This is a genomic window from Bradyrhizobium sp. RDM12 (assembly GCF_051917485.1).
Taxonomy (GTDB): domain Bacteria; phylum Pseudomonadota; class Alphaproteobacteria; order Rhizobiales; family Xanthobacteraceae; genus Bradyrhizobium.
In genome coordinates, this window is sequence record NZ_CM133064.1 from 6,930,783 (window position 1) to 6,986,652 (window position 55,870).

At 63.1% G+C, this 55,870-nt stretch carries 53 protein-coding genes and 7 pseudogenes (2 of these 60 only partly in view); 31 read left to right on the forward strand and 29 right to left on the reverse strand.

Annotated features, from left to right (window positions below; translation table 11 throughout):
* Together ACTGJ9_RS33830 and ACTGJ9_RS33835 are read left to right on the forward strand one after the other, a co-directional pair.
* Positions 1-364, forward strand: partial view of an aminotransferase-like domain-containing protein gene (locus ACTGJ9_RS33830; RefSeq protein WP_456674574.1) — the 3' end only. 869 nt of this gene lie to the left of the window's left edge; the window shows 364 of its 1,233 coding nt (coding positions 870-1,233); its start codon lies beyond the left edge, outside the window; it ends in the stop codon at positions 362-364.
* Between the two features lie 171 nt (positions 365-535).
* Complete coding sequence (locus ACTGJ9_RS33835) at positions 536-754, forward strand: hypothetical protein (RefSeq protein ID WP_456674575.1); 219 nt, start codon at positions 536-538, stop codon at positions 752-754.
* Between the two features lie 237 nt (positions 755-991).
* Here the strand turns inward: ACTGJ9_RS33835 and ACTGJ9_RS33840 are convergent, their stop codons facing one another.
* From ACTGJ9_RS33840 to ACTGJ9_RS33865, 6 genes and pseudogenes are all read right to left on the reverse strand, one after another.
* The gene (locus ACTGJ9_RS33840; RefSeq protein ID WP_456674576.1) at positions 992-1,810 is read right to left on the reverse strand and encodes an aldo/keto reductase; all 819 of its coding nucleotides are present in this window, start codon (positions 1,808-1,810) and stop codon (positions 992-994) included.
* Between the two features lie 145 nt (positions 1,811-1,955).
* A complete protein-coding gene (locus tag ACTGJ9_RS33845; protein ID WP_456674577.1) occupies positions 1,956-2,369 on the reverse strand; it encodes a hypothetical protein in 414 nt (137 codons plus the stop codon).
* A gap of 338 nt (positions 2,370-2,707) precedes the next feature.
* Positions 2,708-4,326: pseudogene (locus ACTGJ9_RS33850) on the reverse strand (DHA2 family efflux MFS transporter permease subunit).
* Positions 4,323-5,480, reverse strand: coding sequence for an HlyD family secretion protein (locus ACTGJ9_RS33855; RefSeq protein WP_456678715.1), 1,158 nt, complete (start codon positions 5,478-5,480; stop codon positions 4,323-4,325). Before ACTGJ9_RS33855 ends, ACTGJ9_RS33850 begins: the two are co-directional and overlap by 4 nt.
* Before the next feature lie 187 nt (positions 5,481-5,667).
* Positions 5,668-5,826 carry a hypothetical protein gene (locus ACTGJ9_RS33860; RefSeq protein ID WP_456674578.1) on the reverse strand — a complete coding sequence of 53 codons (159 nt, stop codon included), beginning with the start codon at positions 5,824-5,826 and terminating at the stop codon, positions 5,668-5,670.
* Between the two features lie 23 nt (positions 5,827-5,849).
* The gene (locus ACTGJ9_RS33865) at positions 5,850-6,224 is read right to left on the reverse strand and encodes a PRC-barrel domain-containing protein (protein ID WP_456674579.1); all 375 of its coding nucleotides are present in this window, start codon (positions 6,222-6,224) and stop codon (positions 5,850-5,852) included.
* Between the two features lie 161 nt (positions 6,225-6,385).
* On the opposite strand from ACTGJ9_RS33865, the gene ACTGJ9_RS33870 reads away from it, so the two are divergent.
* From ACTGJ9_RS33870 to ACTGJ9_RS33895, 6 genes are all read left to right on the forward strand, one after another.
* Complete coding sequence (locus ACTGJ9_RS33870; protein WP_456674580.1) at positions 6,386-6,613, forward strand: hypothetical protein; 228 nt, start codon at positions 6,386-6,388, stop codon at positions 6,611-6,613.
* Positions 6,614-6,694: 81 nt separating this feature from the next.
* Positions 6,695-7,246: a DUF4142 domain-containing protein gene (locus ACTGJ9_RS33875; RefSeq protein ID WP_456674581.1), complete on the forward strand. Its 552-nt coding sequence runs from the start codon at positions 6,695-6,697 to the stop codon at positions 7,244-7,246.
* 105 nt (positions 7,247-7,351) lie between these two features.
* Positions 7,352-8,353 (forward strand): SDR family oxidoreductase, encoded by a 1,002-nt coding sequence (locus tag ACTGJ9_RS33880; RefSeq protein ID WP_456674582.1) that lies wholly within the window; start codon positions 7,352-7,354, stop codon positions 8,351-8,353.
* Between the two features lie 79 nt (positions 8,354-8,432).
* Positions 8,433-9,017, forward strand: coding sequence for a phosphatase PAP2 family protein (locus tag ACTGJ9_RS33885; protein ID WP_456674583.1), 585 nt, complete (start codon positions 8,433-8,435; stop codon positions 9,015-9,017).
* Positions 9,014-9,361: a DUF3147 family protein gene (locus ACTGJ9_RS33890; protein WP_456674584.1), complete on the forward strand. Its 348-nt coding sequence runs from the start codon at positions 9,014-9,016 to the stop codon at positions 9,359-9,361. Before ACTGJ9_RS33885 ends, ACTGJ9_RS33890 begins: the two co-directional genes overlap by 4 nt.
* Positions 9,361-9,831, forward strand: coding sequence for a hypothetical protein (locus tag ACTGJ9_RS33895; RefSeq protein ID WP_456674585.1), 471 nt, complete (start codon positions 9,361-9,363; stop codon positions 9,829-9,831). The genes ACTGJ9_RS33890 and ACTGJ9_RS33895 overlap by 1 nt, the downstream gene beginning before the upstream one ends.
* A gap of 470 nt (positions 9,832-10,301) precedes the next feature.
* Here ACTGJ9_RS33895 and ACTGJ9_RS33900 read toward each other — a convergent pair whose 3' ends face one another.
* Positions 10,302-10,508, reverse strand: coding sequence for a hypothetical protein (locus ACTGJ9_RS33900; protein WP_456674586.1), 207 nt, complete (start codon positions 10,506-10,508; stop codon positions 10,302-10,304).
* A gap of 326 nt (positions 10,509-10,834) precedes the next feature.
* Entirely contained in the window at positions 10,835-11,029 is a 195-nt protein-coding gene (locus tag ACTGJ9_RS33905; RefSeq protein ID WP_456674587.1) for a hypothetical protein, read from the reverse strand.
* Between the two features lie 96 nt (positions 11,030-11,125).
* On the opposite strand from ACTGJ9_RS33905, the gene ACTGJ9_RS33910 reads away from it, so the two are divergent.
* Positions 11,126-11,638 carry a DUF4142 domain-containing protein gene (locus ACTGJ9_RS33910; RefSeq protein WP_456674588.1) on the forward strand — a complete coding sequence of 171 codons (513 nt, stop codon included), beginning with the start codon at positions 11,126-11,128 and terminating at the stop codon, positions 11,636-11,638.
* A gap of 5 nt (positions 11,639-11,643) precedes the next feature.
* On the opposite strand, the gene ACTGJ9_RS33915 is transcribed toward ACTGJ9_RS33910, so the two are convergent.
* Positions 11,644-11,940 (reverse strand): hypothetical protein, encoded by a 297-nt coding sequence (locus tag ACTGJ9_RS33915; RefSeq protein ID WP_456674589.1) that lies wholly within the window; start codon positions 11,938-11,940, stop codon positions 11,644-11,646.
* Between the two features lie 279 nt (positions 11,941-12,219).
* Between ACTGJ9_RS33915 and ACTGJ9_RS33920 the strand changes: the two genes are divergently transcribed.
* Together ACTGJ9_RS33920 and ACTGJ9_RS33925 are read left to right on the forward strand one after the other, a co-directional pair.
* Complete coding sequence (locus ACTGJ9_RS33920; protein WP_456674590.1) at positions 12,220-18,516, forward strand: HAMP domain-containing protein; 6,297 nt, start codon at positions 12,220-12,222, stop codon at positions 18,514-18,516.
* 13 nt (positions 18,517-18,529) lie between these two features.
* Positions 18,530-20,021: pseudogene (locus ACTGJ9_RS33925) on the forward strand (sensor histidine kinase).
* Here the strand turns inward: ACTGJ9_RS33925 and ACTGJ9_RS33930 are convergent.
* Positions 20,018-20,269 carry a hypothetical protein gene (locus tag ACTGJ9_RS33930; protein ID WP_456674591.1) on the reverse strand — a complete coding sequence of 84 codons (252 nt, stop codon included), beginning with the start codon at positions 20,267-20,269 and terminating at the stop codon, positions 20,018-20,020. The pseudogene ACTGJ9_RS33925 and the gene ACTGJ9_RS33930 overlap by 4 nt on opposite strands.
* 189 nt (positions 20,270-20,458) lie before the next feature.
* On the opposite strand from ACTGJ9_RS33930, the gene ACTGJ9_RS33935 reads away from it, so the two are divergent.
* The 4 genes from ACTGJ9_RS33935 (at position 20,459) to ACTGJ9_RS33950 (ending at position 21,780) form a co-directional block, all read left to right on the forward strand.
* Entirely contained in the window at positions 20,459-20,662 is a 204-nt protein-coding gene (locus ACTGJ9_RS33935) for a hypothetical protein (protein ID WP_456674592.1), read from the forward strand.
* Between the two features lie 94 nt (positions 20,663-20,756).
* A complete protein-coding gene (locus ACTGJ9_RS33940; protein WP_456674593.1) occupies positions 20,757-21,005 on the forward strand; it encodes a hypothetical protein in 249 nt (82 codons plus the stop codon).
* Between the two features lie 223 nt (positions 21,006-21,228).
* Complete coding sequence (locus ACTGJ9_RS33945) at positions 21,229-21,423, forward strand: DUF3072 domain-containing protein (RefSeq protein WP_456674594.1); 195 nt, start codon at positions 21,229-21,231, stop codon at positions 21,421-21,423.
* 72 nt (positions 21,424-21,495) lie between these two features.
* Positions 21,496-21,780, forward strand: a complete 285-nt coding sequence (locus ACTGJ9_RS33950) for a DUF6496 domain-containing protein (RefSeq protein WP_456674595.1) — start codon at positions 21,496-21,498, stop codon at positions 21,778-21,780.
* Between the two features lie 12 nt (positions 21,781-21,792).
* On the opposite strand, the gene ACTGJ9_RS33955 is transcribed toward ACTGJ9_RS33950, so the two are convergent.
* The 11 genes and pseudogenes from ACTGJ9_RS33955 to ACTGJ9_RS34005 all read right to left on the reverse strand — a co-directional run bounded on the left by ACTGJ9_RS33955 (position 21,793) and on the right by ACTGJ9_RS34005 (position 33,222).
* Entirely contained in the window at positions 21,793-22,155 is a 363-nt protein-coding gene (locus ACTGJ9_RS33955; RefSeq protein WP_456674596.1) for a hypothetical protein, read from the reverse strand.
* Between the two features lie 281 nt (positions 22,156-22,436).
* Positions 22,437-23,972, reverse strand: a pseudogene (locus ACTGJ9_RS33960) (Do family serine endopeptidase).
* 192 nt (positions 23,973-24,164) lie between these two features.
* Complete coding sequence (locus ACTGJ9_RS33965; protein WP_456674597.1) at positions 24,165-24,371, reverse strand: hypothetical protein; 207 nt, start codon at positions 24,369-24,371, stop codon at positions 24,165-24,167.
* Positions 24,372-24,542: 171 nt separating this feature from the next.
* The gene (gene rpe, locus ACTGJ9_RS33970) at positions 24,543-25,223 is read right to left on the reverse strand and encodes a ribulose-phosphate 3-epimerase (protein ID WP_456674598.1); all 681 of its coding nucleotides are present in this window, start codon (positions 25,221-25,223) and stop codon (positions 24,543-24,545) included.
* Positions 25,220-26,152 carry a CbbX protein gene (gene cbbX, locus ACTGJ9_RS33975; protein WP_456674599.1) on the reverse strand — a complete coding sequence of 311 codons (933 nt, stop codon included), beginning with the start codon at positions 26,150-26,152 and terminating at the stop codon, positions 25,220-25,222. Before cbbX ends, rpe begins: the two co-directional genes overlap by 4 nt.
* Positions 26,153-26,256: 104 nt before the next feature.
* Positions 26,257-26,658, reverse strand: coding sequence for a ribulose bisphosphate carboxylase small subunit (locus ACTGJ9_RS33980; protein WP_456674600.1), 402 nt, complete (start codon positions 26,656-26,658; stop codon positions 26,257-26,259).
* An 11-nt stretch (positions 26,659-26,669) separates the two neighbouring features.
* A pseudogene (locus ACTGJ9_RS33985) lies at positions 26,670-28,131 on the reverse strand (form I ribulose bisphosphate carboxylase large subunit).
* Positions 28,132-28,160: 29 nt separating this feature from the next.
* Positions 28,161-29,245 (reverse strand): annotated as a pseudogene (gene fba, locus ACTGJ9_RS33990) (class II fructose-bisphosphate aldolase).
* A 17-nt stretch (positions 29,246-29,262) separates the two neighbouring features.
* Complete coding sequence (gene tkt, locus ACTGJ9_RS33995; RefSeq protein ID WP_456674601.1) at positions 29,263-31,281, reverse strand: transketolase; 2,019 nt, start codon at positions 31,279-31,281, stop codon at positions 29,263-29,265.
* 16 nt (positions 31,282-31,297) lie between these two features.
* The gene (locus tag ACTGJ9_RS34000; RefSeq protein ID WP_456674602.1) at positions 31,298-32,173 is read right to left on the reverse strand and encodes a phosphoribulokinase; all 876 of its coding nucleotides are present in this window, start codon (positions 32,171-32,173) and stop codon (positions 31,298-31,300) included.
* A gap of 12 nt (positions 32,174-32,185) precedes the next feature.
* A pseudogene (locus tag ACTGJ9_RS34005) lies at positions 32,186-33,222 on the reverse strand (class 1 fructose-bisphosphatase).
* A gap of 117 nt (positions 33,223-33,339) precedes the next feature.
* On the opposite strand from ACTGJ9_RS34005, the gene ACTGJ9_RS34010 reads away from it, so the two are divergent.
* Positions 33,340-34,317, forward strand: a complete 978-nt coding sequence (locus ACTGJ9_RS34010; RefSeq protein ID WP_456674603.1) for a LysR family transcriptional regulator — start codon at positions 33,340-33,342, stop codon at positions 34,315-34,317.
* 215 nt (positions 34,318-34,532) lie between these two features.
* On the opposite strand, the pseudogene ACTGJ9_RS34015 reads toward ACTGJ9_RS34010, so the two are convergent.
* The 4 genes and pseudogenes from ACTGJ9_RS34015 to ACTGJ9_RS34030 form a co-directional block, all read right to left on the reverse strand.
* Positions 34,533-34,739, reverse strand: a pseudogene (locus ACTGJ9_RS34015) (hypothetical protein); the annotation flags it as partial.
* Between the two features lie 134 nt (positions 34,740-34,873).
* Positions 34,874-35,293 carry a DUF4118 domain-containing protein gene (locus ACTGJ9_RS34020; protein ID WP_456674604.1) on the reverse strand — a complete coding sequence of 140 codons (420 nt, stop codon included), beginning with the start codon at positions 35,291-35,293 and terminating at the stop codon, positions 34,874-34,876.
* A 138-nt stretch (positions 35,294-35,431) separates the two neighbouring features.
* Positions 35,432-36,625 carry an MFS transporter gene (locus tag ACTGJ9_RS34025; RefSeq protein ID WP_456674605.1) on the reverse strand — a complete coding sequence of 398 codons (1,194 nt, stop codon included), beginning with the start codon at positions 36,623-36,625 and terminating at the stop codon, positions 35,432-35,434.
* 72 nt (positions 36,626-36,697) lie between these two features.
* On the reverse strand, positions 36,698-37,318 hold the full coding sequence (locus ACTGJ9_RS34030) for a TetR/AcrR family transcriptional regulator (RefSeq protein WP_456674606.1): 621 nt from the start codon (positions 37,316-37,318) through the stop codon (positions 36,698-36,700).
* A 397-nt stretch (positions 37,319-37,715) separates the two neighbouring features.
* On the opposite strand from ACTGJ9_RS34030, the gene ACTGJ9_RS34035 reads away from it, so the two are divergent.
* From ACTGJ9_RS34035 to ACTGJ9_RS34060, 6 genes are all read left to right on the forward strand, one after another.
* The gene (locus tag ACTGJ9_RS34035; protein WP_456674607.1) at positions 37,716-37,940 is read left to right on the forward strand and encodes a hypothetical protein; all 225 of its coding nucleotides are present in this window, start codon (positions 37,716-37,718) and stop codon (positions 37,938-37,940) included.
* Between the two features lie 202 nt (positions 37,941-38,142).
* Positions 38,143-38,469: a hypothetical protein gene (locus tag ACTGJ9_RS34040; RefSeq protein WP_456674608.1), complete on the forward strand. Its 327-nt coding sequence runs from the start codon at positions 38,143-38,145 to the stop codon at positions 38,467-38,469.
* Positions 38,470-38,626: 157 nt separating this feature from the next.
* Entirely contained in the window at positions 38,627-38,920 is a 294-nt protein-coding gene (locus tag ACTGJ9_RS34045) for a hypothetical protein (protein WP_456674609.1), read from the forward strand.
* Positions 38,921-39,194: 274 nt separating this feature from the next.
* Positions 39,195-39,539 (forward strand): hypothetical protein, encoded by a 345-nt coding sequence (locus tag ACTGJ9_RS34050; protein ID WP_456678716.1) that lies wholly within the window; start codon positions 39,195-39,197, stop codon positions 39,537-39,539.
* A gap of 188 nt (positions 39,540-39,727) precedes the next feature.
* Complete coding sequence (locus ACTGJ9_RS34055; RefSeq protein WP_456674610.1) at positions 39,728-41,440, forward strand: outer membrane protein assembly factor BamB family protein; 1,713 nt, start codon at positions 39,728-39,730, stop codon at positions 41,438-41,440.
* A gap of 86 nt (positions 41,441-41,526) precedes the next feature.
* On the forward strand, positions 41,527-42,153 hold the full coding sequence (locus ACTGJ9_RS34060) for a c-type cytochrome (RefSeq protein ID WP_456674611.1): 627 nt from the start codon (positions 41,527-41,529) through the stop codon (positions 42,151-42,153).
* Between the two features lie 14 nt (positions 42,154-42,167).
* On the opposite strand, the gene ACTGJ9_RS34065 is transcribed toward ACTGJ9_RS34060, so the two are convergent.
* On the reverse strand, positions 42,168-42,938 hold the full coding sequence (locus ACTGJ9_RS34065) for an ankyrin repeat domain-containing protein (RefSeq protein ID WP_456674612.1): 771 nt from the start codon (positions 42,936-42,938) through the stop codon (positions 42,168-42,170).
* A 616-nt stretch (positions 42,939-43,554) separates the two neighbouring features.
* On the opposite strand from ACTGJ9_RS34065, the gene ACTGJ9_RS34070 reads away from it, so the two are divergent.
* The 5 genes from ACTGJ9_RS34070 to ACTGJ9_RS34090 all read left to right on the forward strand — a co-directional run bounded on the left by ACTGJ9_RS34070 (position 43,555) and on the right by ACTGJ9_RS34090 (position 50,122).
* On the forward strand, positions 43,555-44,994 hold the full coding sequence (locus ACTGJ9_RS34070; RefSeq protein ID WP_456674613.1) for a sugar ABC transporter ATP-binding protein: 1,440 nt from the start codon (positions 43,555-43,557) through the stop codon (positions 44,992-44,994).
* Between the two features lie 12 nt (positions 44,995-45,006).
* A complete protein-coding gene (locus ACTGJ9_RS34075; protein WP_456674614.1) occupies positions 45,007-46,092 on the forward strand; it encodes an ABC transporter permease in 1,086 nt (361 codons plus the stop codon).
* Positions 46,093-46,167: 75 nt separating this feature from the next.
* Positions 46,168-47,298, forward strand: a complete 1,131-nt coding sequence (locus tag ACTGJ9_RS34080) for a substrate-binding domain-containing protein (RefSeq protein WP_456674615.1) — start codon at positions 46,168-46,170, stop codon at positions 47,296-47,298.
* 328 nt (positions 47,299-47,626) lie between these two features.
* Positions 47,627-48,652, forward strand: coding sequence for an LVIVD repeat-containing protein (locus tag ACTGJ9_RS34085; RefSeq protein WP_456674616.1), 1,026 nt, complete (start codon positions 47,627-47,629; stop codon positions 48,650-48,652).
* Positions 48,653-49,009: 357 nt separating this feature from the next.
* A complete protein-coding gene (locus ACTGJ9_RS34090) occupies positions 49,010-50,122 on the forward strand; it encodes an SMP-30/gluconolactonase/LRE family protein (protein ID WP_456674617.1) in 1,113 nt (370 codons plus the stop codon).
* Positions 50,123-50,280: 158 nt separating this feature from the next.
* On the opposite strand, the gene ACTGJ9_RS34095 is transcribed toward ACTGJ9_RS34090, so the two are convergent.
* Both ACTGJ9_RS34095 and ACTGJ9_RS34100 read right to left on the reverse strand, forming a co-directional pair.
* Positions 50,281-50,841: a hypothetical protein gene (locus ACTGJ9_RS34095; protein ID WP_456674618.1), complete on the reverse strand. Its 561-nt coding sequence runs from the start codon at positions 50,839-50,841 to the stop codon at positions 50,281-50,283.
* Positions 50,798-51,250 carry a hypothetical protein gene (locus tag ACTGJ9_RS34100; protein WP_456674619.1) on the reverse strand — a complete coding sequence of 151 codons (453 nt, stop codon included), beginning with the start codon at positions 51,248-51,250 and terminating at the stop codon, positions 50,798-50,800. The genes ACTGJ9_RS34095 and ACTGJ9_RS34100 overlap by 44 nt, the downstream gene beginning before the upstream one ends.
* Positions 51,251-51,645: 395 nt before the next feature.
* Between ACTGJ9_RS34100 and ACTGJ9_RS34105 the strand changes: the two genes are divergently transcribed.
* The 4 genes from ACTGJ9_RS34105 (at position 51,646) to ACTGJ9_RS34120 (ending at position 55,769) form a co-directional block, all read left to right on the forward strand.
* Entirely contained in the window at positions 51,646-53,433 is a 1,788-nt protein-coding gene (locus tag ACTGJ9_RS34105) for a caspase family protein (RefSeq protein ID WP_456674620.1), read from the forward strand.
* Positions 53,434-53,552: 119 nt separating this feature from the next.
* Positions 53,553-54,068, forward strand: coding sequence for a hypothetical protein (locus ACTGJ9_RS34110; RefSeq protein ID WP_456674621.1), 516 nt, complete (start codon positions 53,553-53,555; stop codon positions 54,066-54,068).
* Positions 53,971-54,498, forward strand: coding sequence for a hypothetical protein (locus ACTGJ9_RS34115; RefSeq protein WP_456674622.1), 528 nt, complete (start codon positions 53,971-53,973; stop codon positions 54,496-54,498). The genes ACTGJ9_RS34110 and ACTGJ9_RS34115 overlap by 98 nt, the downstream gene beginning before the upstream one ends.
* Positions 54,499-54,590: 92 nt before the next feature.
* Positions 54,591-55,769 (forward strand): hypothetical protein, encoded by a 1,179-nt coding sequence (locus ACTGJ9_RS34120; protein WP_456674623.1) that lies wholly within the window; start codon positions 54,591-54,593, stop codon positions 55,767-55,769.
* Between the two features lie 19 nt (positions 55,770-55,788).
* Here the strand turns inward: ACTGJ9_RS34120 and ACTGJ9_RS34125 are convergent, their stop codons facing one another.
* Positions 55,789-55,870, reverse strand: the 3' end of a protein-coding gene (locus ACTGJ9_RS34125; RefSeq protein ID WP_456674624.1) for a DUF4384 domain-containing protein. The gene runs 578 nt beyond the window's last position; the window shows 82 of its 660 coding nt (coding positions 579-660); the start codon falls outside the window, past its right edge; the stop codon is at positions 55,789-55,791.

Consider the following 55,870-nt stretch of genomic DNA (forward strand, 5'->3'; position numbering starts at 1 on the left):
CCATGTGCCGGCGCTGACGAAAGCGCTGCGCACCAAGCTCGACACGCTGATGGAAGCGCTGAACGAACAGTTCGGGACAGCCGCCGAATTCGAAGAGCCCAAGGGCGGCATCTTCCTCTGGGTGAAGCTGCCCGACCAGGTCGATACGCTCAAACTCTATCAGGCTGCGCTTGCCGCCGGAGTCTCGATCAATCCGGGGCCGGAATGGTCGACCAACAAGAGCCACTCAGGCTCACGCCTGCGGCTGTGCTTCGCGAGCCCTTCGCATCAGCAGATCCGCGACGGCGTCGCCGTGCTTGCCGAAGTCTGCCGCGAGGAGTTCGGCGTACCGGCCCGCAGCGCCAATGTGGAGAAGCGAGCCTGAAAGATTCGCTCAGGCCACCGGGCAAGACCGGCGCGACGACGCCTCCACAACCGCGCTGCGCGCCAACGATCGTTCTGATCTGAATATCCATTCAGAAATCTCTTCACGTTGCTCCGGAACGTTTCGCACGTATGCGCCGTTCTCAATTGCATTACATTGGAGGAGGACATCATGAAGAAGATTGGTTATGTCGTTGCCGCTCTGGGTGCGCTCGTAGTTGCGGCGCCGACGCTGGCAAGTGCGGAGACCGTGATCGTCAAGCACGGTCATCACGGCCCTTACGGCTCCCGCGCCGAATTCCGCGAGCATCGCGACTATGGCTGGCATCGTGGCTGGCACCATCACGACCGTGTCGTCGTGGTCAAGCGCGGTCACCGCCACTGGGACTAATGCGCAACGCAATATGGAAATGGCCCCTCGCGGGGCCATTTCTTTGCGTTCCTTTTTCCTTCTCCCCTTGTGGGAGAAGGTGGCGCGAAGCGCCGGATGAGGGGTATCTCTCGGCGAATTGAAACTGATGTGCACGCGGATAGAGACCCCTCACCCGTCTCGCCGCTCCGCGGCGAGCCACCCTCTCACACAGGGGGCCCACAAGGGGAGAGGGTAACGTTGCACGTGTGTCGACATTTAATCCCACGCCGGTGCAAAGCCTGGATTCACGCAGCGTCTGTCCTTCGGGAGCGCTGCGATCTTCTTGCGGTCGGCATCATCCAACTTGATCTTCAGCGCGTCGAGATTGGCCTGCTGGCTCTCGCGGCGTGACGCCTTCGGGATCGCGGCGACGCCGTCCTGATCGAGCAGCCATTTCAGCGCCACTTGCGCCGCGCTCGCGTTGTGTTTCGCACCGATTTCGGCGAGCACCGGATCGGATGCAACGCGTCCCTGCGCGAGCGGGCAATAAGCGACAAGCGGGATCGACCTGGCGTTGAGATAGGCCAGCACCTTGGATTGGTCCAGCATCGCGTGATATTCAATCTGGTTGCAGGCGATCGGCGCCCTGACGTCCTCGACCGCGAGTTTGAGCAGCGCCGTGTTGAAGTTGGCAACACCAATCGCCCGCGTGCGCCCCTCCTCCTTGAGCTTCATCAGGGTCTCGAACACAGCGCCCCAGTTCGCCGATTTCGACGGCCAGTGCACGAGATAGAGATCGACGTGGTCGAGGCCCAGTTTCTTCAGGCTGGCATCGAAGGCGCGGCGGATCGCGTCCGGTGCCAGGTTCTCATGCCAGACCTTTGTCGTGACGTGCAGCTCGCCACGCGGCACTGAGGTCGCTGCCAGCGCGGCGCCGATGGCCTCCTCGTTGGCATACATTTCGGCAGTGTCGATGTGGCGATAGCCGATCGACAGCGCGCTCTCGACCGCGGCCCGGCAGGCATCGCCCTGCATGCGGAAGGTGCCGAGGCCGAGCTTGGGCATGCTGATGCCCTGTGTTTTCAGATTGTCCATTGAACAGGCTCCTGAGTATTTCAGCCCGCCGGATCCGCGCGGCGATGCCACGCGAGCAGGCTCTTCGGTGAAAGAGGTGGCGGGAGCGCATACTATAGCGCAGCAGGCGCGCGGCGGCCAATCAGTAGTGAGCGGCCAGACCAGACTATCGCTTCCAGTTGCAGATGCCGCCGGAACGACATGGCCACGTCTGGATACGCGTGTCCATCGCCTGCGCGTTCAGCGGATTACCGTGCCGATGCGCGAGCTTCGTGCGGGCTGCGCCGCGCGGCTGCGCGCTCTTCGCGCGCGCCACCTTCGGCTCGGAGATGTGCACGCGTTCGGCCGCAACCTTCTTAGGCACGTCGACCGGCTCGGCACGGGCCTGCGCCTCGCCCTTCGCCTCGAGCGCGACCGGAGCGAATCGCGTCTCGGGCCCGAGCCGCTTCGGCGACAGCACGGCCTTGGAGAGATCGAGACCGAGATATTCGTCAGGCTTGTAGTCTTCAGCGCGTGCAATGCCGCCCCATACGAGCACGAGGGCAACCACAGCAGCAAAAGGAACGCTTTTCAGGACCACGGACGCCTCCTGAAATTGATAATCAAAGGGGTAATCTACCTCCATTTAGGAGGCGTCGCGTGCAATTCCAGCGGTCAATTGCCGCCGTGGTTAAGAACTTGGCGGTGTCACGCGACCTTTCGCGTCGCACCCGTACCATCCAGGAACCCCATAACCGGCTGCGGGTGATTTGTTCCGCCTCCGTCACGATGCGACGACGAGTTCCTTGTAGGTGGGAATGCCGTGGATGAGGCCTGCAGCCATGCCGCAACCCCAGGCGCCGGCATCCATCCGTGTGCCCGGAACGCGGCGAGGTGCTGCGTACCATACGGGGCCGGGCGGCAAGGAGTTGACGTTGCCTAGTGCCCTCGCGCCGGCGCGCTGAGATCGATCGGACGCAGCACGGCCGCGGTCGGGATCATCAGCACCGCGATGATCGCGAGCGTCCAGAACACGTCGATATAAGCGAGGAAGTCGACCTGCTGCTGCAAGGTACGGCCGACCCAGGCGACCGCCTGTGACGCCGCATCGCTCGCATTCGAGCCTTGCGCCTGGAAAAAGCGTGTCATCGCGTCGATCGTCTGCTGGTATCCAAGATCGGATGGTGCGGCGTGCTCGATCAGTCGGCTTTGATGGAATTGCTGGCGCTGCGCCAGGATCGTCTGCGCCAGTGCGACCCCCATGGAGCCGCCGATATTGCGGGCGACATTAATCAGCGCCGACGCCTGATTGGTCTTGTCCGGCGGCACGCCGTCATAGGACGCGGTTGTCACCGGAAGGAACAGGAAAGGAAGGCCCATCGCGAGGAAGATGCGCGACAGCGCCGCGTAGCCATAGGTGATGTCGCCATTGATTCCGGTAAGGTGCCACATCGATAACGCGACAATGGCTGCGCCCATCATGATGAGATATTTCGGCTGCACTGCGCTGACGAGGCGGCCGACCACTGGCATCAGTATCAAGGTCGCGATGCCTCCGGGCGACAGCGCGAGACCGGCCAGCATCGCGGTGTAGTTCAAGTCGGTCTGCAGCAGTTGCGGCAGTATCTGCGTCGTCGAAATCAGCACGGCACCGGTGCCGAGCATGACCAGGAAGCAGGCCGCGAATTGACGCCGACCGAGCAAGCGGAGATCGATGATGGGCTCTTCGCGCGTCAACTCCCACGGGATCAGTGCCAGCAGCGAGGCGGCCGATAGCACTGCGAAAGTCGTGATCAAGTTCGAGCCGAACCAGTCGTTGCGCTGGCCTTCATCGAGCACGTACTCAAGCGAGCCGAGCCCGATCGCGACCAGCGCGAAGCCGATATAGTCGACCCGCAGGCCGTTTCTCAGCAGCTTTTCCTCTCCTCCTCCGCCCCCGACGGCTCCTTGACCAGCGTGCCGACCAGGAACAGCGAGAGCAGTCCCATCGGCACGTTGATCAGGAAGACCCAATGCCAGGAATAAGTGTCGGTGATCCAGCCGCCGAGCGTCGGGCCGATCACCGGCGCGACGACCACCGCGACGCCATAGATGGCGAAAGCCTGGCCGCGCTTTTCCGGTGGAAAGGAATCAGCAAGAATCGCTTGCTCACTGGTTGCCATGCCGCCGCCGCCGAGACCTTGCAGAATACGGAAGAGCACCAGCGAGTGCAGATTCCAGGCAGACCCGCACAGCAGCGAGGCGACCGTGAAGGTCGCCACGCAGATCATGTAGAAGCGCTTGCGGCCGATCACGGTCGACAGCCAGCCAGAGATCGACAGCACGATGGCGTTGGCGACCAGATAGCTGGTGATGACATAGGTGCTCTCGTCGATGCCGACCGCGAGCCCGCCTGCGATGTGGCGCAGGGCAACATTGGCGATGGTGGTGTCGAGCACCTCCATGAAGGTCGCGATCGAGACCACGAAGGCGATCAGGTAAGGATTATGGCCGCCGGCCGCCGAGCGTTCCGGCGACCAGCCGCCGGCAGATGCGCCGTCTTGCGTGACGTCCGTCATCGCACCCTGATCCAGGGCACGACCGACATGCCGGGACCAACAGGCAGATCGGCCGGCCAATTGTCGACCACGATTTTCACCGGCACGCGCTGCACCACCTTGACGTAGTTGCCTGTCGCATTCTCCGCCGGCAGCAGGCTGAAGGCGGTGCCGGAGCCCGGCTGCACGGAGGCGACATGGCCGGTCAGCTTCCGCCCGGGATAGGCATCGATGCGGATCTCCACCGGCTGGCCCGGTCGCATGTCGGCGAGCTGGGTCTCCTTGTAGTTGGCGACGATCCAGACATCATCGGGCACGAACATCATCAGGCTCTGCCCCGCGGTCACGAACGTACCCTTGGCGCCGGAGAGCTTGACGACGCGGCCGGACTGCGCGGCGACGACACTGGTGTATTGCAGGTTCAACTTGGCTTGATCGAGCTGAGCCTGGGACTGCTGGAGCTGGGCTTTGGCGCCTTCGAGCTGGGCCTGGAGCGTCTTGATGCCGAGTTGCGCGGCTGTCACCGCAGTCTTGGCGCGCTCGGTGTTGGCTTGCTGGGCCTGAAGATCGGAGCGGGTCTGCTGCTGGCGCTGCACGGTGCCGGCGCCCTTCTCGACCAGATCCTGGGCGCGCGCAAATTCCTCCTGCGAGAATTGAAGCTGGGCCTGCGCCTGATCGAGCTGGGCCTGGGCTTGCTTGATCTGCTCCTGCTGGGAATCGATCTGCGCCTCGACATTGGCGATGTTGGCCTTGGAGACTTCGACCTGCGCCGCAGCCTGATCGACCGCGATACGATAGTCCCGCTCGTCGATCTTGGCGAGCAGATCGCCGGCGTTGACATGCTGGTTGTCCGTAACCGGGATATCAGTCACGTAGCCGCCGACCTTCGAGGCCACCGAAAAGCTGCGCGCGGCGACAAAGGCGTCGTCGGTCGATTCGTAGTGCCTGACCTCCAACCAATAAAGCAGACCGCCGATGAGCGCTGCGATCAGCACGACGGCGCCAACGGTCGCGAGCAGCCAGTGCTCGCGGAGCCGCTCGCGCACCGACGGCGTCGTGTCCGGCTTTCCGGACTGATCCCTGGTCTGATGCTTGGGATCCGGCGAATTCTTTGGAGCTTCCAGCTTCTGCGGTTGCTCCGCGGACGGCCCACGCGCCCGGGTTTGAGCATCCACTGCGACACCTCGATCCGAAACGATGGTTGCAGCGAACGGCTTTGCCATGCGCGCACACCGGGGCCTAACCGCAGCCTTAAGGCATGGTTCCGGGTTGCGGGAGCACCGCTGTCATTCGTGAACGCATTGCACAAAAAGAAGCGCGGCACCATCTGTACCGCGCTTATAAAATTGCCTGCGCATGTGTTCAGTGGGTCTTGGTCTCCTGCCATTTCTCCAGGTCCGGCTTTTTCTTGCCGGGCCACTGCTCCTTCTCCGGATTACCCTTCCAAGGCTTGTCTGTCTGGGCGTGCGATCCCCAGTCATTCTGCTGCCGGGGATCGTCGCTGGGCTTTTCCTTGCTCATCGGATCTCCCTCCGGTGACGTGGCTACGCGAACGGAACGCCATAATAGGCATTGATGTCGCGCACGGCAGCATCATCGCCCCAGTTCCAATCGCTGCGCTCGCCATATTTCGGCGCGCCTTCGAGCGACTTCGCGGTAATTCCGGTGACATAGCCGCCGAGTTCGGTGTCGTATTTCAGCGACTGCCAGGGCAAGGGATAGTGATCGTTGCCGAGGCCCAGAAATCCACCAAAGCCGAGCACAGCGTACGACACCTTGCCGCTGACCTTGTCTATCATGACGCGTTCGATTGAACCGATCCGGTTGCGATCCGCTCCGTAAACCGACGTTCCCTCGACCTTGTCGCTGCCGATCAGCCGGCCCATCTCGCTGCGATCCAGTTCGCCTTGATTCAACATTTGGATTCTCCACTCAGCCAATACGTGGACCAACCTGCGTGAAGGGGTGATCGTTCCAGAGGGTGCCCGGGTCCACACAGGAACTTCGCCGGGAACGCGCTGTTCAAGGGAGCGCCCGGCAAGCGCTGGAAAGATCCTGCCCGGAACGAATAAGGTGAACCATGAGCGACTTCCGTGACATTCAACATGGCGTCAATGACCCCGTCGACGGCCTCGACGTGAAGCGCCAGATCAACACCAACCAGACGCCGCATGAGCGGGCCCAGCGCCATGCCGACGTGCGCGCCGAGCCGTCAGCCTCGCCATCCGAGCCGTTCCTGCCGGAACGGCTGCGGCGCAAGCCGACCGACCCGATCAATCCCCGCACCGGCCGCAATCCGACGGATTAGGAACATCGGCGCAGGGGCCGTGTTGGTCGTCGCAAAGATCCGCGCGGCAAAGGCCACGCGGCCAATCAGAGGGACTGGACCATGAAACGTACCGTCATCGCCATTGCCTGCGTACTGCTCGCAGGCCCTGCTCTCGCGCAGTCGGTGGGTGAGAAGACCGGCGTCAACTCTGCGTTGGGCGTCGCACCGACCACGGCCGATTTCGTCAAGGAAGTCGCCATCAGCGACATGTTCGAGATCGAGTCGAGCAAGCTCGCCGAGCAGAAGGGCAATGCGCAGGAGAAGAGCTTCGCGCAGCAGATGGTCACCGACCACACCAAAACCAGCAGCGAGCTGAAGGCTCTGGTCGGCGACGGCAAGGTGCAGGCGACCGTGCCGACTACACTCGACAGCTCGCACCAGAGCAAGCTGGACAAGCTCAAGAGTGCCTCCGGCAAGGACTTCAGCTCGGATTTCGACTCCGACCAGGTCAGCGCGCATAAGGATGCGGTCTCGTTGTTCGAGCGCTACGCCAAGAGCGGTGACAATTCTTCACTGAAGGACTGGGCCGGCAAGACGTTGCCGACGTTGCGCCATCACCTCGATATGGCACAGGAGCTCGGCAAGGCGCCGAGCGTCGGGCAGTCGAAGTAAGACTTTCCCGAGTAAGACTTCGGAGGACGTCGGCTCGGCCGGCATCCTCCGATAGCAACGATGCTGCGCTCCGCTGGTTGTGACTGCAAACTCGCGGAGGCCCTCATGGCACATCAAGACAAGGCTTCGATAACCCGCCGGCACGTCGTCCACGCGGCGAGTGCGACGCTCGCTGCGGCTTCGCTGGCATCCTCGACAGCGAAAGGAAGCACAGACATGGCCGAGCACGACCTGATCGATCCCGTCACCCGCTATCCGAAACCGCCGTTCAAGAAGCAGTCGCAGCCATGGCCCGGCCTCGCCGGCAAGATGGAGCCGCGCCCCGACCATGGCGAGGCCAGCTACAAGGGGTCCGGGCGACTCGCCGGCCGCAAGGCGTTGATCACCGGCGGCGACTCCGGCATGGGCCGCGCGGCTGCGATTGCGTATGCGCGCGAGGGCGCCGACGTCGCCATCAACTATCTTCCGGCGGAGGAGCCCGACGCACAGGAGGTGATCGCGCTGATCAAGCAGGAAGGACGCACCGCCCTAGCGATCCCCGGCGACCTCAAGGACGAAGCCTTCTGCAAGAAGCTGGTCGAACAGGCCGTGCAGGGCCTCGGCGGGCTCGACATCATCGTCAACAACGCGGCACGACAGCAGACGCGGGCCTCCATCCTCGACGTCTCGTCAGACGATTTTGACGCCACGATGAAGACCAACATCTACGCGCCGTTCTGGATCATCAAGGCGGCGCTGCCGCATCTCAAGCCCGGATCCTGCATCGTCGGCACCACATCCGAGCAGGCTTACGATCCCTCGCCCGATCTCTACGATTATGCGCAGACCAAGGCAGCGACCATGAATTACGTGAAGTCTCTGGCAAAGCAGCTCGCCTCCAAGGGCATTCGCGTTAACGGCGTTGCGCCGGGGCCGATCTGGACACCGCTCCAGGTTTCGGGCGGCGCCACCATGGAGAAGCTCGAAAAGTTTGGCGGCATGACGCCACTCGGCCGCCCCGGTCAGCCCGCCGAACTCGCCTCGATCTACGTGCAGCTCGCAGCCGCCGATGCGAGTTATGCGACCGGCCAGGTCTATGGCTCCGCCGGCGGATCCGGACAGCCGTAGCGCCTCGGCTCGGGAACCATCGTCCGCGTGCGGCTTTACAAAACTGTCATGGAGAACTTTTCGCCAACCTCTGGGATCAATGGCGCTCGCAACAGTCAAACCCTCACGGATCGATACCGCGATCGCAAATGAGATCGCAGGTCACACCAACCCGGAGATCGAGGAGACTGCCGAAGCGCTGACCTGGGGCGCGGATGAACGTGTGCTGGTCGCCCTCGCTGCTGCGGGTTGGCTCTGGACCAGGCATCGCCCTGCCGAAGAGCGCAGTGCGGCCAACCACTTTCTCGCGGTGTCGTTGGTGACGGCGATACTGCCCCACATCCTCAAATCCGCGTTCGATCAGGTCAGGCCGGACCGGCTCACGCTACGAGGCCATGGCCGCGGCATCCCATTCTCGGGCCAGGCGCGCGATGCCTTTCCGTCCGGACATGCCGTGCATATGGGCGCGCTGGCATCCGCGGCCGGCCTGCTGCCGCCCGCCTGGCGACGTCTCGTGCGCTCCATCGCCGTGGGGCTTTCGATTACACGCGTCGCTCTGCTTGCGCATTGGGCCAGCGATGTGGTCGCAGGCTTCACCCTGGGCGTCGTGATCGAGCGGATGATGAGGCCTTGGACGCTCACGAATCGCAGCAGGACGCCCCCGCATCGGCGGACACGATCATGACCGAGTACGTGCTCCGCTTCATCGCCGGCGGCGTGATCGTCTCCGCCTTCGCGATCATCGGCGATATGTTGCGGCCCAAAAGCTTTGGCGGCCTCCTCGGTGCTGCGCCATCGGTGGCACTGGCGACGCTGGGCATCGCAGTCGTCCAACATGGCCCGCAATATGCTGCAGCGGAAAGCTGGACCATGATTTATGGCGCGGCAGCCCTCGCCTGCTACAGCCTCGCCGTCTGCCATCTCCTGATGAGGTTTCGACTCGCGGCGCTACCTGCCACCATCATCGCTTCCGTCGTATGGCTTGCGGTTGCCTTTGCCCTGCTCGCGGGTGTCGGAGGGGCTGCCTGATGCTGGTCAAACTATCAGCGTCGGCTCTGAAGCAAACGCGCTGGTACGAGTACGGCATTCGCTTCCTGCTCGGCGGGCTGGCGACGGTTTTCGCGGGCGTCGTGAGCGCACGCTGTGGCATCGCCGTCGGCGGCCTCTTCCTCGCGCTTCCTGCCATCTTCTGCGCCAGCGCGACGCTGATCGAAAGCCATGAGCGCCGGGCCAAAGAGAAGGCGGGCCTCTCGGGGCGGAGACGCGGGCAGCAGGCCGCAGCTCTCGATGCTGCGGGTGCCGGCCTTGGGAGCATCGGTCTCGCGGCGTTCGCCGCGACCTTCTACCTCTTGGCTACGGTCAACGTGATCTGGGCGTTCGCGGCCGCCATCCCGGTCTGGGCTACCGTCTCAGTGTCGGCGTGGTGGTTGAGGCGGAAGCTTCGCATCACCGCTCACACCACGCGAGCTGACCCCGAGGCGATCAGCGAGAAGCCGTAGCCTCTTCCGTAGCATCAGGAAGCCGTACATCTCGGCCGCCGGTTCAGACCGTCTTCGCATCGTCGGTCCTTGGGGTTGCAGGCCCGGGCTGTTGGCCCAGCGCTCGACTTGCTCAATGACCTTCTGATGGCTCGGCCGCACCGGCTTTGGTGCTTCAGGCTCCTCGGAAAGCTTGCGGGGCAACCTGACCTTGTCCGTCATGGCGCACCTCCTTCGCCTTTAGAATGCGCCTGCAGGGAAAACGTTTCAATGATCTAAGTTATTGATTTGCCTGATTATCTGTCCCGATGGACACACCCCGATGAGGCCCGAAGGGGGCGCCGAGGTTGATTTCGAGCCTCTTACAAGCAAAACGACCCCGGCACGGGGGATGCCAGGGCCGTCCTTGGAGATAACTTCCGGCTCACCGGGGGCATGATAACCGGAAGCAATCAGTCGACTCATCGCGCGGGGATTCGTTCCTCGCCAAATTAGCCGCTCGGCGCAGCGCCAGAATCGTCCGGCGTCATGCCGGAGCCCGGCGTCTTGCTGTTGTCGTTGAGCTTGGGATCGCGCGTCGCCTCGCGCGACGGCGAGTCCTTCTGGTCCGTCTTTTGCGCAGTTTGCGCCCGCTGCTTGTCGCGCGGCTGGTCCTCCGCGCGCTTGTCCTTGACAATGCCCTGGTCGGAATGTGCCATGATGTCCTCTCTTCCGATGCTTGGAAACGCCTACGCACCGGTGCGTCGAATGTTCCGAACGTGCGAAGGCGTGCGACGCTAGCTGTGCGCCGCATGCACCGCTACGGATGCGTTCGCCTGATGCACCTGCCGGACCGTCGTCACTGTCGCGAAAGCGACCGAAACGCCAAAGGCGAGAATGAGGAGAAAAGTGCCAGACGCGGAGCCATCGCAAAACCTCCTTCTGGAATTGGAAATCAACGCGATCGATTATTCCGAGATGATGGCGAACTGGTGCCGGCCATTCCGTCAGCGGTCTCACGGGGACTCACGAAAAACGCGAGCGGTCAGGCACTCTGGCTTTGCAGGATGCTGACCTTAACGGGCGGGACTTCGCCATCGAGCCAGTCCTGTTCTTCCGCCAAGGCGGTCCAGGCATCCGCCATGCGCGAATAGCGATTATAGGCGGGTTGCCCTTCCGAGCGCTCGGCCAATTGCAGGCAGTTCTCGGCGTTGTCCCTGAAGATGTCAGACTGTTTCATGGGTAAGACGTGGGCATGGAACCCCCGCCCTGCAACCGCCCTTACTTGATCGTAACCTCCGCCGGAACTTCGCACGTTCCAAGTCATTGGATCTTCATGCGGATATTTGTCGCGATCGTCCTGGCCTTCATCGGCGGCGCAGCTCTTGCGGACAGCACCGGCGAGCAGGTGCGCGGCGCTCGCGCGCCTGACGCGACGGACGTCATCAGCGGCCTTTACGCCTTCAGCCGCTTCCAGCAGGGCCTGCTGGAGAGCACCGATCTGAACGGCAATGCGGAGGTCAAGAACCTTGCCGCCTTGCGCGCCGAAGAGGCAGCCAAGCGCGACAAGGCGCTGAAGGAGATTCAGGACGCAATCGGCGCCGCGCCGCGCGTGAGCAAGACGAATTCAGCCGGCATCAGCCTCGCTAAGCCCGATGATACGGATGGGCCGGCCTATGTCCGAAGCTTCTATGCGGCGCAGATTGCCGAATACGAATCCGCGATCACCTTGCTCGAGCGCTATCTGAGGACGCCTGACAACGCCGCGCTCGCCGCCTTCGCCCATGAGCACCTGCCGGTGCTGCGCACGCAGTTGAAGGACGCCGAGCGCACCATGGCCGACAAGTAGCAGCCCTACTTGTCCTGCGGATGATGCTGCTGGTCCATCGGCCTGACGGTACGGTCGCTGTCGGGCATCTTGTCCCGGCCGGCATCTCCATTAGCATCTTTCCCGCCCGAGGTCGAAGTGCCGCTGCCGCTGGGGTTTGACTTGGCGGCGGTCCCCGTGGTCTGCGAGCCCGCATGCGGGGTGGCGGAGCTTGCGGCGGGATCGCCGGTCGCGGCTCCGCGCCCGCTCGGCGCCCCAGCCTGCGCCAGCGCCGAGCCGGTGGCGAATAATGCGGCGATGAACACGGTTAATCCGGCCTTCATATGCGCTCTCCCTGTGTTTACGGGCTAACTTCGGGGTGTGCCGCGTGTTCCCTAAGCTATGGCCGGGAGTTCCTGAATTTGGAACGCCACTTTGGAGCAGAATTTTGGGTAGCCGGATGGAACTCTCGTCAGCCTTCGCCGTTAGCTCGGTCGGGCTGAGCACGGCATGTTCCAATCCTCGCGTCGCAACCTTGGCGCTTGATTTCGAATTAGGCTGACGCTCTATTTTGAAAGTCGCGTCACGCCTCAGATCTGGCCGACGCCTGCGGGGGAATCAGTATGAGCGACCTCGATCCCGGAACAGCATCACGCTCCGGTCGTCGCGTCCCAAAACCAAAACCCAACGGTATGTCGGATCCGGATTCCCGGCCGGAATTGCTGCTCGCGCTCCACGCCATGCGCAGCGGCGATTTTTCGGTGCGGATGAGCGGCGACTATCTCGGCATCGACGGCAAGATCGCGGACACCTTTAACGAAATCATCGCCGCCAACCAGCGGATGGCACAGCAGCTCGAGCTGGTCGGCCAGGTGGTGGGACGCGAAGGCAAGACCCGCCAGCGCGTGAAGTTCGGCCTCGCCTCGGGCTCCTGGGCCGACATGGAAGGCTCCGTCAACACGCTGATCGACGACCTGCTGTGGCCGACGCGCGAGGTGACCCGCGCGGTCGCAGCCGTGGCGCAGGGCGACCTGCTGCAGACGGTCAAGCTCGACGTCGAGGGCCGCCCGCTGCGCGGCGAATTCCTGCAATCGGCGACCATCGTCAACACGATGATCAAGCAGCTCGGCGTATTCACCTCCGAGGTGACGCGCGTCGCGCGCGAGGTCGGTACCGAAGGCAAGCTCGGCGGCCAGGCCCAGGTGCCTGAGGTGACCGGCGTCTGGAAGGACCTGACCGAGAGCGTCAACTCGATGGCGAATAACCTGACCAACCAGGTTCGCAACATCGCCGAGGTGACGATCGCGGTGGCCAACGGCGACTTGTCCAAGAAGATCACCGTCGACGTCCGCGGCGAGATCCTGCAGCTCAAGGAAGCCATCAACACGATGGTGGACCAGCTCCGCTCCTTCGCCTCCGAAGTGACGCGCGTCGCGCGCGAGGTCGGCACCGACGGCAAGCTCGGCGGCCAGGCCATCGTTCCCGGTGTCGCCGGCACCTGGAAGGATTTGACTGACTCCGTGAACGCGATGTGCGGCAACCTCACCGCACAGGTCCGCAACATCGCCAACGTAACCACCGCCGTGGCGCGCGGCGACTTGTCCCGCAAGATCACAGTGGACGTGCGCGGCGAAATCCTGGAGCTGAAGGACACCATCAACACCATGGTGGACCAGCTGAACTCGTTCGCCTCCGAAGTGACGCGCGTGGCGCGCGAAGTCGGCACCGAAGGCAAGCTCGGCGGCCAGGCGCAGGTGCCCGGCGTCGCCGGCACCTGGAAGGATCTCACCGACAACGTCAACTTCATGGCGTCGAACCTGACGGCGCAGGTCCGCAACATCGCCGACGTCGCCACTGCAATCGCAGGCGGCGACTTGTCGAAGAAGATTACGGTGAACGTCTCGGGCGAGATCCTTCAGCTGAAGGAAACGCTCAACACCATGGTGGACCAGCTCAATGCCTTCGCCGGCGAAGTCACCCGCGTCGCCCGCGAGGTCGGCACCGAAGGCCGGCTCGGCGGCCAGGCCAACGTGCTCGGCGTCGCCGGCACCTGGAAGGACCTCACGGAAAGCGTCAACTCGATGGCGTCGAACCTGACCGCGCAGGTTCGCAACATCGCCGAGGTGACGACGGCGGTCGCCGGCGGCGACTTGTCCAAGAAAATTACCGTGGACGTCCGCGGCGAAATCCTTGAGCTGAAGGACACCATCAACACCATGGTGGACCAGCTCAATGCCTTCGCCGGCGAAGTCACCCGTGTCGCGCGCGAGGTCGGCACCGAAGGCAAGCTCGGCGGCCAGGCCCAGGTGCGCGGCGTCGCCGGCACCTGGAAGGATTTGACGGACAGCGTCAACTCGATGGCCTCGAACCTGACCGGTCAGGTCCGCAATATCGCCGAGGTCGCGACCGCGGTGGCCAAGGGCGACCTGTCCAAAAAGATCACGGTGAACGTCTCGGGCGAAATCCTTCAGCTGAAGGAAACGCTCAACACCATGGTCGACCAGCTCAACGCCTTCGCCGGCGAAGTCACCCGCGTCGCGCGCGAGGTCGGCACCGAGGGCAAGCTTGGTGGCCAGGCCCAGGTGACGGGCGTCGCCGGCACCTGGAAGGATCTCACCGACAACGTGAACTCGATGGCGGGCAACCTGACGGCCCAGGTCCGCAACATCGCCGAGGTCGCAACCGCCATCGCCGGCGGCGACCTGTCACGCAAGATTACGGTGGACGTCCGTGGCGAGATCCTTCAGCTCAAGGACACGCTGAACACGATGGTCGACCAGCTCAACCGCTTCGCGGGTGAGGTGACGCGCGTCGCGCGCGAAGTCGGCACCGAAGGACGGCTCGGCGGTCAGGCCAACGTGCCGGGCGTCGCCGGCACCTGGAAGGATTTGACCGACTCCGTGAACTCGATGGCGGGCAATCTCACGGCCCAGGTCCGCAACATCGCCGAAGTGACCACCGCAGTGGCGCGCGGCGACTTGTCACGCAAGATCACCGTGGACGTGAAAGGCGAAATCCTCGAGCTCAAAAACACCATCAACACCATGGTGGACCAGCTCAACGGTTTCGCCGGCGAAGTGACGCGCGTCGCGCGCGAGGTCGGCACCGAAGGCAAGCTCGGCGGCCAGGCCGAAGTGCCCGGTGTTGCCGGCACCTGGAAGGACCTCACCGACAACGTTAACTTCATGGCCTCGAACCTGACGGCCCAGGTCCGCAACATCGCCGAGGTCGCAACCGCGATCGCCGGCGGCGATTTGTCGAAGAAGATCACGGTGGACGTGCGCGGCGAAATCCTGCTGCTGAAGGACACCCTGAACACGATGGTCGAGCAGCTCCGTTCCTTCGCGGCCGAAGTAACGCGCGTGGCGCGCGAGGTCGGCACCGAAGGCCGGCTCGGTGGTCAGGCCGTCGTGCCCGGCGTCGGCGGCACCTGGAAGGACCTCACCGACAACGTCAACCTGCTCGCCGCGAACCTCACCACGCAGGTCCGCAACATCGCCGAAGTCACCACCGCCGTGGCGCGCGGCGATTTGTCCCGCAAAATCACCGTGGACGTGAAAGGCGAAATCCTCGAGCTCAAGAACACCATCAATACGATGGTCGACCAGCTCAACGCGTTTGCCGGCGAAGTCACTCGCGTTGCGCGCGAAGTCGGCACCGAAGGCGAGCTCGGCGGTCAGGCGCAGGTGCCCGGTGTGGCCGGCACCTGGAAGGACCTGACCGACACCGTCAACTTCATGGCGGCGAACCTGACCGAGCAGGTCCGCGGCATCGTCAAGGTGGTGACCGCGGTCGCCAACGGCGACCTCAAGCAGAACCTCACCGTGAAATCGAAGGGCGAGGTCGCAGCACTTGCCGATACCATCAACAACATGACCGAGACGCTCGCGACCTTCGCCGACCAGGTGACGTCGGTGGCGCGCGAGGTCGGCGTCGAGGGACGGCTGGGTGGTCAGGCCGACGTGCCCGGTGCGGCCGGCACCTGGAAGGACCTCACCGGCAACGTCAACCTGCTCGCGGCCAACCTCACCTCGCAGGTGCGCGCGATCGCCGAAGTGGCGACCGCCGTGACCAAGGGCGATTTGACCCGGTCGATCCAGGTCGATGCCCGCGGCGAAGTGGCCGAACTCAAAGACAACATCAACACGATGATCACGAATCTCCGTCTGACGACGGACGTGAACACAGAGCAGGACTGGCTGAAGACCAACCTCGCCAAATTCACCAACATGCTGCAGGGCCAGCGCGATCTCACGACCGTCGGCCGGCTGTTGCTGACGGAGCTGTCGCCGCTGGTCAACGCGCATACCGGCGTGATCTACCAGGTCGAGAACGAGGATAATCCGCAACTCCTGCTGCTCGCCTCCTATGCCGGCGACGGCGTTTATCCTTATCAGCGCGTGCTTCCGTTCGGCGATGGACTGATCGGCCAGTGTGCGATTGACCGGCGCCCGCGCGTGGTCTCCGACATTCCCGCCGACGTAGTGCCGATCAATTCGGCGCTGCTCCGTGTCGCGCCGAAGAACCTCGTGGTGTTGCCGGTGCTGTTCGAGGGCCAGGTCAAGGCGGTGATCGAGCTCGCCTCGCTCACCTCGTTCACGACCTCGCAGATGACGTTCCTGGAGCAGCTCACCGACTCCATCGGCATCGTGCTCAACTCGATCGAAGCGACGATGCAGACCGAAGGGCTGCTGAAGCAGTCGCAGCAGCTCGCCGGCGAGCTGCAGACCCAACAGCGTGAATTGCAGCAGACCAACGACCAACTCGAGCAGAAGGCGCAGCAGCTCGCGGAACGCAACGTGGAGGTCGAGCGCAAGAACCAGGAAATCGAGCAGGCCCGCCGCGCGCTCGAGGAAAAGGCGACCGAGCTCGCGCTGACCTCGAAGTACAAGTCCGAATTCCTGGCCAACATGAGCCACGAGCTGCGCACGCCGCTGAACTCGATCCTGATTCTCGGACAGCAGCTCACCGACAACCCGGACGGCAATCTCTCCGCCAAGCAGGTCGAATTCGCCCGCACCATCCATGGCGCCGGCACCGACCTCCTGAACCTCATCAGCGACATTCTCGATCTCTCCAAGATCGAGTCCGGCACAGTGACGGTGGATGCCGAGGAAATCCTCACCGCCAACCTGCTCGAGACGGTCGGGCGACCGTTCCGGCACGAGGCGGAGAACCGCAATCTGTCGTTCAAGATCGACGTCGATCCGAACCTCGCACGCAGCATCGTCACCGACTCCAAGCGCCTGCAACAAGTGCTGAAGAACCTGCTCTCCAACGCCTTCAAGTTCACCGGCGAGGGCGAAGTGCGATTGAAGGTCGCCGGCGCGCTCGGGGGTTGGGGCACGGATCATCCTGTGCTGAACTCCGCACCAGCCGTAATCGCCTTCGAGGTCTCCGATACCGGTATCGGGATTCCCCTGGAGAAGCAGAAGCTGATTTTCGAGGCATTCCAGCAGGCGGACGCCGGCACCAGCCGCAAATACGGCGGCACCGGCCTCGGCCTCGCCATCAGCCGCGAACTCGCGAGCCTGCTCGGCGGAGAAATCCACCTGCGCAGCGCCCCGGGCAAGGGCTCGACCTTCACGCTGTATCTGCCGCTGAAATATTCCGGTCCGACGCTGGCACCGCGCGCAGCACCAGCGCCGCAACCATACAACCAGCCGCCGGCACTCCAGGCCGCCGCACCGGAGCAGCAACGCGTCATCGAGCAACTGCCCGACGACCGCCTCAATCTCGAGCCTGGCGACAGCATCCTTTTGATCGTCGAGGACGACCCGCATTATGCGCGCATCCTGATCGACCTCGCGCGTGACAAGGGTTTCAAGGTTCTGGTTGCCGCACGCGGCGCAGAGGCGCTCGAACTCGCAAAACAGTATCAGCCGAGGGCCGTCTCACTCGATGTGTTCCTGCCCGACATGCTCGGCTGGACTGTGCTGAGTCAGCTCAAGCACAACCCGCTGACGCGCCACATCCCCGTGCAGATCATCACGCTCGACGAGGACCGCCAGCATGCGCTGGCCCGCGGCGCCTTCTCCTTCGTCAACAAGCCGACGACGACTGAAGGGGTCGCCGCCGCGCTGGCGCAGATCAAGGAATATGCGCGGCCGCGGCGCAAGCGGCTCCTGATCGTCGAGGACAACGAGGCCGAGCAGCTGTCGATTCGCGAGCTGCTGCATCACGACGACATCGAGATCGTGACCACCGACACCGGCGCCGGCGCGCTCTCGACGCTGCGCGAGGCGCCCTGCGACTGCGTCGTGCTCGACCTCCGGCTGCCCGATATGAGCGGCTTCGAGGTGCTGGATCAGATCCGTCGCGACGATACGCTGTCGAACATTCCGGTGGTGGTGTTCACCGGCCGGGAGCTCTCCGCGGAAGAAGATGCGGAGCTCCACACCATGGCGCGCAGCATCGTGGTCAAGGGCGTGGAATCGCCCGAACGCCTGCTCGACGAGACCGCGCTGTTCCTGCATCGCGTGATCACGGAGCTGCCGGTCGAGAAGCAGCGGATGCTGGAGAAGCTCAACAGTTCCGATGAGGATTTGATCGGCAAGACCGCGCTGCTCGTCGACGACGATGCCCGCAACATCTTCGCGCTGTCGAGCGTACTGGAACGGCGTGGCATGAAGGTGCTGACGGCAACCACTGGCCGCGAGGCGGTGACGCTGGTCGAATCCAACCCGGAAATCGCCATCGTGCTGATGGACATCATGATGCCGCAGATGGACGGGTATCAGACCATCGGCGTGATCCGGGAAAATCCGGCGTTCCTGCGCCTCCCGATCATCGCACTGACGGCGAAGGCGATGAAGGGCGATCGCGAAAAATGCCTGGAGGCCGGCGCGTCCGACTACCTCGCCAAACCCGTCAACACCGATCAATTGCTGCTTGCGATCCGCATGTGGCTGCACCGCTGAGTTGGATCCGAGAATGGACCACGAAAAGGTCAATATCCTCCTCGTCGACGACCAGCCGGCCAAGCTGCTCGCCTATGAGGTGATCCTGAAGGAACTCGGCGAGAATCTCGTGATCGCCTCGTCGGGCCGCGAGGCGCTGGAGGTGCTGCTCAAGACCGAGATCGCGGTGATCCTGGTCGACGTGTGCATGCCCGAGCTCGACGGCTTCGAGCTCGCGGCAATGATCCGCGAGCATCCGCGCTTCCAGAAGACCGCGATGATCTTCATCTCGGCCATTCAAGTCAGCGACATCGACCGGTTGCGCGGCTACGAGATGGGCGCCGTCGACTACGTGCCGGTGCCTGTCGTTCCGGAGGTGCTGCGCGCCAAGGTCAAGGTGTTTGCTGAACTCTATCGCAAGACGCGCGAGCTCGAGCGGCTGAACCAGGATCTCGAGGATCGCGTCCGCGCCCGCACCGCCGAGCTCGAGAACTCCACCGCAAAATTGCGCGAGAGCGAAGAGCGACGCAGCATGGCAATCGCCGCCGGCAAGATGGGATCCTGGGACTGGGACTGGGTCACCGGCGACTGGATGTGGGACGAGGGGCAATATCGCATCTTTGGCGTGAGCCACGAGAATTTCGAGGTCAACCCGGCCAACGTTCAGGCACTGCTCCATCCCGACGACGTCGATCAGCTGCCCAAGGCCGTCGCCGAATTCAACACAGGCACGCGCGCCTACGAGACGGAGTTCCGTATCGTGCGCCCCGATGGCGATGTGCGCTGGTGCGTCGGCACGGCGGCCGCAACTGTGGATCCAACCGGTCGCGTCGTACGGGTGAGCGGCGTCACCGTCGATATCACCGAACGCAAGCGCGCCGAGGAGCGGCAGAACCTGCTGGCGCGCGAAGTCGATCACCGCGCCAAGAACGCACTGGCGCTGGCACAGTCGATCGTGCGCCTCACCCGCGCCGACGGGGTCAAGGCTTACGTTAATGCGGTGGAGGGCGCATCAATGCGCTCGCGCGCGTGCACACCATCCTGTCGCTATCGAGCTGGCAGGGCGCCGAGCTCTCGAAGCTCATCGAGGAAGAGCTTGCGCCCTATTCGCTCGGCGGACAGATCAAGCTCGCGGGTCCCGCGGTGCAGCTGCTGCCGGCGACAGCCCAGACACTGGCGCTCGCGCTGCACGAGCTCTTCACCAACTCCGCCAAATATGGCGCGCTCTCGACCCGGTCGGGGCGGCTTGCGATCGGCTGGCAAGCCGAGAACGATCTCCTCACCCTGACGTGGGACGAGACCGGAGGGCCGCTGGTCAGGACGCCGAAGTCGCGTGGCTTCGGCACAAGAAGCCTGCTGGCCAGTGTCAATCCCAGCTCGGCGGACAGGCGCAGTTCGATTGGCGTCCAGAGGGGCTGTTGTGCCGTCTCGATGTGCCGTTGACGCGCAAGAGCGCGGCAACGTCGGCGGTGCAGGAGAAGTTTGAGGCCAGCACCTCTCCCGAACTTCAGCGCGCGTCGGGTTAGCGCGACGCGGCGACCTTCAACCGCAACATCGGCCGCGGTTCATCGGCGATACGCCCTTCGAGCCAGGCTTCCGTTTGCGCGAGATCGCGCAACGCCGTCGCGTAGCGGCGGGCGGCGCTGCGCTCCGCACCGCGCGGCAGCTTGCGTGCCTTGCGCAACATGTCGGCCGCCGCGTTACGATAGGCCAACGAGCGATAGAGAAAGACTACCTTGCCCATATCGAATGTTCCCGTGTTGATGCCGTTCATCCTCGCAAGGTCGGCATGAACGCCCGATGAAGCGGGGGATGACAAATCCTTCATCCGGACGGAACCCTCGATTGTGGCCGGCGTTTGCATGGCAGATCGATCGGCAGTTCCATGCGCGCAAAAAAGTCGCCAAATAGGTCGCCAAATAGGTCGTCCAGTCTGATCTCTCCCACCGGCATCATCAAACTGATGACGCATGCGATGATGGGCGCTGCACTCGGTCTGGCGTTCACGCTCGCACTTATTCTGGCCAATCCTGCGGTCGCAGAATTGGTGAACCACGGCGGCCGTGCGGCAGCCTTCGTCTTTGTCGGCACGATGGCGACGACGTTTGCGATCGGTGCCGCCCTGACGGGAGTCGTGTTCATCCTGAACGAAGACAAGGAATCTTGAAGCGCGTGAAGCGCAATCCGACGTATTGCTCGGAACTCCCGCGGCGAATAGCGGTTGGCTGCCTGCGTCAATTCAACTCAGGGAGTTCCCTCACATGAAGACGACCAAGCTCGCCCTCGCCGTGATGTTGGCAACCGGCCTCGCCGCCGCGCCGTTTGCGGCGGAGGCGAAATCTCACAAGAAGCACCACTCCTCGACCTCGCAAGCTGCGCCCACGTCGCAGACCACGACGGGCGCGAACATGAAGACGACAGCCCCCGACGCCTCCGGCCAAGGCGGTGCCGGCCCTGGCAGCGACCACGGCGGGAGCATGACCAAGCCTCAGAACGGGATGAGCAAGTAGGCGCAAGCTCATCGCATAAAAAAAGCCCCGCTACGACGCGGGGCTTTTCGTTGCGTGGGGGACCGCTCCTAAGAGAAGATTACGCACCGACGCCTCGACACCGGCTATATCAAGCCTCAAGGCGCTGATTTTACGTCGAATTTCATTGATTCTGCCGTCCACGTCTTGTTAGAACAAAATGAGAACATATAGTCAAGCCACGAATTCAGAATGGAGAGCGCACATGCAGGTTCAGCATAAATACGACGCCAAAGCTTTTCTCATGGAGCAGATGACCCGGGCGCAGGGGCTGCGGCTGAAGCGGCTGAGTGAAGAGGCCTACCAGCCCGCGCAATACGATCGCGGTCTGTCCTCTGCCGAAGCCGCGCGCCGCATTCAGGTGCTGGAGGCGGAGATTGAACTCGCGAACTCGTTCTGAGGCTCGCGGCCGGCGCCTTTGAACGTTGCGTCAGCACTCCTGTTTCTCTTCCGAGGCCAACGGAGAGAGTGAATGGCACGCAAGGCAAAAAAACGCCGCTACTCACGCAGCGCCGGCAGTGATGTCGAACGAGAGATGCGGCGCTACAAGAAGGGGACTGCGAAGAGCGGACGGGGCGGTCGCGGAGGTCGCGTGAAGAGCCGCAAGCAGGCGATCGCGATCGGCCTCTCGGAAGCGCGCAAGAAGGGCAAGAAGGTCCCGAAGAAGGCTTCGAAGCGAAAGACGTCCAAAAAGACGACAAAGAAAAAGAAGAAGACGACGAAGAAGAGCTCGAAGCGCAAATCCGCCAAGCGGTGACGCTGACCGGCGTCAGATCATCGTGCCGGGCATGAAGCAGCGGATCGAAACGCCAAACGCTGTCTTGACCGGCCAGACCATGGTGCGCCCGGCGCGGTTCGGCTCGGTGATCACGGCTTCGTCGGGGACCTCGATCCATTCCCCGTCAAGACGGACTCTGTAGTGCCCATTGTGCGAGTCCCAGTCAGGATCCGCCACGGCAACGCCGTCGGCGTCCGAACAGCACGGACCGAGATGGCTGCGCAGGCTGTCGAACCACGGCTTTAACGGCGAGTCGGCGAAGCGGCCGTCATCGCGCCCCAGGGCGCTTCCGGTCGACAGCAAAAGAGGCGCTGCGAGCAGCGCAAGCTTCAGCGAGAGCTTCAATCGATCCATGTCGGCACCGATCAAATGCGAACCACCGGCCGGTTCCACAAAGCGGCCGGACGTCCGAAGTTCCACTCCAGCAATTTGCCTCGGCGGCTTCATTGCCGCCAAGGCACACGACGCGATGGCAAAGTCTGACGAGCGAACGCGGCTTTTTCGGACGAAACCGTCATCATTGCTGCCGTTAACGAGAATGTTATCGGCGGCCTGTGGGTATCTCGAAAGCTGCGCGCGAAAAAGGCGGCCCGCAGGCCGCCTTTTGAATTTGCCGCCGAGGCCAAGAGTCGCGATCAGGCGAGCGGCACCGCGATGAACCGGGTCGCCTCTGCAGTCTTCACCTGCAGCAGCACGCTCTTCTTTCCGGACGATTTGGCCTGCGCCAACTCGGAGCGGACATCGCCGACATTGGCGACAGCCTTGCCGCCGACATTGAGGATGACGTCGCCGGTTTGGATGCCGCGCTGCGCAGCCGGACCCTGCGGGTCAACCTCGGTGACCACGACGCCCTTCTGGCCTGCGCCCTGGACGTCGCCGGCCGGCGCCAGGCTGAGGCCGAGGCGCGGCGTGCCGGGGGCCTGCTGCATCTTGCCCTCGTCAGTGTTGCCGCTTCCTTGGGCCTGCCGTTCGTTCGGCAATTCACCGAGCGCCAGCGTCACCGTCTTGGTGTCGCCCTTGTGGAGGATGTCGAGCTTCACGGACGTGCCCGGCGCCAGCGTGGCGATGGTGCGGGCGAGATCGCGGAATCCTTGATCGCGGTGCCGTTGACCGCGGTGATGACATCGCCCGCCTCGATGCCGGCCTTCGCCGCCGGGCTGCCTTCCTGCGGGTTGTCGACGATTGCGCCGCGCGCCGCCTTCAGGCCGAGACTGTCGGCAATCTCCGCCGTCACCGGCTGCACCTGCACGCCGAGCCAGCCGCGGGTGACCGCGCCCTTGTCCTTGAGCTGCGCGATCACGAGCTTCGCGGTCGAGGACGGAATATCGAAGCCGATACCGACCGAGCCGCCCGAGGGCGAGAAGATTGCGGTGTTCACGCCGATCACGTTGCCGTTCATGTCGAACGCCGGACCGCCGGAATTGCCCTTGTTGATGGGCGCATCGATCTGGATGAAATCGTCATAGGGACCGTTGCCGATGTCGCGGCCGCTGGCCGAAACGATGCCGGCCGTCACGGTGCCGCCGAGGCCGAAGGGATTGCCGACCGCGACCACCCAGTCGCCGATCCGCGGCTTCTGGTCGGAGAATTTCACGAACGGGAAGTCCTTCTTGCCGTCGACCTTGATCAGCGCGAGGTCGGTCTTCGGATCGGTGCCGACGACCTTCGCGGTGTAGATCGTGCCGTCGTCCGTCGTCACCTGCACCGACTCTGCATGGTCGACGACATGGTTGTTGGTCACGGCGTAGCCGTCGGCCGAGATGAAGAAGCCGGAGCCCTCGCCCGTAATCACCTGGTGGTGTTGGCGCGGCATGCCGTTCATGCCCGGGAAGCCGAACTGCCGCGAGAACTGGTCGAACGGAGAATCCCCGTCCGAATCCATCCGGTTCTGTTGCAGCATCGCGCTCTTGTCGTTGTCCTGGTCGATCTTCACCCGCACCGAGATGACGGCGGGCTTGACCTTGCTGACGAGATCGCCGAAGCCCGGCGGCGTCGCGGCGCTGTCAGCCGCGTGCGCAGGCGAGATGAGAGTTCACGCCGAAATGCGTCGAAGCGGGAGAAGCAGCCAGCAAGGCCACGCCGAGCGCGGCCACGGTGCCGAGCAGTGCAAGCCGGCGCGGCTTCAGAATTTTTCGGGCCTTGGCGGTGTCGGAATTGACGCGATCAATCATGTCGAATTCTCCATGTTGGGTAAGTCGCCTTGCACCCAACATGGACATCGTCACCTTACGACGTCCCGTCCACGCGATTAAATCTAGGCAAAGTAACTGCGGCCGTCCGTCGCAAGCCAAATTCTCGACACGGACGTCCCCCTGCGTAACGAGCCCGCGAGCAGTTTTCTGAGGAGTTACGGTTATAGCGCTCTAGGCCGCGGCGGGATGCTCCCATGCCGCGACGGCCTCATCTTCGCGTTGCGCATTGCACGCATCGAAATGCGCCTTCAACGCAGTCTCGGCGAGATATTCGAAATGCTCGGCCTGACCGAGCAGCTGCCAATTCTGGAGCGGCCGATAGGCTGCCTGCTGGCGACAGAGGGACGCCAGCGCGCGGTAGCGACGTACGTTCTCCATGAGACCCTCCCTCGCATTCACCCGGGCTTATTAACCCTGATTTGCGTCAGGTCGATGGCGGCTATGCAAAACGTTCTTGCGCGCACAGCCGGCTTAATCTGGGTTAACTTTCAGGAAGCCTGCAGCCGCACATTGGTTCCTGTCGAGGGACTCTGGAACCGCGATGGATGATCAGCCCGATCTCTTCGCTTCCGCGGCACCGCGAATGGCCGCGATGTTGGCGCCATAATCGGCATTGCGCCCGCCGCGGAACACTGCGGAACCCGCCACGAGCGTATCCGCGCCGGCCGCGGCAACCGCGGCGGCATTGTCCCGCGTGACGCCACCATCGACCTCGAGACGGATCGGCCGCTCGCCGATCATGCTTCGAATGCGCCTGATCTTCTCGAGCTGGGATTCGAGGAAGGACTGGCCACCGAAGCCAGGGTTGACCGTCATCACCAGCACGAGATCGAGACGATCCAGCACATATTCGATCGCGCTTTCGGGGGTCGCCGGACACAGGCTGACGCCGGCCTTCTTGCCGAGTGCGCGGATCGCCTGGAGCGAACGGTCCAGATGCGGGCCCGCCTCGGCATGGACGGTGATGACATCGGCCTCCGCCTTCGCGAACGCCTCCAGATAGGGATCGACAGGCGCGATCATCAGATGCACATCAAAGACCTTCTTCGTTACCGGCCGGATCGCCCTGATGACATCTGCGCCAAAGCTGATATTCGGCACGAAGTGCCCGTCCATCACGTCGCAATGGATCCAGTCGGCGCCGGCCGCATCGATCGCTGCGATCTCCTCGCCGAGGCGCGCGAAATCCGCCGCTAGGATCGAGGGAGCGATCATGATCTCCCTGGTCATGTCTTTGCACTCCGCACATCGGCACCGCCGCTGAAGACACGGCTCGCCAGGACGTCGATCGGATCGATGGTCTCGAGAGCGGCAACGTCGAGCATGCGATCGAGATCCGACACCAGGCGATCAGCCTGCCGCAGACGAATGCGATCGACCGCGTTGCGGATCGAGCGGGCGTTGGAGAAGAACGGCTGGGTTCGGCGCAACGCGATGTAGCTCTCGAAGGCTTCGCGCGCAGCCGCCGAGAGGCGGTAGCCGCGCTCCTTCAGCATCAGCTCGGCGATGACCAGCAGCTCGGCTTCCGCATAATCCGGGAAGTCGATGTGGTGAGCAATACGCGAGCGGAAGCCGGGATTGGAGGCGAAGAAGCTGGTCATGCGCTCGCCATAGCCGGCGAGGATCACCACGAGGTCTTCGCGCTGGTTCTCCATCACCTGGAGCAGGATCTCGATCGCTTCCTGGCCGTAGTCGCGTTCGTTGTCGGGCCGGTGCAGGTAATAGGCCTCGTCGATGAAGAGCACGCCGCCCATCGCCTTCTTCAGGATCTCCTTCGTCTTCGGGGCGGTGTGGCCGATATATTGCCCGACAAGATCGTCGCGCGTCACCGAGATCACCTGCCCGCGCCGCACGAAGCCGAGCCCGTGCAGGATCTTTGCCATGCGCAACGCCACTGTGGTCTTGCCGGTGCCGGGATTGCCGGTGAACGACATGTGCAGCGTCGGCGGCGCTGATGCGAGGCCGGCACGCTGGCGGATGCGCTCGATCAGCAGCAGCGAGGCGATCTGGCGCACGCGGTTCTTGACCGGCTTCAGGCCGATCAGCTCCTGCTCGAGCTGTTGCAGCGTCTCGGTGATTCCGGCCGCTTCGGCCTCCTTGCGGAGATCGAAATTGGTTTCACCGCCTTCGGCGGCCGTTGCATGGGGAACGTCAAGCATGGGCACCTCGAAGAAAAGAGCTTCGCCGCGAGGGGAGCGGCGAAGCAGTGGTCCGCCAAGGATACGAAGCAGGGAGTGCTCCGCGCGGAGAGGAATGGCTATTGCTAAGCGTGGGCAGCGGCCTTGCGTATGGTGCTGTACCGGATCGCGCGGCCGCCAACCTCCTGCCGCACCAGCTCGAACTCGGCTTCTTGCGGTGGACGGTTGACGAGAAAGGATATGCGCACCGACTCCCAGCCGTGGCTGGCGTCAAAGCCGCTGATGCGGATGTAACGGTCGCCATACACCCGCCGACACTCCGCGAGCTCCATCATCACGCCGGCAGCGTCCTGAAGATCGAACATCGGTAGACCCCACATCTCCCAATAGGTGTTGCGGGGATGCGGGTCGTCGGTGAACTCGATGTTCACCGCCCAGCCATTGGCGAGGCAGTACTGCACCTGCTTGGTGATCTGATCGTCGGTAAGATCGGGCAGGAACGAGAAGCAGCCCTGGGTGAGTTTCATGTTGCGTCTCCCTAGACAGTTTCGAGCGCGGTTGGCACGAAATCCGGCGTGTCGGTGGATTGATAGTTGAAGGTGACGTCCTTCCAGACCTCGAGCGCGGCCTTCAGCGGCGTGCAAGTCTCGGCCGCCCGGGCCAGGATCTCCGGGCCTTCATGGACGTAGTCGCGGCCCTCGTTGCGGGCGAGGATCATCGCTTCCAGCGCCACGCGGTTGGCGATCGCGCCGGCCGCAATGCCCATGGGATGGCCGATGGTGCCGCCGCCGAATTGGAGCACGACGTCCTCGCCGAGCAGATCGAGCAGTTGGTGCATCTGGCCGGCATGGATGCCGCCGGAGGCAACCGGCATCATCTTGTTGAGGCTCGCCCAGGACTGGTCGAAGAACAGGCCATGCTCCAGCTTGGTCGGGTTAAAATCCTCGCGGCAGACGTCGTAATAGCCGCGCGTGGTGTTGGGATCGCCCTCGAGCTTGCCGACCACCGTGCCGGCATGGATGTGGTCGACGCCGGCCAACCGCATCCATTTGGCGATGACACGGAACGACACGCCGTGGCTCTTCTGCCGCGTATAGGTCGAGTGACCGGCGCGGTGCAGATGCAGGATCATGTCGTTGCGGCGCGCCCATTTCGACATCGACTGGATCGCGGTGTAGCCGATCACGAGATCGATCATGACGATGCACGACCCGAGCTCCTTCGCGAACTCCGCGCGCTCGTACATGTCCTCCATCGTGCCCGCGGTGACGTTGAGATACGTGCCCTTGACCTCGCCGGAGGCTGCCTGTGCGCGGTTCACCGCCTCCATGCAATAGAGGAAGCGGTCGCGCCAGTGCATGAACGGCTGCGAGTTGATGTTCTCGTCGTCCTTGGTGAAATCGAGCCCGCCCTTCAGCGCCTCGTAGACGACGCGGCCGTAGTTGCGGCCCGAAAGTCCCAGTTTCGGTTTGACCGTTGCGCCCAGCAACGGCCGGCCGAACTTGTCGAGCCGCTCGCGCTCGACCACGATGCCGGTCGCCGGGCCTTGGAATGTCTTCACATACGCGACCGGGAAGCGCATGTCTTCCAGGCGCAGCGCCTTGAGCGGCTTGAAGCCGAACACGTTGCCGATGATCGACGCCGACAGGTTGGCGATCGAACCCGGCTCGAACAGGTCGAGGTCATAAGCGATGTAGGCGAAGTACGAGCCAGGGCGTGCCCGGCACCGGATCGACGCGATAGCACTTGGCGCGATACTTCTCGGCAGCGGTCAGCCGATCGGTCCACACCACCGTCCAGGTCGCGGTGGAGGATTCGCCGGCCACGGCCGCCGACGCCTCAATCGGGTCGACGCCCTCTTGCGGCGTGACGCGGAACAGTGCGATGACGTCGGTGTCCTTCGGCACATAGTCGGGCTCCCAATAGCCCATGCGCGCGTATTCCATCGTGCCCGATCGATAGCGCTCCTTGCCGCGGACGGTGCCTGCATGTGCATTCATGGCTCTCTCCTGCTCTTCTCTCGGAATGATTAGGCTGCAACCGGCTCGCTGGCGCCGATGCCGGGATCGAGCTCGCCAGTGCGGTAACGCCGCGCCATCTCGCCCAAGGGAACGACCTTGATCCTGCTCGCATGGCCGGCGGTGCCGAACTGCTCGAAACGATCGCGGCAGAGCTCCCGCATGGCATCCATCGCGGGTTTCAGGAATTTGCGCGGATCGAACTCGCTGCGGCTCTGCGCGGCGACTTTGCGGAACACGGCAGTCATGGCGAGCCGGCAATCCGTATCGATATTGACTTTGCGCACGCCGCTCTTGATCCCGCGGACGATCTCCTCCACCGGCACCCCCAGGTCTGCGGCATCTCGCCGCCGAACTGGTTGAACATGTCCTGAAGCGGCTGCGGCACCGATGACGAACCGTGCATCACGAGGTGTGTGTTCGGCAGCCGGCGATGGATCTCCTCGACCACCCGCATCGCCAAAATGTCACCATCCGGCTTGCGGCTGAACTTATAGGCGCCATGCGAAGTGCCCATTGCGATAGCGAGCGCATCGACCTTGGTGGCACGAACGAAGTCGACGGCCTGGTCGGGATCGGTCAGCAACTGGTCGTGGCTGACCTTGCCCTCGACGCCGTGCCCATCCTCCTGCTCACCACCACCATGCTCGAGCGAACCGAGCACACCGAGCTCGCCTTCGACGGAGGCGCCGACCCAATGCGCGAGATCGACGACGCGACGGGTAATCGCGACGTTATAGCCGTAGTCGGCCGCCGTCTTCGCGTCCGCCTCGAGCGAACCGTCCATCATCACCGAGGTGAAGCCATGTGCGATGGCGCTGGCACAGGTGGCCTCGTCGTTGCCGTGGTCCTGGTGCATGCACAGCGGAATGTCAGGATAGGTCCGCTCCAGCGCGTCGATCATGTGCGAGAGCATGAGATCACCGGCATAGCTGCGGGCACCGCGAGAGGCCTGGATGATGACGGGTGCATCGACTTCAGCCGCCGCCTGCATGATCGCAATGCCCTGCTCCATATTGTTGATGTTGAACGCCGGCACCGCGTACCCGTGACTGGCGGCGTGATCGAGCAACTGGCGAAGGGTGATACGGGCCACGACAAGTCCTCCTGTTATCACTTGCGAGCGCGGGCGATCGCCCGCCGGGCGGCTTCCGCCACGCTTTGCGGCGTGATGCCGAATTCGCGGTAGAGCACCGGTGCCGGCGCCGACGCGCCAAAGCCGCGCATGCCGACGAACTCACCGTCAGCACCGATCCAGCGATGCCAATCGCCGGCGACTGCCGCCTCGATGCCGACGCGCGGCGCCGTGCCGAGAACCGCGGCGCGATAGTCGTCCGGTTGCTCCTCGAACAGGACGAAGCACGGCGCCGACACGACGGCAGCGCGGACATGCTCGGTCGCGAGCAGGCGCGCAGCTTCCAGCGCGATCGAAACTTCCGAGCCGGTCGCCATCAGCGTCACGTCGCGTCCGCCATCGGGCGAGACAATCACATAGGCGCCGCGTGCGACCCGGTTCCTGCCGCGCACATCACTGCGGAAGGTCGGCAACGCCTGGCGCGACAGGCACAGCACGGACGGACGATCCTCCGATTTGAGCGCGCAGTCCCAGGTTTCCAGCGTCTCCACCGCATCGGCGGGACGGAACACCAGAAGATTCGGAATCACGCGCAGCGCGGCGAGATGCTCGACCGGCTGATGCGTCGGACCATCCTCGCCGAGGCCGATGGAGTCGTGGGTCATCACATGGATGACGCGCAGCCGCATCAGGGCCGCAAGGCGGACCGCCGGCCGGCTATAGTCGGAGAAGGCGAGGAACGTGCCGCCATACGGAATGAAGCCGCCATGCAGTGCGAGTCCATTCATCGCAGCCGCCATGCCGTGCTCGCGGATGCCGTAGTGGATGTAATCGCCGGCGAACGCGTCATGTCGGACCGGCGCCTGCACTTTGACATGCGTCAGGTTCGAATGTGTCAGATCCGCAGAGCCGCCAACAAGTCCGGGGATCGTTCCCGCGATGGCATCGAGCACCTGTTGCGAGGCCTGCCGGGTCGCAAGCTTTGGATGCTCGGTGGCAAAGCACTCGCGCAATTTCGCCGAGGCCTGGGCATAGGCGTTCGGCAGGGCAACCGGCTTGCCCTCGATGAACAAGTCGCGCTGCTCGGGCGTCGCGCATTCGTAACGGTCGAGCCAGGCGAGACGATCGACCTGCCCGCGCTGCCCGATCATCCGCCACGCCTTCATGATCGTGACAGGCACCACGAACGGCTGATAGTCCCACCCAAGCGTCCGCCGCGCTGCCGCCGTCTGCTCGGTGCCGAGCGGCGCGCCATGCGCCTTCTCGGTACCTTGGCGGTCCGGCGCGCCATAACCAATGATGGTGCGGCAGGCGATCAGCGACGGCTTTGCGCTCTCACGTTCCTCTGCGATCGCCTGAGCAACGGCCTCGGGATCGTGCCCGTCGACGCGGCGCGCCGACCAGCCGGATGCGGCGAAGCGCGCCAACTGGTCATCCGAGGTCGCGAGTGACGTCGGTCCGTCGATCGAGATGCCGTTGTCGTCGAACAGCACGATCAGGCGGCCAAGCTGGAGGTGACCTGCGAGCGAGATCGCCTCCTGGCTGATCCCTTCCATGAGGCAGCCGTCGCCGGCGATCACATAGGTGAAGTGATCGACAAGGCCGTCGCCGTGCCGTGCATTGGCCATGCGCTCTGCGAGCGCCATACCCACGGCTGTCGCGATGCCCTGCCCCAGCGGCCCGGTCGTGGTCTCGACGCCCGGCGTGTGGCCATATTCAGGATGCCCCGGCGTCTTCGAGCCCCATTGCCGGAACGCCTTGATGTCGTCGAGGCTGACATCGCCACCGGTCAGATGCAGCAGCGCATAGAGCAGCATCGAGCCGTGCCCGGCCGAGAGCACGAATCGGTCGCGGTCCGGCCAATTGGGATGGGCCGAGTCGAACTTCAGAAAGCGCGAGAACAGCACGGTCGCAACATCGGCCATGCCCATCGGCAGGCCGGGATGACCCGACTGCGAGGTCTCGATGGCGTCGACCGCGAGGAAGCGGACCGCATTGGCGAGATCGGAGTGCGCGACCGCGGTGAGATCGGCGTCGGCGTGGACGGAGATGTTCATCGGGTTCTCCCCTGGTTCACTTCAGGTTTCGCTTGCGCTCGATGAGTTGCATGATCAGCGGCGTCAGGATCAGCTGCATCGCCAGGTCCAACTTCGCCCCCGGACACACGATCGAATTCGCGCGCGACATAAAGCTGTGCGGCAACATCGAGAGCAGATAGGGAAAGTCGATGCCGCGCGGATTCTTGAAGCGGATCACGACCATCGATTCGTCCGGCGTCGGGATCCAGCGGGCGATGAACGGATTGGACGTGTCCACCGTCGGCACGCGCTGGAAGTTGATGTCGGTGTCGGTGAATTGCGGACAGATGTAGTGGATGTAATCCGGCATCCGCCGCAGGATGGTGTCGGTGACGGCCTCGGTCGAATAGCCGCGCGCGCTGCGATCACGGTGCAGCTTCTGGATCCATTCGAGATTGATGACGGGCACGACGCCAATCTTGAGGTCGGCATAGCGCGCGACATTGACCTTGTCGGTGACGACGGCGCCGTGGAGGCCCTCGTAGAACAGAAGGTCTGAATTCTCCGGCAGCCGTTGCCACTCGGTGAATGCGCCGGGCGCGACGCCGTGCAGCGCGGATTCGTCGGCATCGTGGACGTAGTGCCGCGTCACCGCGGTGCCGGTCTCGCCATAGTCGCGGAACGCGCGCTCCAGCTCCTCGAATAGATTGGTCTCTGGGCTGAAATGGCTGAAGTGCTTGTTGCCGCGATCCGCCTCCTGGGCCATCTGCGTGCGCATCTCGGCGCGGTCGTAGCGATGGAAGGCGTCACCCTCGATATAGGCGGCGTTGACCTTCTCGCGGAAGAAGATCTGTTCAAACGTCTTCTTGACCGACGTCGTACCCGCGCCGGAGGAGCCGGTGATGGAGATGATCGGATGCTTCCTGGACATGGGTCACCTCGCTCACAACCGGAAGAAGCCACGCCGTGCGAACAGCGGCGCAGAGACGCTGGCAACGAGCAGCGGATCGCAGTGCAGTTCGGCGACGCGCCGCACCTCGTTACTCGACCCCATGACCAGCGGCACGCGCTGGTGCAGGCTGCCCGCTGCAAGGTCGAGGATGCGCTCGCGCCCGGTCGAGGCGGAGCCGCCGGCCTGTTCGATAATCATTGCCATCGGATGGGCTTCGTAGGTGAGCCGCAGGCGGCCATCGCCACAGCCGGCGCGTGCATCGGAGGGATAGAGGAAAACGCCACCACGGGTGAGGATGCGATAGGCCTCCGCGACCAGCGAGCCGATCCAGCGCATATTGAAGTTATGGTTGGCGGGCCCATCGATGCCAGCGAGGCATTCGTCGATGAAGGCTCGCACCGGCGGGTCCCAATGCCGGCGATTCGATGCATTGATCGCGAACTCGTTGCACGCCTCGGATATCTGGACGGCGCCGCGCGCAAGGCGAAAGCAACCGGACCTGCGGTCAAGCGTGAAGATGTCGACGCCGTCGCCGAGCGTCAGCACGAGCGAAGTTGCGGGCCATAGGTGACGAAGCCCGCCGCCAGTTGCGCCGAGCCGCGCTGATGGAAGGCGTGCGCGAGATCGTCCGGCGCGGGCAGGATCGAGAAGATCGTGCCGACGGTCATGTTGAGATCGATGTTGGAAGAGCCGTCGAGCGGATCGATCGCGACGCAGATCTTGGCTTCGCGGTCGCCGATCTGCGGCTCGCGCATCTCCTCCGACGCCAATGCCGCGAGCGGCAGCTTGCCGAGGCAGCGGCGCAGGATCGAATCCGCCCGGACATCGAGATCGCGCTGGAGATCGCCGTCGCTGTTACGGCCCGTGGTCAGGCCCGAGGCGTCCGCGAGATCGCCGGTGCTGATGAGGTCGGCGATCTCGATCGCGGCCGCTGCGACGGCGTCGACTGCGCCGGCCACCGCGAGCGCGTGCGGCGCCGTCTCGGAATACCGTTGAAGGTGGTCGTCCAACCTGAGTTGCCCGGTCATCTGCGTCCATCCCTTGTGGGCGCCGCGTCCAGTTCCTCCCCTTTGGAGGTCGGCGCGGTCAGTCCCAACACGATGAGATTGACAGGGCCGGTTTAATAAGGAAAATTTCTAATCATAATGAGCGCCAAAGAATTTTCTTATAATGGCCCCGGCCATGCGGCAGCCCAGCTCCGGCATCTGACCATCCGGCAGTTGCGCTCGCTTGCGGCGCTTTCGGCCAAGGGCAGCGTCACCGCGGCGTCGACCCAACTCGGGCTCACCCAGCCGGCCGTAACCCAGCAGCTGCGGCAGCTTCAGGATCTCGCGGGCCTGCCGCTGGTGCAGCGGACCGGCGACGGCATGCTGCTGACGGAGGCAGGCCGCGAAGTACTGGCACTCGCCGAGCGCGTCGAAGCCGCGATCACGGACTGCCAGGGCGCGCTTGATCTGCTTGCGGGCAGGACCGGCGGCACGGTGCATCTCGGCGCGGTCTCGACCGCGAAATATTTCGTGCCGCACGCGATCGCGGCGTTCTCCAGGCGCTCACCGAAGATCGAGATCAAGCTGACCATCGGCAACCGCGAGGAAATCCGCGAGGCCATGCACGGGTACGAGCTCGATTTCGCGGTGATGGGTCGGCCACCCGCCGACGTCAGCGTCGACGTACGCCAGCTCGGGCGCAATCCGCACATCATCGTCGCGCGCAAGGGACATTGGCTGGAGAAGGATTCAGGCCTCAGCCTGACCGATCTCGTGCATGAGACCTTCCTCACCCGTGAGCCGGGATCGGGCACACGCACGCTGATGGAGGGGATGTTCCAGAAATCCGATCTCGAACCGATCATCGGCATGGAGATGAGCAGCAACGAGACCATCAAGCAGGCGGTGATCGCCGGACTCGGCATCGCCTTCATCTCGGCGCATACGGTGGCGCATGAGCTCGCCGAAGGCCGACTGATCGTGCTCGATGTCGCGGGCCTGCCGATTGTCCGGCAATGGTACGTGATCCGCCGCAGCGACAAGGTGCTGTTGCCGCCGGCGCAGGCGATGTTCGATTTCTTGGGATCGGAAGGCGCGAATTATCTGCCCGAGCTGCCCGATTTCGGCAACCGATAGCGCTGCCCGCGCTTACCCCATCAGCTTCATTGCGACCGTCGCCGCCAGAATGACGATGATCTGGAGGAGGCGCTCTGTCGTGAAGATGCGGTTGAAGGTCGTCATCGCTCGCCCCGGCGGTCGTAGAGATCGGGGCCAGTCGCTAGCACACGCGGACAGTCGGGTAACTCCGTAGTCGTCCCGGGTCCTGCCCGCGACGCCGGTTGGTTGATGTAGGCGGCGAGCGGCGTGGCGCAATCGCCGCGCGCAGCGAAATAGGCTTCCAGCTCCGACAGCGCGCGGGCCTCCCACTCGCTGGCCTGCTCCAGCAGCGACCAGCGCTGGGCCGGCCGAAACGCCGCGGTCTGGCGATAGAGCGATGCGATGCCGCGGTAACGGCGCACATTCTCGAAAATGGCGTGTCCGTTGATTTGGCCGTTCATGTCGAAAACTCCCTCGTATTCCCAGGGCAAAATTGCGGCCAAATCTTTTTCGAAAAGTTAGCGGCGCGATCCGGCTGCGCGGATGGTTGCCGGACTGTTGCCTGAGCGCAACGCGCGATCCGTGCAGCACCCGATTATTGCGAATTCCTTGCGGGGCTCTTGCCCGATGATTTCAACCCGCCATTGCTGTTGATTGTCATGCTCGCGCGGCAGAGATCGGCAAGGCCGATCAGAAGCACGGCCAGGAGACAGAACAGGTTGATGGAATCCGCGTTCGCGCTGGATAGCGACGTGAATTCGAAGAAGGGCGGGATGAACGCCCACCACACCAGCGGTACAGTGAGCAATGCGGCGAACGCCGCCGCCGGCGCGCCCGCGACAATGCCGAGCACGAACAGGCTGGGCAGGAAGACTGCGAAATGCAGCTTTGCGCCGAGCGCGACGCAGACGCCTTGAAGCGCAGCCGACGCTGCGACGACGATAAATCCGAGCAGAAACGCCTGCCACGACCATGGCCGTACTCGCGGTACGCCATACAGTCCCGCACGCCTCATAGGGCCTCCCCTGCCGCCGTTCACCAGGCCGCTTGCGACCAAAGTACTACAGCTGCAGGGAATTCGCGAAGCGGAAATTGCACCCTCCTTGCCGCCCGATCCAAGGCTGGTAAACGGCCACGGCACACAACCGTACCGCTACTCGGTTGCCGCGTAGATCAGGCTGGCAACGGGCAGCGCAAGGCCAATGGCCGAGGCCAGCATCCAGCCGCCTTGCGCGAACGCCCAGGTGCCGAGCGCGGAGCCGGCCGCACCGGCCGCGAAGAACGTCGCCATATAGAGCCCGTTGAGACGGCTGCGGTTCTCGTGCCCGAGCACGAAAATGGCCCGGAAGCCCACTATGACATTGCCCTGCACGCCGAAATCGATCGCGATCGCGGCCGCGACGAGGCAGCCGAGATTGAGCATCGATCCGGCCGCACCGACATGCGTCACCAGGAAGCCCAGGGCGACAAACAACATCGCGGCGATCGTGGCGGTGCGGCTATGGCCGCGATCGGCGAGCCGCCCTGCGATCGGCGCCGCGAACACGCCGGAGACGCCGGCGAGCGCGAACAGGGCGATGCCGCGCTGGGTGAAGCCGAATTGGCTCGCGAGTTGGAGCGGCACCACCGTCCAGAACAGGGTGAAGGCGCCGAACAGGCCGGCCTGGTAGAGCGCACGGCGCCGCAACAGCGGCGTGGCACGCACCAGATGCGGCATCGACAGCAGCAGCGCGCCATAATGCATCCGTGCCACCGGCTTGCGTTTCGGCAGCGTGAGACACAGCACGATCGCGAGTGCGATCATCAAGGCAGCCGAACAGAAGAACACCGCATGCCACGACAGCGCCGCCGTGACGAAGCTCGACACCGGCCGCGCCAGCATGATGCCGAGCATCAATCCGGTCGAGACGTTGCCGACCACACGGCCGCGAATGGCTTCCGGCGCGAGATGGGCGGCATAGGGAATGATGATCTGCACCGCCACCGAGCCAAGGCCGATGAACAGCGCGGCGATCAGGAACGGCACCGCATGGGTCGCAAACGCAGCCGCGAGCAGCGACGCCGCGCCGAGGGTGATCACGGTGCAGATCAGCATGCGGTTCTCGACGAGATCGCCGAGCGGCACGATGAAGAGCAAGCCCGTGCCGTAACCGATCTGCGTCATGGTCACGATCAGGCCGGCGGCGGCATGCGAGAGGCCAAGCGCGGCGCTGATCGGGGCGATCAGCGGCTGGGCATAGTAGATGTTCGCGGCGACCATGCCACAGGCCGCGGCAAGCACGAAGGTCAGGCGTTGCGACACGGCATCCGGCTCGGGTGCGGCGTCGATCGTGGCATTCATCGTCATTCCAAACTCTCCGACACGTCAAAGTCTCCACATCACATATGGGAAACGATCATTTCCTAATTTGGCGAATATTCAGGCGAGCAGCTTCATCGCGATTCCGGCCAGCCGCTCGCCGTCGAGCGGCAGCCGCGCCTTGCCGACGACGCGCAGGCCCTGCGTCATGCAGATCATCAGCCGCGCGGTGTCGTCGGCCTCGACATGGTCGGGAATCGAGCCGTCGGCCTGCCCCTCGCGAATGAGGCCGGCGATGAAATTCTCGTTGCTCTTGAGCTGCGCGGTGACGCGCGCCCGCATCGCCGGATCGACCGCCGACAGCTCGACCGCACTGCCGACCACGATGCAGCCGCGGCGCCCCTCGCTGCCCTGGGAGTGCTCGACATAGGACAACAGCACGTTGCGCAATTTTTCGCGGCCGTTCGCACCCCGCGCCGCCGCGCTGCCGGTCTGCTCACGGCGCACCGAAACATAGCGCTCGAAGGCAGCGACGAACACGGCATGCTTGTCGCGAAACGCCTTGTAGACGCTCCCCGTAGCAAGCCGCATCGCCGCGGTCAGTTCTCCGATCGAGGTGGCATGATAGCCGCGCTCGCAAAACACCCGGATCGCGCCGTCGAGAGCCGTATCCATGTCGAACTCCCGGGGACGGCCCGGTGGCTGGGGAAAGTGTCTAGGCTGACGGGCGGCTTTTTGCATCGCGGAGTGATAGGGAATGATTGTTTCCTAATCAAGACACCTGGTTGCGATTGAAGGATTGGGAAAACGGGCAGGCGTGGCGATATTGACGTGGTCAGTCCCGTCATCCTGAGGCGCGAGGCTTGCGATGCGCACGTATCGCAAGCCGAGCCTCGAAGGATGAGCGGCCGAGATGCAGACGGGCCATCGCCCTTCGAGACGCGCCGAGGAGGCGAGCACCTCAGGGTGACGGTGATCGAGCGGCATAGCGGAGAATGCCGGCGGGCGCCCAAGCACTCCGGGAACTTTAGTTGCCAATCTGCAACGGTTCCCGACAATCTAAGACCGGACAAAATGAACACCCAATGCAGCCACGAACCCTGCTCACAAGGCCGTGAGACAAGTCAGGGGAACGACGATGCGTGCACAACGCGTTTGGAACGTTAATGGAGCCGCCAGCATCGGGCAGCTTCAGTCCAGATTGGATGATTTGAACAAGCGCCTGAATCAGCTTGAAAGCCAACATCCAGAGAGCTGGAAGCTCGAGGAGCTGAAATCGAGCGCGCTCAGCCTGTCGCGGGAGATCGACGATATCCGCTGCGCCGAGGCGACCGCAGCCTTGCGGGAATTGCTTCGGAAGTAGCCGCGCCTCGACGATCAGGCGCCGCGCGGGAACCAACGCACAGCCCCGCCATTGCCATGCAGAGCATGGAGCAGAATCATGACCAGGCACCTGACGCGAGCCCATCTCGCGCGCGGCGTGGCCGGCGCGGTTTCCACGCTGGTCCTGTGCGCGACGGCGGCATTCACCATCGCGCGCCACTTCGCGCTGTGAGGACATACGAATGACATCCGATCCCGAGGAGTCGGTGAGGCTGCAAGGCTTTGGCGAGATGACGTTGCGCACGGCGATCGCGACGGTGATGCTGCTTGCACCACGCGAGCGCGCAGAGGCTGCGATCTTCCGCGTTCGTGACGGCGTGCGTCTGGCCTCAAGCGAGATCACCGAACTCGCGTCAGAGTGGGGCATCACGCCCGCGACTGAAATCAGGTCGCCAAGACTCGCCCCAGATCAGCACTGGCCCGAGATCGTTCGCGGCATGGTACGAGAGGCCCCGCTGCCATCGCTGCTGGTGGCGTTTTTGCTGGGCGTGCTAGTGACGCGCAGATAGTGCGCGAACTCGCCAGGCTGCGCTCACGTAAATTGCATTGTGGTGTGCCGCGAAACCTGACGAAACCCTTGTTGCTCGCGAAATCGCGACCGTTCCGCTCGGAACGCTTGGCGGCAGCGGGGATTGGTCCCCTGTCAACCAAGACATGGAGACAACCATGACACGTATGAAACTGCTGAGTGCCGCCGCATTGGTGGCCACCATTTTGCCAGTCGCGAGTGCAACTCCTAGCCTCGCCGCGGGACGCGGTCCGGGGTGGTGCACCCCACCGGCCGGACAGGCTGTCGGCGCCGCCGGCCCGGCCATGAGCGGCGGCCAGTTGATGGCTGGAGTTGGCCAGTGCCGTAGTATCGGCGGTTGGCATCACGCAAACTACGGCTATTGGGGGCCCGGTTACGGATATAACGAGCCTGGCTGGGGCGCACCGGCTTACGCTCCGTACGAGTACTGATAGCCTGATATCGCAAGATCACAGCGGCGCGGTCCATCTGGGCCGCGCCGTTTGCGTTGGATTGAACACCGAGTTCGCAGCCAACCTAGACAGGCGGATGTCGGAGCAGCGCCGTTCCCGAACGCACCGATGATCTAACCAGCGACCAATCTTTGGCTCCGCACCCGATTCGGCCGCGAGGATCGAAATATTTCGATCAGCGTTGCCTTACCAGCGGCGCGGTTGCGGCGATGTTCCCACCGCGCGCGAGCTTTTTGTCTTTACGGGCCTCAGTATGTCGCTTGTGAACCTGCTCGTCTCGGTACTCGTCGCGCTCGGTCCGGTTGCAGTGCACGATGATGGCCGATACGCGAATTCCCCATTGAAATCATGGTTCGAAAGCCTGCACAGCAAGGACGGCATTCAATGTTGCGCGGATGCCGATGGCATGGCGCTCGCGGACGTCGATTGGGACACCAAGGACGGGCACTACCGCGTGCGCATTGACGGACAGTGGGTGATCGTTCCGAGTGATCGAGTGGTCACCGACGCCAATCGCACCGGCCGGACGATTGTGTGGCCACAGTACCTCAACGGCAATCCAGTTGTCCGCTGCTTCATGCCTGGAAGCATGACCTAAAGGGAATAGGTTGCGCATCCCGCAATGCAACCGCGCGCATCTCGCGGTCGCGAACGGCTGATGGTTTCAAAGAAGCCGGCACCCGCCACAACTTTGCTTGTCAAACCAGTATCTCCCGAGTCACAGTTCGATTGCACCGCGCAGCATCTCGGCCGGTTAAAAGCAAAGAATATTTTGGGGCGGAACGGATGAATAGATTTTCGATCGGATACGCCGCGCTACTTGGGTTGGCCTGCGCATCGCCAACGCTCTCCTACGCACAGCAGGAGGTGAAGCAAGACTCGATTGGCCCAGTAGGTCAGGCGAACGTCACACCCGTCACCCAGGCTCTGCTCAATGGAGCGGACAAGAGCGCAACCAACTTCCTTCTGACCAACGGCAATTACGCCCAGACGCGGTTTCATCCTGCGAAGCAGATCAACCGCAACAACGTGAAGAATCTTCACGTTGCCTGGATCTTCCAAACGGACGTGAAGGAATCGCTCGAGACCTCGCCCATCGTGGTGGATGGCGTCATGTTCGTGACGACATCCTACAGCCACGTCTACGCGCTCGATGCCAAAACCGGGCGCGAGCTCTGGCACTACAATCACAAGATGGGACCCATCACGACCTATTGCTGCGGTCCCAACAATCGCGGTGTCCAGGTTCTCAATGACACGGTCTACTTGGCCACGCTGGATTCGAAGCTCGTGGCCCTGAACGCCAAGACCGGCGACGTCGTCTGGAAGACCGACATTGCCGATCCCGAGCTCGGCTACAGCGAGACGATGGCTCCGACCGTCGTGAAGGACAAGGTTCTGATCGGCACCAATGGCGGTGAATACGGCATTCGCGGCTTCGTCCGGGCCTACGATGCCAAGACCGGCAAGCAGCTGTGGAATTTCGACACTGTTCCGGAGAAGTCGGTTGGCGTCTGGGCAACCAAGGACGCCACCGGCCGCGATATGCATCGCGACATCGCGGCCGAGAAGGATGCCCTCGCCAAGAACGGCGATCCCTACGCAAAGCTTGGCGGCGGCGTCTGGCAAAATCCCGCCGTCGATCTCGAGACCAACCGGATCTACTTCGTTGTCGGCAACCCCTCGCCCGACCTCGACGGCGCTAGCCGGCCCGGCGACAACCTCTACACGGACTCGCTGGTGTCGCTCGATCTCGATACCGGGAAGTATGCGTGTCACTTCCAGTACATCGCACATGACGTGTGGGATCTCGACGCAGTCAGCCCGCCGGTGCTCGTGAACGTGACGGACAAGAACGGCAAGACCATTCCCGGCGTGATCCATGCCGGCAAGACCGGGCACATCTACGTGCACGATCGTAAGGATTGTAGCCTGATCCGCTTCTCCGAAGCGATGGTGCCGCAGGAGAACATGTGGGTGCTGCCGACCAAGGAGGGCGCACGCATGCTGCCGGGCGCGAATGGCGGTGTCGAGTGGTCGCCGATCGCGACCGACCCGGGCCAGGGGCTCGCCTACGCGATCAACCTGCATCAGCCTATGCACTACCGCGTTGAAAGCTCGCCATATCCGAACGGAAAGCTGTGGCTGGGCGGCGCATTCACGGCCATCCCGGAAGAGAAGCAGTCCGGCAACATCACGGCAGTGAACTACAACACGGGCAAGATCAAATGGCAGGTGAAGACACCGGAGCCGATGATCGGGGGCATTCTCGCCACGGCTGGCGGCCTCGTGTTCAGCGGCGAAGGCAACGGCAAGTTCGCGGCCTATGATTCGTCTACCGGCAAGGAATTGTGGAGCTTTCGCGCCGGTGCCGGGGTCAATGCGCCGCCGTCCAGCTACATGGTGGGCGGCAGTCAGTACATCGTGGTCGGCGCCGGGGGCAACACCCAGGTCAACTTCAAACGCGGCAACAACATCATCGCCTTCTCGCTCGACTGATTGCGCGGGCGCGATATCGTCATGAATCTCGGGAAGCGGGGCCGCTCGGGGCCCCGCTTGCACGTTGAGCCTCGATGGATCAGTGAATGAAGTGCTTGCTGAACTGGACGATCTCGGGCGCGATCATTCTGGGACTTGGCATTTGCGTTGCACCGACGATCGCGGTCGCTCAAGTCAGGAACGGGGCCAGCGCGCAGCCTGCCCTCTCTCCGGCGATTGCCGACAAGATCGAAGTCTGCGCCGGCTGCCATGGCGCCGATGGCAAGCCCGTCGACAAAACCATTCCCATCATCTGGGGACAGCTTCAAGGCTACATCTACATCCAGCTCCGCGATTTCAAGCGGGGCGACCGCAAGAACGAGACGATGCAGCCGATCGCGTCCTCGCTCGAAAAGGATGAGATGATGGCGATTGCCGAATTCTTTTCGCAGAAGCCGTGGCCCGATCTTGGCCAGCCGAGGGCCCCGAAGAACGTCGCGCAGAAAGCGATCGAAGCCGAGCATTCGGTTGGCTGCACCGGCTGCCATCTGGAAGCGTTTCAGGGCACCGGCATCACACCGCGGCTCGCCGGGCAGACCCGCGAGTATCTGGTCAAGACAATCACGGACTTCCGCACCCGGGAGCGGGGCAACAATCCTGGAATGTCCGACCTGATGATCGCCACGCCAGAGGATGGGCTCGCATCACTCGCCGAGTATCTCGCCGGCCTATGACGCGTACGCAGGTCTCAATGTGTCGGCGTCAGGCGTTCGCGCAGCGACGTCAATGTCGTGAGGTCGGCGGCACGTTTGCCGCTATTGTCCCGCAGCGACGGATCCGCGCCTCGCGCGAGCAACAGAGCGGCGATCGCTCCGCGGCCTCCCTCCGCTGCGATCATCAGGGCCGTGCGGCCACGCGCGTCCCGGTCGTCGATATGGGCGCCGGCATCCAGCAAATACGTCGCGACCTTGGCCATGTCGGCATCCCCGACCTTCTCGTCCGCACCGGCGGCCCACATCAGAACGGTGAGCTCATTGGCGTAGCAGGCATTGACGTCGATGTTGCGGGATAGCAACCGCTTCACAACATCAAGATGACCGGCGGCGGCAGCATAGACTATCGGTGGTTTGCCGGTGTCATCCGGCAGGCGCTCGTCGGCGCCCTGCCCGATCAGCGCCTCGACGATCGCGTCGTTGCCGGCATAGGCGGCCGCCGCGACCGGAGATATCCCGCTGCGGCCTGTAAGCTTGACGCTGGCGCCATGCTCGATGAGACGAGAGACAACCGCGGCGTGACCGCGCTCGGCCGCAAAATACAGAGCCGTCGCGCCGGAGAGATTGCGTGCATCGATCGGAGCACCGCGCGAAAGCAACAGATCGACCATCTCGATGTGACCGAACCGCGCAGCATGACTTAAGGGCCTTGCCCCGAGCCGGTCACGCGCGTCGACAGAAGCGCCCGAATCCAGCAGCGCCGTCGCTACGCCGGTGCAATTCGCGTCCGCAGCCGAAAACAACAACAGCGACACCTCAGTCGCGGAAATCTGCCGATTGATAGCTTGAAGTTGACGGCCCAACTCCGCGCAGCGCTCGGGTTCTCCGGAGAACGCTGGTGACGAGACGCACAACACGAGGGCTACGGCCCAGCAGAATACTCCGAGACAACGGTACATTGCCTGACCCCCGCGGCTTTTCTCAAGAGTGACATGCGCGGCGCCTGATGCCAAGCTGTGAACCGCCGCGCACGAGAGGCTGACTTGTTCGGCCTGCCCCGCATTAGAACGCGTAGGTGTTTCTCCGGCTCATGCGGCGCAGCAAATTGCCCGGCCTGTTCGATCGCGTCGTCGCAGTCCGCACCATCATCATCTAGGGCGATCGGACGCCCTCGTCCTGATTGACAAGCTTGCGCGACGTAGTCTCTAATTGACGGAGGCTCACGCGCATGTTGCGGCGCGAAGCAGTGGCACGCGCCTGAAAAGAGGCGAAAGCCGTTCGACAAGGAAGAAGGGCGCTGTGTCAAGCGATAGCCCTCGGCCCAACTACGAAGAGGCGCCGCAACGCGCACGGTCCGCAGTGCTTCGTGTTGATCACATTTTCAAGCGATTTGGCGGAACTCAGGCCCTCAACGATGTCAGCATGGCCGTCGGACGTGGCGAAGTCGTCGCCCTGCTCGGCGAGAACGGCGCCGGCAAATCGACGCTGATCAAGATCCTTGCGGGCGTCCATGCGGTGGACGCCGGGACCATCTTCTACGAAGAGAACGACGTGACGTCGGCGATCCGGCGCATGCCGATCTCTTTCATCCATCAAGATCTCGGATTGATCGACTGGATGACTGTGGCAGAAAACATCTGCTTGACGCTTGGCTATCCGCGCCGCTTCGGCCTGATCGAGTGGTCTCGCGCGCGAAAGCGCGCCGAACTGGCGCTCGCAAAGCTCGGCGTCGACATTGATCCGGATCTGCGTATTCGAAACCTGACCCGGACGGAGAAATCTTTGGTGGCCATCGCACGCGCGCTCGCCACGGACGCCGAGATACTCGTACTCGACGAGCCGACCGCGAGCCTTCCGGCCGACGAGGTCATGCGCCTGTTTGGCGCGCTCCGTCGCCTGCGCGAGCATAACGTCGGCATGATCTACGTTTCGCACCGGCTCGACGAAGTGTTCGAAATCGCCGACCGGATGGTGGTGTTGCGCGACGGCCGCGTCGCCGGCGAGCGCGTGGTCGCCCACACCTCGCCGGACGAGACGATCCTCCTCATCGTGGGGCGGGAGCCTTCGCAGGTGTTTCGGCGTCCCGGCGAGCGCGAAGGCGCGGCCCAGCTCGAACTCGAGGCTGCCATGATCGGTCCCGTCGGCCCGATCGATTGTCGCATTCACGCGGGTGAAATCGTCGGGCTCGTCGGGCTGCGCGGCGCGGGGCAGGAACAGGTTAGCCGCGCGTTGTTCGGCGTCGAAGCCATCACAAGCGGCCGGATACGGATCGACGGCGTTGCGATCGAACTCGATTCTCCACGCCGCGCCATGGATCGCGGAGTGAACCTCGTCTGCGCCGACCGCGTCGGGGAATCGATCCTCGCCGGACTGTCGGTACGCGAGAACTTTTTCCTCAATCCGCAAGCGGCAGGGCGCAGCTCGTTGGCCTGGCTTTCTCCCGCGAAGGAACGAGCCGCGTCGAAGCGGCTTGGCGATACCGTGGGTCTTCGCCCCAACGATCCAGACCTTGCGATCGAGCTGCTCTCCGGGGAAACCAGCAAAAAGGTGGCAGTCGGACGCTGGCTGAACCTGAAATCGAAGATTTACGTGTTCGAGGACCCGACGGCGGGCGTGGACGTCGGCTCGAAGGCGGAGATCTACAAGCTATTCGACGTCGCGCTCAAGGAAGGCGCGGCCATCCTGATCGTGTCGACCGATTTCGAGGAAGTGTCGAAGGTCTGCCATCGCGCGCTGGTGTTCAGCCATGGTCAAGTTGTGCGCGAACTTCACTCGGAGGATCTTTCCATCAGCAATTTGCTCTCCGCCGCATCCGCCAGCGTTGCGAGGGATGGTGTCACTGCGGCAGGTGCAATTCACTGAGCGAGAGCAAGAATGCAGTCGATCAAGTCCAATGCGCTGGAGCCGACGCGATCAGAACTCGCCTCGCTATCCACCAGGCAGACGATCCTGCGGATGCTGCCGGTCTACGGCTTGCCGCTGCTGACCCTGCTACTCATCGTGTTCTTTTCGATCGTTCTGCCGGATACGTTTCCGACCTGGCTGAACGCCCGCTCCATCCTCGCCGACAAGTCGATCGTCGCGCTGCTCGCACTCGCCGCAACGCTGCCGATGATGGCGGGTCGTATCGATCTCACGGTGGGCTTCGGGATCGTGATGTGGCACATCCTGGCCATAAGCTTTCAGGTGAAATACGGCATCTCCTGGCCGATCGCGATTCTGCTCGTGGTGGCCTGCGCGGGTTTCGTCGGTCTCGTGAACGGCCTGCTGGTCGAAGTGGCGCAGGTTGACGCCTTCGTGACGACCCTCGGCACCGGCACGATCCTCTATGCTCTCGCGCTGTGGCACACCGATGGCCGCCAGATCATTGGCACGCTGCCCCCGGATTTCCTCGCCATCAACGCAGCTTCGCTGCTCGGAATACCCATTCCTGCATTTTACGTACTTGGGGTGGCGTTGCTGTTATGGATCGTCAGCGAGCGCTTGCCGATCGGCCGGTTCATCTACGCAATCGGCGCCAACGAGAAGGCGGCTGCGCTGAACGGCATCCCGGTGCGCGCCTATGTGATCGGCGTGTTCGTCGCCTCCGGCGTCATCACGGGCCTTGCGGGTTGCGTGCTCGGCGCCAAGCTCAGGATCGGCCAGGCCAATGTCGGCCTCGATTTCCTGCTGCCGGCGCTGGTCGGTGCCTTTCTCGGCTCCACCACGATCAAGCCCGGCCGGGTGAACGTCTGGGGCAGCCTGTTCGGCATCCTCATCCTTGCGGTCGGTATTTCAGGCATCCAGCTCCTGGGTGGCGCCTTCTTCGTCGAGCCGCTCTTCAACGGCACAACGCTGGTCGTCGCGATCGCGCTCGCCGCCTTCGCGCAGCGCCGCCGCGCCGTCGTCAAGCCACCGCCGCGCGATCCACAGCTCGCGCCGTCGCCATCCGAATCCACCAACGCAGCCGGGGTCACCTGAGACCTTTGCTTAAACGCCGGCAAAGCCGGCCGGGCGACCTTCAAGAAGGCGCCCGTCAATCCTGGGAGAGAAGCAATGCTAACGATCAAAGTGATCAACGGGGCGCTTCTGGGTTCAGCAGGCGTTCTGTTCGTGGGGATGACCTTGGCGTGGGCCGATGACGATGCCGCCTATATCGAGAAGGCGAAGGCCTTTCTTGAGAAGGTTGCGGCGCCCGTGACCAAATGGGACGGACCGACAACGGGTCCGAAGGCGCAGGGCAAGAGGCTGATTGCGATTGTCTCTACCGATCAGCGTAACGGCGGCGCCCAGGGCGCGGGCGACGGTGCTGCGGAAGCCGCCAAGGCGTTGGGCTGGGACGTGCGCCAGCTTGACGGCCAGGGCACCGTGTCCGGGCATGCAACCGCTTTGACGCAGGCGATCGCAATGAAGCCAAACGGCATCCTGAATGTCGGCATCGACAGCAAGGAGCAGCAGCCTTTGCTGGAACAGGCGGCCGCCGCCGGCATCAAGATCGTCGGCTGGCACGCAGGTCCGACCGCGGGACCGGTCGAAGGTATCTCCGCCGTGTTCACCAACGTGACCACCGATCCGATCGAAGTCTCGACCGCCGCCGGATATGAGGCCGTGGTCAAATCGAACGGCCATGCCGGCGTGGTGCTGTTCACGGATTCGATTTATGCCATCGCGACCGCGAAGACCAACGCCGAGCGCGCGGCTGTCGAAGGCTGCAAGGGTTGTAAGGTGCTCGAAGTCGCCGACACGCCGATCGCCGATCTTTCGAACCGGATGGGTCAGCTCACGACTTCGCTGCTTTCCAAATATGGCAAGCGGTGGACCTATTCGATCGCCGTCAACGACCTCTACTACGACTTCTCGGCTCCCTCGCTGCAGGCGGCAGGGGTGGATCCGGCCAGCGGCTCCCCGCAGCAGATCTCGGCCGGCGACGGATCGGTTCCTGCGTTCAAGCGCATCCGCGACAGGCAGTATCAGACCGCGACCGTGGCGGAGCCGCTCAACCTGCAGGGCTGGATCATGATCGACGAGATGAACCGCGCCTTCGCCGGCGAGAAGCCGAGCGGCTTCGTGCCCCACGTCCACCTGTTCACCGCCGACAACATCGACAAGGATGGCGGCAAGGACAACAAGTTCGATCCCGGGAATAACTATCGGGACGAGTACAAGAAGATCTGGGGCGTGAAGTAAGCGCACACCAGACGAAGCGACCGCCGGGTAACTTGCGGCCGCCCGGGCTCAGGCCGGCCGGCCGCCGCTTCCGGTGAAACTTTCAGTTCAGAGGCAACCCGATGAGCAATGATCTTCCCAAACCCGACCACGCCACCTCGAACCTCAAGCTGGTCGGCTACAGCGACCAAGGCGGACGATGCGACGGGGTCCAGATCATGGTCCACAAGGGCTTCGCCTATGTCGGCCATATCTTCTCCAAGGGTTTTACAGTCATAGACGTGCGCGATCCCAAGAATCAAAGACCGTCAAATATGTCTCAGCGCCGCACAACACGTGGACGCTCCATTTGCAGGCGGCGGACGACAAGCTTCTTGTCATTCATAACAAGGACATGTTCGCGCAGGCTGAACTCGCCGACGAGAAGAACTACTACAAAGGTTCAGTCAGTGACCACGCGAGCGGAAAGCCAGAGAAGCGCGACTGGTCTGCGGGCATGGCGGTCTATGATATTTCGACGCCGGGCGCACCCCGGCAGATTGGCTTCATGCCGGTTGAAGGCACTGGATTGCATCGCCTCTATTGGACCGGAGGGCGCTGGGCCTATGGATCGGCCTTACTGGACGGCTTTTCCGACTACATCATGGTCGTGATCGACCTCGCCGATCCAGCCAAGCCGCAGCTCGTGGGGAAGTACTGGCTGCCCGGCATGAACATTGCGGCCGGCGAAGCCCCGAACTGGCCGACGCAGAACGGCCGTTTTGGCCTGCACCATCCGATCGTCCGGGATGACGTGGCCTATTGTAGTTGGCGCGATGCTTGCCTCGCCGTCGTCGATGTAAAGGACAAGTCGAGTCCAAAACTCATCACCCACAAAATGTGGGCCCCGCCGTTCGGCGGCGGCACGCACAATGCCCTCCCGCTGCCGGATCGCAATCTGCTGGTTGTTGTCGATGAGACGGTGCTCGACAATCAGGAGGACGGGTTCAAGCCGATTTGGATCTTCGACAACCAGATCAAGTCCAACCCGATCAGCATCTCGACTTTCCCGGCACCGTCGGACAAGGACTATCTCAAGGTAGGAGGCCATTTCGGGCCGCACAACGTCCACGAAAATCGGCCGGAGTCGTTCTATAGCGAGGACGTCATCTTCGCGACCTATCAAAACGCGGGGCTGCGCATATACGACATCAGGAATCAGTTTCGTCCGACGGAGATCGGCGCCTTCGTGCCGCCGCCGCCGGCAAAATGGATGGACCCCCGCCCCAACCGTCCGATCGTACTCCACTCCGCCGACGTGTTCGTTGACAAGAACGCCCTGTGCTACGTCACAGACTTCAGCGCGGGCCTCTATATCGTGCAATACAAGGGGTGAAGCCCCGAATGCGCCGCGGCTATTTCGTGGGGCGTTCCCGCTTGCCTGACGATGACCATTTTGAGGAAGATCTCGCCCGCCCCGTCGAAGCTTGGGCTGAAGCACAACCGGCCCCACCTCCTCTCCAATATACGGCGCCCGACGAGGGCCTCCTCGTCGGATCGAATATCGCGGACTCCAGATTGAAGCCTTCGCGCTTACAGCCCTCCGGGGCGCGTAGGTCCTGGCCCACCCTGATCCGGGCTGCTTCGGCAGGAAAAACTCCTCAGCCCATGTTCATGCCATGTTTTGAGCTGATGTTCGAAATGCGGTGCAGGGAGCGAGCTACCGAAACAAAACGCGTCGGAGGAAACCGTCATGACAGCGAAGCTGGCAAGTGCCGTTTGTGTTCTCTCGCTCGTATTCTTTGGCTCGGCAGCCACGGTGCATAACGCATCGGCACAGGTCCAGTCCGTCCCTGCGCCACCGCTCCCCGGTCCGCCATCGCCGGAGCAAGTGCAGCCGTGGGGCGTGCCGCCCCCGCCGCCCGGCATCGGACCCGTCACGTTGTTCGCGGATATCCATGATCAGCCGCAGGGAAAGTTTCTTGAAGGCGGCGCCTTCGACAAGGCAGGCAATTTCTGGTTTGTTGCGATTGGCAGTGGTTGGGTGTCCTACCTCACTCCCGACGCCAAGCTGATCCCCGTGTTCAACTGCAACCCGAAAGGAGACCTCGGTCCCGCATGCGAGCCGCAGGGCACGCGTTGGCATGACGGCAAGCTTTACGTCACGACGCGCCACCTTGGCGTCCTGGTCTATGAACCGGAGACGAAGAAACTAAGCTCGCTCGTTTCGACTTTCCATAACGAACTCTTCAAGGGCCCAAATGATCTCGACTTCGACGCCGAAGGCAACCTGTATTTCACCGATCCATGGGGAACAGGACCCGGCCCCGATGCTGCGGATCGGACCGGTGCAGTCTATCAATATTCGAAGGACGGGATTCTCCGACGCATCATCACCACCGGTAGTTTTCCCAACGGCATAGCCGTTTCACCTGACGACGGCACGCTGGCTATTGCCGATTATGCAAGCAACCGGATGCTGTATTATTCGTTCCTTCGAGGGCCGAATCCCGCCTGCGCCGACTGCGCGAACGATCCGTCGCACACGACGTTCTTCTTTGCCACGGCGGGAAGCTACAATCCCGGCAATGGTGGCCCTGACGGCATCCACTATGACGTACATGGGAATCTCTGGGCTGCGTGTGGCATCGGCGGAGTCATCGAGTATGATCCGCGGGGCTTCATCATCGGTTATGTGCCCCTGCCTAATGGTGATTCGTCGGCCACGAACTTTGCCTTCGGAGGTGAGGACAACCAGTACATCTATATGGAGGGGGCCGTCAGCGGAACCATCTACAAGTTCAAGGCGCCCTATCCCGGACTGATCGGGCCGGACGGCGGCGTGCGGTTAGCGGCTCAACCCTGACCTCGTCGTGAGGCCTACGGCATTGTCCGCTACATCAGCGCGCATACACCACATGAGGGAATACCCGGCTCCGGCCGCATGATCTCCGAAGTTGCAACGCGCGCGCAGGCGCAGACCGACCGTTTCGCCGGCACCGGCGCCTGCAGCGAGGGCGCGGCTTAACCGCCAAATCTCTTGACCAGCTTTGAGCCCTTGGCCGTGCCGATCTGCTGGCCGGTCAAATCGCTGCCCGCGCTCAATCCAGGCACCATGAGGTTCTTGACACGCTGCGCCGCCTGCTTCTCGTTGGAATAGTCGATCTCGATGTGATCGAGCTCCATCAGATGCCCAAGCTCGTGTGCCCAGGCGCGTCCATTGGCGTGGTCATTGCCATACCACTGCACGAAGCTCGCCGGCTCAGGAACGCCGTTCGGGAACGAGCCCCCGCCAGCGTTCAGATTTGGAATAGAATTGACGAGGTAGATGTGGACGGCATTGCCGGGGTCATGCCTGGACGCCAGAACACCCAGCACGACCTCATCGCTGCTGCGCCGGCTCTTAGCCATGTCGAGCGACCTTTCGATGACGCAATCGCTGATCACGAACGCGATCTTGGCCTTCGCCCAGATCGTATTGACGACATCAAGCGCCTTCTTCGCCGTGTCGCAACCCCATTGCGCAGGCTCGAGAACGCCTCTATCGGCAAACGGCGTGATGTAAAGTTTCAGCGGAACGGACATGCGCGAGGCTGCCAAGCAAATTTGAGTTCATAGTCGCGGCGAAGTTCGGCACGTGGCGAGAGCACCGGCATAGCGGGCAGCGGCGGCGGGCCGGTTGGCGCGCTGCGGCGACCGCTTCCTTGGGTGGTCCTGGCACGAGCGGCACATTGTCACCGCGATGCGTACCGTACACATACGGCTCCTGCCTGTTGCCGGTGGCTTTCATCACGTCTTTGCGAACGAAGCCGAAGACCCTGCCCAGATCCATGCCCGGAGTATGCTGCAACTCCTTTTCCGATCCGTGCACGATCTCGGTGATCGGCCAATCAAGCCGGCGAAGAGCTCTCGACCAAATCGATCGATCCGCAGCTCCAACACCGGATTTCACATCCGCTTGATGCGCCGCCAGCGGAACTTTGATCCCGGCCAAGCCTAGCCCGATTTGTGCGCTTCAACGGCGCCACGGAAGAAGATCGAAAAGCAAGACATATCAACACATTACATTAGAATTTAAACCCCGATCAGCGGCAATCATGCCGAACGCGCCCGACCCGACAATTGTCCCAGGCCTTTGAACGCGTTCACTGAAAAACGCGACCCATAGGAATGGATCGGGCTCGAGACTGCTCCTGTACGGAGACAAGCGGCCGCCGCGAGCTTATTTTAGGAGCATTCTGCGCGGCCCATCTTCGTTAAAGCTCCCCTCTCTCTCGGCTGATGCTGGAAGTTGCGCCATGAGCTTTTATACGCAAATCAGGTTATTCGCCCTTCTCCTCGGGCGCCTTGCTGGTCCTGACTGCTGAGCCGGCTTCCGCGACGAAGCGCGTGGCCTTGGTGGTCGGCAATTCCACCTACCAAAACGCTCCCCTGCTTCCGAACCCGGTCAACGACGCCGCCGCCATCGCAGCGACCTTGAAAGCCGCAGGGTTTGACGTAGTCGACTCGAGGCTCAATCTCGCCGCGACGGACATGAAGCGAGCCCTGAGGGATTTCGCTGATCAAACACGCGACGCCGACATTGCTCTCGTCTACTACGCAGGCCACGGGATCGAGATCGATGGCACAAACTATCTGATCCCGACCGACGCCAGGCTTGAACGCGATACGGACATTTACGACGAGGCGTTCTCGCTCGACCGTGTGCTGCTGGCGGTCGAGCCTGCGAGGCAGCTTCGGGTCGTGATCGTCGATGCGTGCCGCAACAATCCTTTTGCCGACACCATGAAGCGAACGGTCGCCTCACGATCGATCAGTCGCGGGCTCGCCAGGGTCGAGCCCACCGTGTCCAATACGCTGATCGCCTTCGCAGCAAAGGCCGGCTTGACGGCGCTCGACGGCAACAGCAAGAACAGCCCATACGCAACGGCTCTGGTTAAATACATTGCAAAGCCGGGCCTCGACCTGCGCAGGGTCTTTGGCTTCGTCCGCGACGATGTCCTGCAAGCTACAGGAAACCGCCAGGAGCCCTACGTCTACGGCTCCTTGGGAGGCGAGGACGTTGCTCTGGTGCCGGCTGCCAAAGAGGAACCGACGCCTGCGGCGGCTAATCCCCAGACCGACGTCCGCCGTGACTACGAACTGGCGTTGCAACTCAACAACAAGGCCGCCCTGGGTGTATTCCTGAGCCAGCATCCGGACGGGTATTACGCCAGCCTGGCAAAGCTTCAGCTCAAGCAGATCGAAGCGGAGGACGCACGGATTGCGGCGGCCGAGAAAGCGCGGCAGGCCGAGCAGCAGCGTGTTAAGCTGGCTTCCGAAGGCGCCCAGCGCACCGACCAGGAAAAGGCGGCCGAAGACCTGAAGGCAGCGGAGGACGCCCGCGCTGCCGCCGAAACGACAAAGCAGGCGGCGCAGCAGCAAGTGGCTGATGCCGAGCGGAAGCGGGCCGCCTCCGAGGCATCGATCATCGCCGCACTCACCCCGAGCTCCACGACTGAAAATTCCCTCGCGGTTGGTTCGCCTCCGGCGGCTAACTCCATCCAGAACGACACGAACGCAAAAATCGCTGCGCTGAGCGAGGGTCCGCAGCAAGCCAATCCCGCCAAGGGCGATATCCCTCAAGCCGATCTTGCCAAATTGGTACAGAGCGAATTGAGCCGCGTGGGATGCTTCACGGGAGCCGTCAATGGCGAATGGAATGCGAATTCGCAGCGCTCGCTGGCGCTGTTTAATCGCCAGGCGGGGACCAAGTTCAACTCCAAGCTTGCGAGTCTCGATGCGCTTGACGCAATCAAGCTCAGGCCGTCGCGGGTCTGTCCTGTGATCTGCGGCCACGGCTACCGAGCCGAGGGCGACCAGTGCAGCAAGATCACTTGCGCCGAGGGCTCGTTCCTCAATGACGACAATGAATGCGAGAAACGGGGCGGCAAGAAGCCCGTTGCAAACCGCAGCACGGGCGAGCGCCCGACCCGCGCGGATCGGCCGGCCCGCGAAAGGCTCGCTCCGGCTGCGCAGGCTGCCGCGCCACGGCAGCAGACGACCGCCAAGGGAAGCAGTGGCCAGATCTATTGCGACCGGCTTCTGTGTCGGCAGGTCAATCGTGGCTGCCACCTCGAATATCGCGGCGGCAGCGATCGCGCCGGCGATGCTGGAAACGTCGAGGTCTGCAACTAGCGCACCGAAGAAGAGGTGTCCGAAGCGGAGCGATCCGAGTGACAACGTGCGAACTGGAGCAGAAGGATATCGGCACCTTTCCGGGTGTGACACTCTTCACCAAACGGCAGGCGCCCGGCATGAGGCCGACGGCGGTCTATCTCCCGCCGAAGCACCTCACGACCGCCACCAAGTTCGACGTCGTGCTCTGGCTGCATGGATTCTACGTCAGGGATCATGAGTACCTGTTCCGCAATGATCCCGCGCGCTTGCGCGAACAGGTCCGGGATTCCGGCAGGGACGTCGTGCTGATCGCGCCATTCCTGGGTTATGAATATGCCGTCGCCGGCAGCTTTGCCGGAAACTACAACGTCAAGGATCTGGCCTCCGCCAAATGGGGCGAACGCTACCTCGACGAAATACTCGGGGCTCTTGCCAAGTGGCTGGCTCTTGCTTTCGGAACCGGCCGGCTTTGGGACCAAGCCTGGCTCGGAATCCGTACTCCAGCTCCAGATTGGCAAGCTCATCATCGCCTGCCATTCTGGCGGGGGGAACGGCATGCGCAATCTGGTCGGAAGCCTCGGAAAGTATCAGCCGAACCTGTCGGCCTGCTGGGGATTCGACTGCCTTTATGGCGCGATGGCACAGCCCGATGACGCGACGTTCTGGTACCAATGGTTGTCTGGACAGAGCACCTGCGCATTGGAAATCATCTACGGTCCGTCAACGCTTTCGCAATCGGTGAAGCTGGATTTGATCGGACGTGGACTGGCAACGCTCGACGGCGATCGTGCTCCCTCACCGCGCCCTGCCCTCAAGAACCTCAATGTGAGCGTGGGTCACTATGACGCATTTCCCGCTTTCGGGCAGATGGTCAGGGTCAATGATCTGGATCCAGCTTACGTGGACCGCTTCATGATTCCGCAGGTCGCCGATCAATCGCCCCTGGGCCACAAGCCCGCCTCGCATCACGGTGAATTCCTCAAACAAGCAATTTCAAACGTTCGCGACGCTTTCCCTTTTCCGAAAGACATTCATTACATGATCGCCCGGGGCGGTTTCTACGGCCGCTTGAGCAAGCTGTAGATTTGCAGGAACGGCTGCCGCCGGTCACGGAGTAGCCGGCTAGGCGGCCACCTGCTAGCTTCCGCCGTGGTGACGCGAGGAGACCTTCGCAGATGACGGGCAGCCCCTTCGACCCGAACACCGCACCGAGAGCCGGCAACACGGGCCAGGACCGCGCCGCGATGCGGGCGGATATGAACAAGGTCGCGCTGAAACTGCACGAAGCCGGCATTCAGCTTTACGGCTTCTACAAGATCCACGACCTTGTGCCGTACTGGAATCCGCTTGGCTTCGACTTCATGTGCGACAACTGGCGGCAATTGCTCGACGCCGCCGGCAAGGCGCCGCGGCTGGGCTCTGACCAGATCGACATGCCGGGTTATGACCCGTGGCTAAAGGCCGGGGTCAAGAGCGTCGGCTTCACGCAGACCGGCAAAGCTCCGCACGTGCATCTCGACATTGCGATCGACCGGCCCGGGCTGTGCCGGATCTACCTTCTGGAGAGAGACGATGAGCGGCGTCTCGACGCGCTGCGACGGGCCCGGGTCGTTACCGCGAGAGACACCGAGGTGTTCAGGAAGATCTACCAGCGGGTGAAAGGTCTCGGCGTCGATCTCGACGAGCACATCGGTTCGCACCTGGAGGCAGGACGGCTCGTGCTCGACGGCATCAATTTCGTCGCCAAGGATCACAACCGGCTTCTCGATGTGCTGACGAATCTGAAATATCCCGCCGGCAACAGCGTCTTTTTCCGCGGAGAACGATCCGGCCGCGGTCATTTCGTCGGCAATGCCTCGTTCCTGGCAACCGAGGGCATCGGCTTTCGGCAAATCTGGCAGACATTTCCGGAAGAAAGACCGGTCGCGACGACCGACCCGCGAACCGGGCCGGCGATGGATCCCAAGGCTTCGGCCCGGTTCGGCGATTCAAAGAACCTGCCCGATCTCACCTCGGTGCACTGTGCCGTCTCGAAGCGGATCTGCAACTTTCACATCGACGAGATGGGCTTTGTGGTCAGGGACAGCAAAGGTACCGTCATCGTCGACCCGGACGCGCTGCGGCATATTTTTGTCGAACTGCTCTGGAAAACCGACTTGCAGGGCAAGCTGCCCTTCTGGGCGCTCGACAACGTGAATTTCATGATCCCGAGTTCACCAACCGATTTCTCTCGCGTCGGAGTCAGCGTCGACGTCGCGAAGTTCGGGCGTGTCAGTATCGCGCTCAACGGCAGCTGCTCGGTTGACGGCAAGATGGAAACATCCGGCACGCTTACCATCGGGTTCAAGTTCTGAGCCAGTCGACGGCCCCAGTTTACTTGATGGAATAGGATTTGACGTCCAGCGACCAATTGTTCGACACCAGTCTTCCGCTGGCGCTGTCCGGCACACGCAAC

Bases quoted from the DNA above. Each gene is read 5' to 3' on its own strand.
- ACTGJ9_RS33835 (WP_456674575.1), top strand. From the start codon at position 536: ATGAAGAAGATTGGTTATGTCGTTGCCGCTCTGGGTGCGCTCGTAGTT.
- ACTGJ9_RS33840 (WP_456674576.1), bottom strand. From the start codon at position 1,810: ATGGACAATCTGAAAACACAGGGCATCAGCATGCCCAAGCTCGGCCTC.
- ACTGJ9_RS33860 (WP_456674578.1), bottom strand. From the start codon at position 5,826: ATGAGCAAGGAAAAGCCCAGCGACGATCCCCGGCAGCAGAATGACTGG.
- ACTGJ9_RS33865 (WP_456674579.1), bottom strand. From the start codon at position 6,224: ATGTTGAATCAAGGCGAACTGGATCGCAGCGAGATGGGCCGGCTGATC.
- ACTGJ9_RS33870 (WP_456674580.1), top strand. From the start codon at position 6,386: ATGAGCGACTTCCGTGACATTCAACATGGCGTCAATGACCCCGTCGAC.
- ACTGJ9_RS33875 (WP_456674581.1), top strand. From the start codon at position 6,695: ATGAAACGTACCGTCATCGCCATTGCCTGCGTACTGCTCGCAGGCCCT.
- ACTGJ9_RS33880 (WP_456674582.1), top strand. From the start codon at position 7,352: ATGGCACATCAAGACAAGGCTTCGATAACCCGCCGGCACGTCGTCCAC.
- ACTGJ9_RS33885 (WP_456674583.1), top strand. From the start codon at position 8,433: ATGGCGCTCGCAACAGTCAAACCCTCACGGATCGATACCGCGATCGCA.
- ACTGJ9_RS33890 (WP_456674584.1), top strand. From the start codon at position 9,014: ATGACCGAGTACGTGCTCCGCTTCATCGCCGGCGGCGTGATCGTCTCC.
- ACTGJ9_RS33895 (WP_456674585.1), top strand. From the start codon at position 9,361: ATGCTGGTCAAACTATCAGCGTCGGCTCTGAAGCAAACGCGCTGGTAC.
- ACTGJ9_RS33900 (WP_456674586.1), bottom strand. From the start codon at position 10,508: ATGGCACATTCCGACCAGGGCATTGTCAAGGACAAGCGCGCGGAGGAC.
- ACTGJ9_RS33905 (WP_456674587.1), bottom strand. From the start codon at position 11,029: ATGAAACAGTCTGACATCTTCAGGGACAACGCCGAGAACTGCCTGCAA.
- ACTGJ9_RS33910 (WP_456674588.1), top strand. From the start codon at position 11,126: ATGCGGATATTTGTCGCGATCGTCCTGGCCTTCATCGGCGGCGCAGCT.
- ACTGJ9_RS33915 (WP_456674589.1), bottom strand. From the start codon at position 11,940: ATGAAGGCCGGATTAACCGTGTTCATCGCCGCATTATTCGCCACCGGC.
- ACTGJ9_RS33920 (WP_456674590.1), top strand. From the start codon at position 12,220: ATGAGCGACCTCGATCCCGGAACAGCATCACGCTCCGGTCGTCGCGTC.
- ACTGJ9_RS33930 (WP_456674591.1), bottom strand. From the start codon at position 20,269: ATGAACGGCATCAACACGGGAACATTCGATATGGGCAAGGTAGTCTTT.
- ACTGJ9_RS33935 (WP_456674592.1), top strand. From the start codon at position 20,459: ATGACGCATGCGATGATGGGCGCTGCACTCGGTCTGGCGTTCACGCTC.
- ACTGJ9_RS33940 (WP_456674593.1), top strand. From the start codon at position 20,757: ATGAAGACGACCAAGCTCGCCCTCGCCGTGATGTTGGCAACCGGCCTC.
- ACTGJ9_RS33945 (WP_456674594.1), top strand. From the start codon at position 21,229: ATGCAGGTTCAGCATAAATACGACGCCAAAGCTTTTCTCATGGAGCAG.
- ACTGJ9_RS33950 (WP_456674595.1), top strand. From the start codon at position 21,496: ATGGCACGCAAGGCAAAAAAACGCCGCTACTCACGCAGCGCCGGCAGT.
- ACTGJ9_RS33955 (WP_456674596.1), bottom strand. From the start codon at position 22,155: ATGGATCGATTGAAGCTCTCGCTGAAGCTTGCGCTGCTCGCAGCGCCT.
- ACTGJ9_RS33965 (WP_456674597.1), bottom strand. From the start codon at position 24,371: ATGGAGAACGTACGTCGCTACCGCGCGCTGGCGTCCCTCTGTCGCCAG.
- rpe (WP_456674598.1), bottom strand. From the start codon at position 25,223: ATGACCAGGGAGATCATGATCGCTCCCTCGATCCTAGCGGCGGATTTC.
- cbbX (WP_456674599.1), bottom strand. From the start codon at position 26,152: ATGCTTGACGTTCCCCATGCAACGGCCGCCGAAGGCGGTGAAACCAAT.
- ACTGJ9_RS33980 (WP_456674600.1), bottom strand. From the start codon at position 26,658: ATGAAACTCACCCAGGGCTGCTTCTCGTTCCTGCCCGATCTTACCGAC.
- tkt (WP_456674601.1), bottom strand. From the start codon at position 31,281: ATGAACATCTCCGTCCACGCCGACGCCGATCTCACCGCGGTCGCGCAC.
- ACTGJ9_RS34000 (WP_456674602.1), bottom strand. From the start codon at position 32,173: ATGTCCAGGAAGCATCCGATCATCTCCATCACCGGCTCCTCCGGCGCG.
- ACTGJ9_RS34010 (WP_456674603.1), top strand. From the start codon at position 33,340: ATGAGCGCCAAAGAATTTTCTTATAATGGCCCCGGCCATGCGGCAGCC.
- ACTGJ9_RS34020 (WP_456674604.1), bottom strand. From the start codon at position 35,293: ATGAGGCGTGCGGGACTGTATGGCGTACCGCGAGTACGGCCATGGTCG.
- ACTGJ9_RS34025 (WP_456674605.1), bottom strand. From the start codon at position 36,625: ATGACGATGAATGCCACGATCGACGCCGCACCCGAGCCGGATGCCGTG.
- ACTGJ9_RS34030 (WP_456674606.1), bottom strand. From the start codon at position 37,318: ATGCAAAAAGCCGCCCGTCAGCCTAGACACTTTCCCCAGCCACCGGGC.
- ACTGJ9_RS34035 (WP_456674607.1), top strand. From the start codon at position 37,716: ATGCGTGCACAACGCGTTTGGAACGTTAATGGAGCCGCCAGCATCGGG.
- ACTGJ9_RS34040 (WP_456674608.1), top strand. From the start codon at position 38,143: ATGACATCCGATCCCGAGGAGTCGGTGAGGCTGCAAGGCTTTGGCGAG.
- ACTGJ9_RS34045 (WP_456674609.1), top strand. From the start codon at position 38,627: ATGACACGTATGAAACTGCTGAGTGCCGCCGCATTGGTGGCCACCATT.
- ACTGJ9_RS34050 (WP_456678716.1), top strand. From the start codon at position 39,195: ATGTCGCTTGTGAACCTGCTCGTCTCGGTACTCGTCGCGCTCGGTCCG.
- ACTGJ9_RS34055 (WP_456674610.1), top strand. From the start codon at position 39,728: ATGAATAGATTTTCGATCGGATACGCCGCGCTACTTGGGTTGGCCTGC.
- ACTGJ9_RS34060 (WP_456674611.1), top strand. From the start codon at position 41,527: ATGAAGTGCTTGCTGAACTGGACGATCTCGGGCGCGATCATTCTGGGA.
- ACTGJ9_RS34070 (WP_456674613.1), top strand. From the start codon at position 43,555: ATGGCCGTCGGACGTGGCGAAGTCGTCGCCCTGCTCGGCGAGAACGGC.
- ACTGJ9_RS34075 (WP_456674614.1), top strand. From the start codon at position 45,007: ATGCAGTCGATCAAGTCCAATGCGCTGGAGCCGACGCGATCAGAACTC.
- ACTGJ9_RS34080 (WP_456674615.1), top strand. From the start codon at position 46,168: ATGCTAACGATCAAAGTGATCAACGGGGCGCTTCTGGGTTCAGCAGGC.
- ACTGJ9_RS34090 (WP_456674617.1), top strand. From the start codon at position 49,010: ATGACAGCGAAGCTGGCAAGTGCCGTTTGTGTTCTCTCGCTCGTATTC.
- ACTGJ9_RS34095 (WP_456674618.1), bottom strand. From the start codon at position 50,841: ATGTCCGTTCCGCTGAAACTTTACATCACGCCGTTTGCCGATAGAGGC.
- ACTGJ9_RS34110 (WP_456674621.1), top strand. From the start codon at position 53,553: ATGAGGCCGACGGCGGTCTATCTCCCGCCGAAGCACCTCACGACCGCC.
- ACTGJ9_RS34115 (WP_456674622.1), top strand. From the start codon at position 53,971: ATGCGCAATCTGGTCGGAAGCCTCGGAAAGTATCAGCCGAACCTGTCG.
- ACTGJ9_RS34120 (WP_456674623.1), top strand. From the start codon at position 54,591: ATGACGGGCAGCCCCTTCGACCCGAACACCGCACCGAGAGCCGGCAAC.